53 protein-coding genes and 1 pseudogene (2 of these 54 only partly in view) are annotated in these 57671 nt (G+C 54.1%); 44 read left to right on the top strand and 10 right to left on the bottom strand.

Annotated features, from left to right (window positions below):
- The 4 genes from ACLM7Z_RS01065 to ACLM7Z_RS01050 all read left to right on the top strand — a co-directional run.
- Positions 1-166: the 3' portion of a NusG domain II-containing protein gene (locus ACLM7Z_RS01065; RefSeq protein ID WP_087021070.1), read on the top strand. 221 nt of this gene lie to the left of the window's left edge; the window shows 166 of its 387 coding nt (coding positions 222-387); its start codon lies beyond the left edge, outside the window; it ends in the stop codon at positions 164-166.
- An 11-nt stretch (positions 167-177) separates the two neighbouring features.
- A complete protein-coding gene (locus tag ACLM7Z_RS01060; protein WP_242969854.1) occupies positions 178-693 on the top strand; it encodes a Gx transporter family protein in 516 nt (171 codons plus the stop codon).
- 11 nt (positions 694-704) lie between these two features.
- Positions 705-1292 (top strand): sugar O-acetyltransferase, encoded by a 588-nt coding sequence (locus ACLM7Z_RS01055; RefSeq protein WP_087021067.1) that lies wholly within the window; start codon positions 705-707, stop codon positions 1290-1292.
- Between the two features lie 97 nt (positions 1293-1389).
- Entirely contained in the window at positions 1390-1800 is a 411-nt protein-coding gene (locus ACLM7Z_RS01050) for a hypothetical protein (RefSeq protein ID WP_087021065.1), read from the top strand.
- A 58-nt stretch (positions 1801-1858) separates the two neighbouring features.
- Here ACLM7Z_RS01050 and ilvA read toward each other — a convergent pair whose 3' ends face one another.
- Positions 1859-3070 carry a threonine ammonia-lyase gene (gene ilvA, locus ACLM7Z_RS01045; RefSeq protein WP_087021283.1) on the bottom strand — a complete coding sequence of 404 codons (1212 nt, stop codon included), beginning with the start codon at positions 3068-3070 and terminating at the stop codon, positions 1859-1861.
- Between the two features lie 174 nt (positions 3071-3244).
- Between ilvA and ACLM7Z_RS01040 the strand changes: the two genes are divergently transcribed.
- From ACLM7Z_RS01040 to ACLM7Z_RS00990, 11 genes are all read left to right on the top strand, one after another.
- Positions 3245-3802: a FumA C-terminus/TtdB family hydratase beta subunit gene (locus ACLM7Z_RS01040; protein ID WP_087021062.1), complete on the top strand. Its 558-nt coding sequence runs from the start codon at positions 3245-3247 to the stop codon at positions 3800-3802.
- Positions 3799-4509, top strand: a complete 711-nt coding sequence (locus tag ACLM7Z_RS01035; RefSeq protein ID WP_133058298.1) for a YjjG family noncanonical pyrimidine nucleotidase — start codon at positions 3799-3801, stop codon at positions 4507-4509. The genes ACLM7Z_RS01040 and ACLM7Z_RS01035 overlap by 4 nt, the downstream gene beginning before the upstream one ends.
- A 149-nt stretch (positions 4510-4658) precedes the next feature.
- The gene (locus ACLM7Z_RS01030) at positions 4659-6086 is read left to right on the top strand and encodes a 4Fe-4S dicluster domain-containing protein (RefSeq protein WP_087021057.1); all 1428 of its coding nucleotides are present in this window, start codon (positions 4659-4661) and stop codon (positions 6084-6086) included.
- Between the two features lie 112 nt (positions 6087-6198).
- Complete coding sequence (locus ACLM7Z_RS01025) at positions 6199-6744, top strand: N-acetylmuramoyl-L-alanine amidase family protein (protein ID WP_087021054.1); 546 nt, start codon at positions 6199-6201, stop codon at positions 6742-6744.
- Entirely contained in the window at positions 6719-7729 is a 1011-nt protein-coding gene (locus tag ACLM7Z_RS01020; RefSeq protein WP_242969852.1) for a M23 family metallopeptidase, read from the top strand. Before ACLM7Z_RS01025 ends, ACLM7Z_RS01020 begins: the two co-directional genes overlap by 26 nt.
- Positions 7726-8595, top strand: coding sequence for a polysaccharide deacetylase family protein (locus ACLM7Z_RS01015; RefSeq protein WP_435645471.1), 870 nt, complete (start codon positions 7726-7728; stop codon positions 8593-8595). The genes ACLM7Z_RS01020 and ACLM7Z_RS01015 overlap by 4 nt, the downstream gene beginning before the upstream one ends.
- A 1-nt stretch (position 8596) precedes the next feature.
- Positions 8597-8923 (top strand): PRC-barrel domain-containing protein, encoded by a 327-nt coding sequence (locus tag ACLM7Z_RS01010; protein ID WP_087021048.1) that lies wholly within the window; start codon positions 8597-8599, stop codon positions 8921-8923.
- 193 nt (positions 8924-9116) lie between these two features.
- Positions 9117-9842, top strand: a complete 726-nt coding sequence (gene rpsB, locus ACLM7Z_RS01005; RefSeq protein WP_087021045.1) for a 30S ribosomal protein S2 — start codon at positions 9117-9119, stop codon at positions 9840-9842.
- A gap of 83 nt (positions 9843-9925) precedes the next feature.
- Positions 9926-10858 (top strand): translation elongation factor Ts, encoded by a 933-nt coding sequence (tsf, locus tag ACLM7Z_RS01000; protein WP_087021042.1) that lies wholly within the window; start codon positions 9926-9928, stop codon positions 10856-10858.
- Positions 10859-10942: 84 nt separating this feature from the next.
- Positions 10943-11914 (top strand): aldolase catalytic domain-containing protein, encoded by a 972-nt coding sequence (locus tag ACLM7Z_RS00995; RefSeq protein WP_087021039.1) that lies wholly within the window; start codon positions 10943-10945, stop codon positions 11912-11914.
- A gap of 189 nt (positions 11915-12103) precedes the next feature.
- A complete protein-coding gene (locus tag ACLM7Z_RS00990; RefSeq protein WP_165761141.1) occupies positions 12104-12988 on the top strand; it encodes a LysR family transcriptional regulator in 885 nt (294 codons plus the stop codon).
- A 64-nt stretch (positions 12989-13052) separates the two neighbouring features.
- On the opposite strand, the gene pap is transcribed toward ACLM7Z_RS00990, so the two are convergent.
- Entirely contained in the window at positions 13053-14531 is a 1479-nt protein-coding gene (gene pap, locus ACLM7Z_RS00985; protein WP_087021033.1) for a polyphosphate:AMP phosphotransferase, read from the bottom strand.
- A 228-nt stretch (positions 14532-14759) separates the two neighbouring features.
- On the opposite strand from pap, the gene ACLM7Z_RS00980 reads away from it, so the two are divergent.
- The 21 genes from ACLM7Z_RS00980 (at position 14760) to ACLM7Z_RS00880 (ending at position 38603) form a co-directional block, all read left to right on the top strand.
- Positions 14760-15164: a Fur family transcriptional regulator gene (locus tag ACLM7Z_RS00980; protein ID WP_087021031.1), complete on the top strand. Its 405-nt coding sequence runs from the start codon at positions 14760-14762 to the stop codon at positions 15162-15164.
- Positions 15165-15170: 6 nt separating this feature from the next.
- On the top strand, positions 15171-15710 hold the full coding sequence (rbr, locus tag ACLM7Z_RS00975) for a rubrerythrin (protein WP_087021028.1): 540 nt from the start codon (positions 15171-15173) through the stop codon (positions 15708-15710).
- A 177-nt stretch (positions 15711-15887) separates the two neighbouring features.
- Positions 15888-18683: a heavy metal translocating P-type ATPase gene (locus tag ACLM7Z_RS00970; RefSeq protein ID WP_273350381.1), complete on the top strand. Its 2796-nt coding sequence runs from the start codon at positions 15888-15890 to the stop codon at positions 18681-18683.
- A gap of 1 nt (position 18684) precedes the next feature.
- Entirely contained in the window at positions 18685-18948 is a 264-nt protein-coding gene (locus ACLM7Z_RS00965) for a metal-sensing transcriptional repressor (RefSeq protein ID WP_087021022.1), read from the top strand.
- 172 nt (positions 18949-19120) lie between these two features.
- Positions 19121-20284, top strand: a complete 1164-nt coding sequence (locus tag ACLM7Z_RS00960) for a 6-phosphofructokinase (protein ID WP_435645470.1) — start codon at positions 19121-19123, stop codon at positions 20282-20284.
- 80 nt (positions 20285-20364) lie between these two features.
- Positions 20365-21093, top strand: a complete 729-nt coding sequence (locus ACLM7Z_RS00955; protein WP_087021017.1) for a flavodoxin family protein — start codon at positions 20365-20367, stop codon at positions 21091-21093.
- Positions 21090-21875, top strand: a complete 786-nt coding sequence (locus tag ACLM7Z_RS00950) for a nitrilase-related carbon-nitrogen hydrolase (RefSeq protein WP_087021014.1) — start codon at positions 21090-21092, stop codon at positions 21873-21875. The genes ACLM7Z_RS00955 and ACLM7Z_RS00950 overlap by 4 nt, the downstream gene beginning before the upstream one ends.
- A gap of 118 nt (positions 21876-21993) precedes the next feature.
- Positions 21994-23022 (top strand): selenide, water dikinase SelD, encoded by a 1029-nt coding sequence (gene selD / locus ACLM7Z_RS00945; protein ID WP_087021011.1) that lies wholly within the window; start codon positions 21994-21996, stop codon positions 23020-23022.
- Positions 23023-23035: 13 nt separating this feature from the next.
- The gene (locus tag ACLM7Z_RS00940) at positions 23036-23524 is read left to right on the top strand and encodes a GNAT family N-acetyltransferase (RefSeq protein WP_087021007.1); all 489 of its coding nucleotides are present in this window, start codon (positions 23036-23038) and stop codon (positions 23522-23524) included.
- Positions 23525-23547: 23 nt separating this feature from the next.
- Complete coding sequence (yedF, locus tag ACLM7Z_RS00935) at positions 23548-24153, top strand: sulfurtransferase-like selenium metabolism protein YedF (protein WP_087021004.1); 606 nt, start codon at positions 23548-23550, stop codon at positions 24151-24153.
- Complete coding sequence (gene yqeB / locus ACLM7Z_RS00930) at positions 24150-24962, top strand: selenium-dependent molybdenum cofactor biosynthesis protein YqeB (RefSeq protein WP_087021001.1); 813 nt, start codon at positions 24150-24152, stop codon at positions 24960-24962. The genes yedF and yqeB overlap by 4 nt, the downstream gene beginning before the upstream one ends.
- The gene (locus ACLM7Z_RS00925; RefSeq protein WP_087020998.1) at positions 24959-25975 is read left to right on the top strand and encodes a molybdopterin-binding protein; all 1017 of its coding nucleotides are present in this window, start codon (positions 24959-24961) and stop codon (positions 25973-25975) included. The genes yqeB and ACLM7Z_RS00925 overlap by 4 nt, the downstream gene beginning before the upstream one ends.
- Positions 25972-26916 carry a molybdenum cofactor synthesis domain-containing protein gene (locus ACLM7Z_RS00920; protein ID WP_435645469.1) on the top strand — a complete coding sequence of 315 codons (945 nt, stop codon included), beginning with the start codon at positions 25972-25974 and terminating at the stop codon, positions 26914-26916. Before ACLM7Z_RS00925 ends, ACLM7Z_RS00920 begins: the two co-directional genes overlap by 4 nt.
- Entirely contained in the window at positions 26913-28058 is a 1146-nt protein-coding gene (locus tag ACLM7Z_RS00915; RefSeq protein WP_087020991.1) for an aminotransferase class V-fold PLP-dependent enzyme, read from the top strand. The genes ACLM7Z_RS00920 and ACLM7Z_RS00915 overlap by 4 nt, the downstream gene beginning before the upstream one ends.
- A complete protein-coding gene (locus ACLM7Z_RS00910) occupies positions 28058-28288 on the top strand; it encodes a DUF3343 domain-containing protein (RefSeq protein ID WP_087020989.1) in 231 nt (76 codons plus the stop codon). The genes ACLM7Z_RS00915 and ACLM7Z_RS00910 overlap by 1 nt, the downstream gene beginning before the upstream one ends.
- Positions 28289-28302: 14 nt before the next feature.
- A complete protein-coding gene (locus ACLM7Z_RS00905) occupies positions 28303-29358 on the top strand; it encodes an XdhC family protein (RefSeq protein WP_435645468.1) in 1056 nt (351 codons plus the stop codon).
- Positions 29280-32846, top strand: a complete 3567-nt coding sequence (locus tag ACLM7Z_RS00900; RefSeq protein ID WP_435645467.1) for an Ig-like domain-containing protein — start codon at positions 29280-29282, stop codon at positions 32844-32846. The genes ACLM7Z_RS00905 and ACLM7Z_RS00900 overlap by 79 nt, the downstream gene beginning before the upstream one ends.
- Positions 32847-32848: 2 nt before the next feature.
- A complete protein-coding gene (locus ACLM7Z_RS00895) occupies positions 32849-33115 on the top strand; it encodes a hypothetical protein (protein WP_435645466.1) in 267 nt (88 codons plus the stop codon).
- Between the two features lie 68 nt (positions 33116-33183).
- Complete coding sequence (locus ACLM7Z_RS00890; RefSeq protein ID WP_435645465.1) at positions 33184-34074, top strand: hypothetical protein; 891 nt, start codon at positions 33184-33186, stop codon at positions 34072-34074.
- Positions 34058-35230 (top strand): radical SAM protein, encoded by a 1173-nt coding sequence (locus tag ACLM7Z_RS00885; RefSeq protein ID WP_087020973.1) that lies wholly within the window; start codon positions 34058-34060, stop codon positions 35228-35230. The genes ACLM7Z_RS00890 and ACLM7Z_RS00885 overlap by 17 nt, the downstream gene beginning before the upstream one ends.
- A gap of 22 nt (positions 35231-35252) precedes the next feature.
- Positions 35253-38603, top strand: coding sequence for a glycoside hydrolase family 2 TIM barrel-domain containing protein (locus ACLM7Z_RS00880; RefSeq protein ID WP_435645464.1), 3351 nt, complete (start codon positions 35253-35255; stop codon positions 38601-38603).
- On the opposite strand, the gene ACLM7Z_RS00875 is transcribed toward ACLM7Z_RS00880, so the two are convergent.
- Complete coding sequence (locus ACLM7Z_RS00875; RefSeq protein WP_435645463.1) at positions 38548-39138, bottom strand: IS630 family transposase; 591 nt, start codon at positions 39136-39138, stop codon at positions 38548-38550. The genes ACLM7Z_RS00880 and ACLM7Z_RS00875 overlap by 56 nt on opposite strands.
- The gene (locus ACLM7Z_RS00870; RefSeq protein ID WP_087018087.1) at positions 39041-39475 is read right to left on the bottom strand and encodes a helix-turn-helix domain-containing protein; all 435 of its coding nucleotides are present in this window, start codon (positions 39473-39475) and stop codon (positions 39041-39043) included. The genes ACLM7Z_RS00875 and ACLM7Z_RS00870 overlap by 98 nt, the downstream gene beginning before the upstream one ends.
- 56 nt (positions 39476-39531) lie before the next feature.
- On the opposite strand from ACLM7Z_RS00870, the gene ACLM7Z_RS00865 reads away from it, so the two are divergent.
- The 3 genes from ACLM7Z_RS00865 (at position 39532) to ACLM7Z_RS00855 (ending at position 43881) form a co-directional block, all read left to right on the top strand.
- A complete protein-coding gene (locus tag ACLM7Z_RS00865) occupies positions 39532-40923 on the top strand; it encodes a hypothetical protein (protein WP_435645462.1) in 1392 nt (463 codons plus the stop codon).
- 166 nt (positions 40924-41089) lie between these two features.
- Positions 41090-42937, top strand: a complete 1848-nt coding sequence (locus ACLM7Z_RS00860) for a transglutaminase domain-containing protein (RefSeq protein WP_435645461.1) — start codon at positions 41090-41092, stop codon at positions 42935-42937.
- A 362-nt stretch (positions 42938-43299) separates the two neighbouring features.
- Positions 43300-43881: a nucleotidyltransferase family protein gene (locus tag ACLM7Z_RS00855; RefSeq protein ID WP_165761140.1), complete on the top strand. Its 582-nt coding sequence runs from the start codon at positions 43300-43302 to the stop codon at positions 43879-43881.
- Here ACLM7Z_RS00855 and yqeC read toward each other — a convergent pair.
- Both yqeC and ACLM7Z_RS00845 read right to left on the bottom strand, forming a co-directional pair.
- Complete coding sequence (yqeC, locus tag ACLM7Z_RS00850) at positions 43857-44591, bottom strand: selenium cofactor biosynthesis protein YqeC (protein ID WP_087020961.1); 735 nt, start codon at positions 44589-44591, stop codon at positions 43857-43859. The two genes, ACLM7Z_RS00855 and yqeC, sit on opposite strands and share 25 nt — an antisense overlap.
- Entirely contained in the window at positions 44576-45604 is a 1029-nt protein-coding gene (locus tag ACLM7Z_RS00845; protein WP_165761139.1) for a lactonase family protein, read from the bottom strand. The genes yqeC and ACLM7Z_RS00845 overlap by 16 nt, the downstream gene beginning before the upstream one ends.
- A gap of 578 nt (positions 45605-46182) precedes the next feature.
- Here ACLM7Z_RS00845 and pckA point away from each other — a divergent pair.
- Positions 46183-47787 (top strand): phosphoenolpyruvate carboxykinase (ATP), encoded by a 1605-nt coding sequence (gene pckA, locus ACLM7Z_RS00840; RefSeq protein ID WP_087020955.1) that lies wholly within the window; start codon positions 46183-46185, stop codon positions 47785-47787.
- A 137-nt stretch (positions 47788-47924) separates the two neighbouring features.
- Here pckA and ACLM7Z_RS00835 read toward each other — a convergent pair whose 3' ends face one another.
- On the bottom strand, positions 47925-48833 hold the full coding sequence (locus ACLM7Z_RS00835) for a radical SAM protein (RefSeq protein ID WP_087020952.1): 909 nt from the start codon (positions 48831-48833) through the stop codon (positions 47925-47927).
- Between the two features lie 187 nt (positions 48834-49020).
- Between ACLM7Z_RS00835 and ade the strand changes: the two genes are divergently transcribed.
- Complete coding sequence (gene ade, locus ACLM7Z_RS00830; protein WP_087020949.1) at positions 49021-50727, top strand: adenine deaminase; 1707 nt, start codon at positions 49021-49023, stop codon at positions 50725-50727.
- A gap of 303 nt (positions 50728-51030) precedes the next feature.
- On the opposite strand, the gene ACLM7Z_RS00825 is transcribed toward ade, so the two are convergent.
- Complete coding sequence (locus ACLM7Z_RS00825; RefSeq protein ID WP_165761138.1) at positions 51031-51681, bottom strand: HAD hydrolase-like protein; 651 nt, start codon at positions 51679-51681, stop codon at positions 51031-51033.
- 217 nt (positions 51682-51898) lie between these two features.
- Between ACLM7Z_RS00825 and ACLM7Z_RS00820 the strand changes: the two genes are divergently transcribed.
- Genes ACLM7Z_RS00820 through ACLM7Z_RS00810 form a run of 3 tightly spaced genes read left to right on the top strand, consistent with a single transcriptional unit; the run spans position 51899 to position 55677 of the window.
- Positions 51899-52708, top strand: coding sequence for an immunoglobulin-like domain-containing protein (locus tag ACLM7Z_RS00820; RefSeq protein ID WP_087020940.1), 810 nt, complete (start codon positions 51899-51901; stop codon positions 52706-52708).
- Positions 52709-52711: 3 nt separating this feature from the next.
- Positions 52712-54151 (top strand): polysaccharide biosynthesis tyrosine autokinase, encoded by a 1440-nt coding sequence (locus ACLM7Z_RS00815; protein ID WP_435645460.1) that lies wholly within the window; start codon positions 52712-52714, stop codon positions 54149-54151.
- 2 nt (positions 54152-54153) lie between these two features.
- On the top strand, positions 54154-55677 hold the full coding sequence (locus tag ACLM7Z_RS00810) for a polysaccharide biosynthesis tyrosine autokinase (RefSeq protein WP_165761137.1): 1524 nt from the start codon (positions 54154-54156) through the stop codon (positions 55675-55677).
- 83 nt (positions 55678-55760) lie between these two features.
- On the opposite strand, the pseudogene ACLM7Z_RS00805 reads toward ACLM7Z_RS00810, so the two are convergent.
- Positions 55761-57166 (bottom strand): annotated as a pseudogene (locus ACLM7Z_RS00805) (IS1182 family transposase).
- 121 nt (positions 57167-57287) lie between these two features.
- On the bottom strand, positions 57288-57671 hold the 3' portion of the coding sequence (locus tag ACLM7Z_RS00800; protein WP_087020931.1) for a P-II family nitrogen regulator. It continues 315 nt past the right edge of the window; only the last 384 of its 699 coding nucleotides appear in the window; its start codon lies beyond the right edge, outside the window; the stop codon is at positions 57288-57290.

Raw genomic sequence — 57671 nt, 5'->3', positions numbered from 1 at the left:
CGACGGCGACCGCATGCGCTTTGTTTCATCTCAGTGCCCCGATCATACATGCGAACGCACCGGCTGGATTTCGCGTGTCGGACAATCCGCCGTGTGCCTGCCCAATCGGGTCATGATAAAAATTACCGGAAGCAATCCGGACGGCGTGGATGCCGTCGCGCAGTGACAGGAGGGCGCATGAACAAGACAAAACGCATCGCGCTGTGCGGGATGCTGACAGCGCTGGCGCTGGCATTGTCGCTCGCGGAGCGCATGATCCCGCTGGAATTTCTCATCCCGATTCCGGGCATCAAGCTCGGGCTTGCAAATGTTGTGACGATGTTTGCCCTGCTGTTCCTGACACCGAAGGAGGCGTATGCAATTTTATTTTGCCGCGTCGTGCTCGCGGCGCTGTTTGCCGGCAGCATCACACAGCTGCTGTTCAGTCTGGTCGGCGGCACGCTCGCATTGACGATGACCTGGCTGCTGCTGCATAAGCAGAACAAATGGTTTTCTTTTTACGGCATCAGTGCGGCGTCGGCGGCGATGCACAACATCGGGCAGGTGCTTGCGGCGATGCTGGTCATGCAGTCGGCAGATGTCATCGCATACCTGCCCTTGCTGCTCATTTCGGCAATCCCAATGGGCTTTGTCACCGGTGCGATTCTGGATGTACTGCAAAAACATATGCGACATTTGAAGCTGACGGAATGAAAGGAAGAAAGATGGACATCCTTACCATAATGAAATCAGACAGGCCATACAGTGCATCAAATTTTGATATGCCAACGCAACTGCAAAAAAAGGCCAAGCGCCTGTGCTGGGAATACAATATGTGCTGCCCGGACGACGAGGCCAAACGCGCAGAGCTGTTGAAGCAGCTGTTCGGCACCTGCCATCCGCTGACATTCATCCAGCCGGCATTCCAGTGCGATTACGGATTCAATATCCATACGCACGGTCTGACGGTGGTCAATCACAATGTCGTCATTCTGGACACTTCGCCGGTGTATATCGGTGCAAACGCTTTTCTCGCGCCGGGCGTATGCCTCTCCTGTGTTGGACATGCGATGGATGCGGAGCAGCGCGCGCAGGGTATTCTGACCTCTGCGCCCATCACGCTGGAGGATGATGTCTGGATCGGCGCGAATGTGACGGTCTGCGGCGGTGTGACGATTGGAAAGGGAAGTGTCATCGGCGCAGGCAGCGTTGTGACGCGCGACATTCCGGCGGGTGTCGTCGCGGCGGGAACGCCGTGCCGGGTGCTGCGTCCCGTGACGGAAAAAGACCGGGTCGAACCGGTTACGGTGTGACAAAACAGTTCGGATATCCTGTTTTGCCGTTTCCTGTATAAAATCCTGTGCATATCGGAAAACTAAAGGCAAATTTCAGCCTTTGGAGGTAATATGCATGAAAAAAAGAATGGGTGCACTGTGCCTGTCGCTTGCGCTGCTGTTGACGATGCTTGCAGGCTGCGGCACGGCGAATACAACAACGAACGGCACGACAACTGGCAGCGGCTCTGGCGTCGTCGATGGCAACAACGACGGCATTGTGGGAAATGACGGCACCGGTTACGACAACACTGGTGTGAACGGCGCCACTGGCAGCGGTTACACGGACGGCACCGGCACGGTTGTCGATGGCAACGGAACCGGTACGGTATCCGGTGACGTGAGAAGTGCGGTGGATGATGTTGGACGCGCCGTTGAGGACGGTGCGAATGCGGTCGGCGATGCTGTAACCGGCAATAACGCCACGACCAATAACGCTGCGACCAACAATGCCAATACGGCAAACAACACAACCGCCAACCGGTAAACAGCAATAAAGAAGCCCGTGTTCGTGAGAACACGGGCCTTTCTGCGTGGAGATACAATTACGGGTTTTCGCCGAGTGTGACCTTGTAGCCGTTGTTTTCGATGGCATGCATCAGTGCTTCACCGTGCTCCTTGCCGCCGACTTCGCAGACGACATGGACAATCGCCTCGTCGATGTCGAGGTTTGCGTTGACGCGGTCATGCTGGAACATGATGATGTTCGCGTTCTGCGATGCAATGATGCCGGCGAGACGCTCAAGCGAGCCGGGAACATCCGGCATGACGATGGAGAACTTCATGTGGCGGCAGCGGGTGACGAGACCCTTTTCGACGATGCGGTGGATGAAGCTCACATCAATGTTGCCGCCGGACAGCAGGCAGACAACCTTTTTGCCGCTGAAGTCATATTTGCCGGACAGCAGTGCGGCGAGGGAAGAGGCACCTGCCGGCTCGACAACCTGCTTGGTGCGCTCGAGCAGCAGCAGGATGGTGGATGCAATGTCATCATCCGATACAGTAATCATGTCATCGACAAAGGCATTGATGTGTTCCATCGTTTTCGTGCCCGGGCACTTGACCGCAATGCCGTCGGCAATCGTGTGGACGGATTCGGACGGATGGATGCCGTCCTGATGGAATGAATTTGCAATGGCCGGAGCGCCCTCTGCCTGTACGCCGATGACCCGGATGCGCGGGTTGATCTGCTTGACACAGGCCGCGACACCGGACAGCAGTCCGCCGCCGCCCGCCGGAACAAGGATGACATCGACGGCCGGAAGATCGCGCAGAATCTCAAGGCCGATGGTGCCCTGACCAGCCATGACATCTTCGTCGTCAAATGGATGGATGAACGTCGCGCCGGTCGCCTCGACGATTTCCATCGCCTTGGCATAGGCATCATCATAGCACGAGCCGGAGAGCACGACATTCGCGCCGTAGCCGCGTGTCGCGGAAACCTTTGCAATCGGCGTGGAGCGCGGCATGCAGATGGTTGCCGGGATGCCGATGCTGTTTGCTGCGAAGGCAACGCCCTGCGCATGGTTGCCCGCGGAGGAGGCGATGACAGAGGTCAGCTCGCCGCTCTCGTACAGCTTCATAATTTTGTTATATGCACCGCGCACCTTAAAGGAGCCGGTCTTCTGCTGGTTTTCACACTTGAGGTAAACTTCTGCGCCGGTCATGCCGGAAAACGTGGTAGAAGAGGCAAGCGGAATATAATGAACGACTGGCTGTAAGCGCTGCGCCGCCTCGTCAATGTCTTTGATGCTGATCATGGATACTTTGGTTCCTCCCAGAAAAAATATGCGAGTAAATAAGACTGTAATATTGTAGCACTGCGTCCGGATGATTGCAAGCGCATGCACGAGATTCTGTGCGTTTCAGTTGTATTTCACCGGTTTCCCTGATATAATGAAACGAGAACCAACAGGAAAGAGGTTTATCAAATGGCACATTATGATCTGAATACATCACAGCTGCGCGAATATGTCGGCATCCTGCGGGCAGGTGATACGGTTTCCCTGACCGGTACGGTATATACGGCGCGCGATGCGGCACACAAGAAGATTCTTGCGGCACTTGAAGCGGGCGAGGCAGTTCCGTTCGACCTTCAGGATTCTGTTGTTTACTATGCGGGTCCGACGCCGGCAAAGCCGGGACAGGTCATCGGCTCCTGTGGGCCGACAACCTCCGGACGCATGGATCCGTTTTCCCCGACTCTGATTGAAAAGGGTCAGGTCTGCATGATCGGAAAGGGCGTGCGCAATCAGGCGGTACACGATGCCATGCAGAAATATGGCTGTGTGTACATGGTCGCCATCGGCGGCGCGGGCGCGGTCATTGCCGATTCGGTCAAGTCGCTCGAGGTTGTCGCCTATGACGAGCTGGGCTGCGAGTCGGTCAAGCGCCTGACCGTGGAAAACTTCCCGGCAATCGTATCGATGGATGCGCAGGGCGGCAGCTTATATGCCACCGGCATTGCGCAGTTCCGCACAGCAGAGTGAGCAGGACGCGCTGGAGCTGCGTGCTGCTCGACATGGATGGGACATTTTTCGACTTCCCGGCCTGTGAGCGCCGCGCGTTTTTCCGCACCATGCAGGAATTTTCCATTGAGGCGGATGAGGACATGTATCAGCGCTACCGTGTGGTAAACAAGGCGGCGTGGAAGGAACTGGAAGAGGGCAGGCTGACGCATGAGCAGCTGCGTCCCGAACGCTTCCGCCGCCTGATGGCACAGCTGGGGCGCACCTTTCCGGACGGCGTCACGGCGGAACAGGTGGCCGCGTACAATGTGCAGCGCATTGCCGAGGGCGATATCCTGTATGACGGCGCGCGTGAGCTGTGGCAGCGCATCTATCGCCAGTACCGCGTCTGCGTGCTGACCAACGGCTCCGATCTGACGCAATACAACCGGCTGAAGTGTGCCGGTCTGCTGGAATATACGCATGCGGTCGTTACCAGCCAGCGGGCGGGTGTCGGCAAGCCGGCTGCCGGAATTTTTCAGCTCGCCCTTGCGGAACTGGGCTGCCCGGATAAGCGCGAATGCGTCATGGTGGGAGATTCGCTCGAGGCGGATATCCGGGGCGCAGAAAATTTTGGCATCGACACGATTTGGTATAATCCCACAAAAGAACGTCCGAAAACTATGCAGGTTGCCAAAGAGGTGAATGATTATTCCGCGTTGGCGCTTGCACTCGGGCTGGAAAAATAAAAACACGTTCTCAAAGCATACACAAAACATTATCATTTTCGAAGCCGCAGACAGAGAGCGGTGAGATTGACAACCAACCTTTGTTACGATACAATACATTTTGTTAAGAATAAGACAAACTTCCAATGCAGGGAAAGGGAGAACTGTTCATGAGAAGCTTTGAAACCGACGTACAGTTAATAAAATATAAGGTTCTGCGCGCCGTCGCAGAGCATGCATTGCAGGAGAGGCTGGACGACTGTTATTATACCGTGCCGCAGGAGGTTATTCCGGGCAAAAAGGCAACCATGCGCTGCTGTGTCTATAAGGAGCGCGCGATTGTCGGTGAGCGTGTACATAACGCCCTCGGCGGCGAACGCGGAAGCCATGTCATCGAGGTCATCGATATCGCCTGTGACGAATGTCCGGTCGACCGTTATTCGGTCAGCAACTCCTGCCGCGGCTGTCTGGCACACCGCTGCATGAAGGTCTGCCCGCGCGGTGCGATCAGCAAGGGCGATGACGGACGCGCAAAGATTGATCCGGACAAGTGCATTCACTGCGGACGCTGCGCAAAGGTCTGCCCGTACGGTGCGATTACTGAGAATGTCCGTCCGTGTGAGCGCAGCTGCAAGGTCGGTGCGATCAAGATGAACGACCAGCAGAAGGCGGAGATCAATTACGACAAGTGCATCAGCTGCGGCGCCTGCGTCAGCCAGTGCCCATTCGGTGCGGTCGTCGATAATTCTTATATGGTAGACGCGATCAAGCTCATCCAGCAGGCAGATCACCGCGGCTATTACACCGTTGCGATTGTTGCTCCGGCCATTGCCTCTCAGTTCAAGGGCGCGACAGTCGGACAGGTCAAGCAGGCACTGCGCCATCTCGGCTTCCACGACGTTGTCGAAGCGGCACTCGGTGCGGACATGGTTGCAAAGAAGGAATCAAAGGAGCTGGCGGAAAAGGGCTTCCTGACGTCGTCCTGCTGCCCGGCATTCGTGCGCTATATCAAGCAGCATGTGCCGGAAATGGCGGAGCATATTTCGCACAACCTGTCTCCAATGGCAGAGCTGGGCAAATACATCAAGGAAAACAGTGCGTGGCCGGTCAAGACGGTCTTTATCGGGCCTTGCACCGCGAAGAAATACGAGCAGAAGCTGGACACCGTCAAGCCTTGGATTGACTGCGTCATCACATTCGAGGAGCTTCAGGCGCTGCTGGATGCGGCAGGCCTTCCGCCGGAGGAGCAGGGCGAACTGCCGACGGACGATGCATCGTATTTCGGCCGTATCTTTGCGCGTTCCGGCGGTCTGACCGAGGCGGTTGCGCAGAGCATTAAGGAGCAGAACATCGACTTCGAGCCGAAGGTTGCCGTGTGCAGCGGCATCGAACAGTGCAAGGTTGCGCTGCTCAAGGCGAAAATGGGCAAACTCGCAGAGAACTTCATCGAGGGCATGGCGTGTGAGGGCGGCTGCATCAACGGTGCGGGCACCATCAGCCATACGCCGAAGGATAAGCTGACTGTCGACAACTTCGGTAAAGAAAGCCGCAAGGAAGGCATCAACATGTCGGTCGGCAGCTACGAGACCAAATTCTAAATCAGATCATCAGAACCGCCGGGAGTGCTGCTCCCGGCGGTTTTTTTGTATTCAGCGAGCTGTCTGGTGCATAGGATAGGGGAGATGACATTTGGAAGAGAGGAGCAGGACAATGCCGATTGTTTTTTTGAGCCCGTCAACACAGGAATACAACCTGTTCTATGATGGGAATGGGTCGGAAGAATATTATATGAATCTGATTGCGGATGCCATGGTTCCCTATCTGGAGGCATCCGGAATTACCGTCGCCCGCAATACGCCGGAGGACACAGCGCTGACCAGTGCGCAGAAATCCAATGAAGCGGGCGCACAGCTGCATCTGGCGCTGCATTCCAACGCCGCGCCGGAAGAACTGGCGGGACAGCTGCGCGGCACAGATGTATATTATTACACAGGCAGCACACAGGGGCAGCGCGCCGCGGATATCATTGCGAACAATCTCAGCCTGATTTCCCCGACGCCGCAGAAGGTCGATATCATCCCGACGACACGTCTGGCGGAGCTGCGCCGCACCACTGCCCCGAGTGTGCTGGTGGAAATTGCATACCACGACAATCCGGACGACGCGAACTGGATTCGCGGCAATATCCGCGACATTGCACGCAATCTGTCTGCATCGGTTGCGGATTTCTTTGCCGTTCCGTTCCGGCAGCCGTAACGTGGTGCGGCTGCGGAGCTGGCTCCTGCCGGTCGCAGCTGTGGCAGCTGCCGGACTTCTGGTGTTTGCGGGATACCGCATGTCTGTGGACACCGCCGTACCGGCGGGCGACTATATCCATTATGTGCAATTTGATGTGCCTGCTGCGGCATTGGAACGCGCATGGGAGGCGGATGTGCGCACGGAGGGCGAGGTCGGCTGGGTGGATCTGCTGTCTGCGCTCGCCTGCCGGTATGGCGGGGACTGGTCGCAGTACAGGTCGGCGGATCTGGACGCCATTGCTGCGGAAATGGAGTGCGGACAGAGCGCGGCGGAGGCCGGGAAATATTTTTCCTATTATCGTGAAGCTTATGGCGCGGTGCTGGATGGCCTGCTCGGTGATTTTTCCGAGCAGCAGACCGATGATGCGGGAAATACCGTCTGGCAGTACAAATACGGGCTGAAAGCATTTTGTCCGATTGCGAAGGGCTTTTCTTACAGTGAATCGGACGATTTCGGCGCGTCGCGCAGCTATGGGTATAAACGTCGGCATCTGGGGCACGATATGATGGGGCTGACTGGTACGCCGATTGTCGCTGTGGAGTCGGGAACCGTTGCGATGCTCGGCTGGAATCAGTACGGCGGATGGCGCGTGGGCATCCGGAGTGATGATGGAAGGCGGTACTGGTACTATGCGCACCTGCGGCAGGACCGCCCATATGCCGCCGGACTTGCGGAGGGGCAGCGCGTCACGGCGGGTGACGTCATCGGCTATATGGGGCGTACCGGATATTCCGCAACGGAAAATGTCAGCAATATTGTCACGCCGCATCTGCACATCGGTCTGGAGCTGATTTTTGACGAGAGCCAGTTTGAATCCGACAATGAAATCTGGGTGAACCTGTATCCGCTCATGCAGCTGCTGGCAAAGCATACCTGCGAGACCGTGCGAGCGGAGGACGGCGAGTATACCCGGCGGTATGCCTTCGAGGAGGGGACAGGGTGAAGAGACATAGGTGGGAAGCCGTGCTGCTCATTTGCCTGCTGGCTGCGGCGGGCATCTGCGTGTCGCACGGAAACGTACAGCAGGCCTCGGCGGTATCGGAAGTGATTTCCATACCGGTTGCGATGTACCACAGCGTGACGGATGAGGGCAAGTCACCGGGACAGTATGTCATTTCCCCGTCCATGCTGGAGAACGACCTGAAGTATTTGTCGGAGCGCGGGTATCATACCGTCACGGTTACGGATCTCGTCGCCTATGTGACAGCAGGCACGGCGCTGCCGGAAAAGCCGGTAATGCTGACATTTGACGACGGCTATTACAACAATTACAGCAATGCCTATCCGCTGTTGAAACAGTATGGCATGCGGGCGGTGCTGTCACCGGTCGGCACGCTGACCGAACAGTTTACCGCGAGCGATGACACCGGACATGAGGTCTGGTCGTACTGCACGGGCGCACAGCTCAAGGAGATGTCGGATTCCGGCGTGATGGAGATACAGAACCATTCGTATGATTTCCATTCACTCAGCCCGCGCCGCGGCTGCCTGCGCAAGAGCGGCGAAGACAAGGCGTCTTATCAGGAAACTTTTCTCAGCGACACCAGGCGGGCACAGGAGCTGTTTGTCTCACTGGAAATTCCGGAGCCGGTCTGCTATACCTATCCTTACGGTGCATGCAATGATGAAACGGATGCGCTGGTAAAGCAGTACGGTTTTGTCGCCACACTGAGCTGTGAGGAGGGCGTTGCGCATATTACGCGTGACCCGGCATGCCTGACCGGTATCCGCCGGTGCAACCGCGACGGGTGCATGACGAGCGAACAGTTCTGGAGCGGTCTGCTCGCCCAGGCGGAAAAGGGGGATTGAAATGCGTTGTGAGGACAAACGGCATTGCGATGACAACCGGTGCAGGTCGTGCTGCCGCATTGTCGATCTGCGGTGCAAGGAAGTCATCTGTATCGGCGACGGCAGCCGGCTTGGCTTTGTCAGCGATGTGGAAATTGACACCTGTACCGGCCGCCTGGTCGCCATTGTTGTGCCCGGGCGCGGCAAGCTGGGCTTTCTGGGCAAGCGGAACGACTGCGTTATTCCATGGGAGGCCATCCGCCGCATCGGGGATGATATTATTCTGACCAGCTTCTGCCCGCAGGAGTGCTGCCCACCGCGGGAGCACGAAAAGCACCGGTGCGACTGATGCGGCCGACTGTCAGAAAACTGTAAAATTTGCCGCGAAAGCAAAAGTTTTTCTTGCGTTCCGACCGGCGGTATGGTAAAATCAACGAGTATGAAAAATACACACGCATCGGGAGACGCGGCGTGGTGCTCCGGAAACGGGGTCGCCGCCGAAAAGGAACGATGCGGAGGAAAAAACTAAGGAGGACATTTCAATGTCAGTTATTTCTATGAAGCAGCTGCTGGAAGCAGGCGTGCACTTCGGTCATCAGACCAGAAGATGGAACCCGAAAATGGCGCAGTACATTTTCACCGAGAGAAACGGCATCTACATCATCGACTTGCAGAAGACCGTTAAGAAGCTGGAAGAAGCTTACTTCTTCGTTCGTGATACCGCAGCAGCAGGTGAGTCCATCCTGTTCGTCGGCACCAAGAAGCAGGCACAGGACGCTATCCGCGAAGAGGCTGAGCGCGCTGGCATGTACTACGTCAACGCAAGATGGCTGGGCGGCATGCTGACCAACTTCACCACCATGCGCACCCGTATCGCTCGTCTGAACCAGCTGAAGAAGATGCAGGAAGACGGTACCTTCGATCTTCTGCCGAAGAAGGAAGTTATCAAGCTTCAGCTCGAGATCGCAAAGCTGGAGAAGTACCTGGGCGGCGTCAAGGATATGAAGAAGCTGCCGGGCGCTATGTTCGTTGTTGATCCGCGCAAGGAGAAGAACGCAATCGCTGAGGCTCGCAAGCTGAAGATTCCGGTAGTCGCAATCGTCGACACCAACTGTGATCCGGACGAAGTTGACTATGTCATCCCGGGTAACGACGACGCAATCCGTGCCATCAAGCTGATCTCTTCCACCATGGCAAACGCTGTCCTGGAAGGCAAGCAGGGCGAACAGCTCGCTTCCGAAGAGGAAGAAGCAAAGGCTGCTGAATAAGAACCAAATATAGAAAAGCCCGCCGCGCTGAACGGGCGGGCTTTTTTCACACACCAGACGAATAACAGGGAGGAAATTACATCATGGCATTTACTGCAAAGGATGTTAAGGCACTGCGCGAGCAGACCAACGTTGGTATGATGGACTGCAAGAAGGCACTCCAGGAAGCTGACGGCGATTTCGACAAGGCAATTGAAATCCTGCGCGAGAAGGGCCTCGCAAAGGCTGCCAAGAAGGCAAGCCGTATCGCTGCTGAGGGCATTGTCTGCATCGAGGTTTGCGACGCATGCGGCGCTGCTGCAATCGTTGAGGTAAACTCCGAGACCGACTTCGTTGCAAAGAACGCTGATTTCCAGCAGTTTGCATCCGACGTTGCAAAGGTTGTTATCAAGGAAAATCCGGCAGACGTCGAGGCTCTGAAGAACTGCAAGATGGGCGACGTTACCGTTGAGGGCGCGCTCCAGGAGAAGGTTCTGACCATCGGCGAGAACCTTCAGATCCGCCGCTTCGTTCGCTACGACGACAGCACCGTAAATGTTGGCTACACCCATATGGGCGGCGTCATCGGCGTTCTGGTTGGCCTGGAAGTCTCCGACAACCTGAAGGGCAACCCGGTTGTCGCTGAGCTGGGCAAGGACATCGGCATGCAGGCTGCTGCAATGCGCCCGCTGTTCATGGACAAGTCCGATGTTGACCAGGCTACGCTGGATAAGGAGAAGGAAATCCTGCTGGCACAGGCGCTCGAGGAGAACAAGACCGCTGCTAAGCCGAAGCCGCAGCAGATCATCGAGAAGATGGTTATGGGCCGCATTGGCAAGTACTACGAGGAAAACTGCCTCCTCCAGCAGGCATTTGTCAAGGAGAATAAGGTTTCCGTTGAGAAGCACATTGCAGCTGTAGCCAAGGAGCTGGGCGGCTCCATCAAGCTGGCGAAGTATACCCGCTTCGAGAAGGGCGAAGGCATCGAGAAGAAGCAGGACGATTTCGCAGCAGAAGTTGCATCTATGGCAAAGTAATCAGAGTATATTGCTGATATGCGATTCAGCCTCCTGCGTTTGCAGGAGGCTGTTTTTGTAAGCGGCACAGAAAGGAACAAGGCAATGGCAAAACGAGGAAATTTGATGACATTCCGTGAGGATGTCCGTGTCGTGGACGCGACCATCCGCGACGGCGGCCTGTGCAACAATTTTTACTTCACCGACGAGTTTGTCCGTGACCTGTACAAGGCAAATCAGGAAGCTGGCGTCGATTACATGGAATTCGGCTATAAGGCATCGGCTGATCTGTTTGACCCGGAGGAGTTCGGCAAGTGGAAGTTCTGCCGCGATGAGGATATCTATGATATCGTCGGCGACAACGATACCGATCTGAAAATTGCGGTCATGGCGGATGTCGGACGCACCAACTACAAGCGCGACATTGTCGAGCGCAGCAACAGCCCGATTGATCTTGTCCGCGTTGCAACCTATATCAACACCATGCCGGCGGCCATCGAAATGATTGAGCATTGTGCGAAGATGGGCTATGAGACTACCTGCAACATCATGGCGGTTTCCAAGGCACACCGTGAGGATTTGAAGGAAGCACTGGATATGATCGGCAAGAGCTCCGCAAACGCTGTCTATCTGGTCGACAGCTATGGTTCGCTGTATCCGGAGGAAATTCGCGCGCTGTCCGAGATGTATCTGGAGAAGATGGATCAGTACGGCAAGCAGGTCGGCATCCATGCGCACAATAATCAGATGCTCGCATTTGCCAACACCATCGAGGCATGTGCGAGTGGTGTGAGCATGCTGGATGCGACGATGAACGGCATGGGCCGCGGTGCAGGCAACTGCATGATGGAGCAGCTGATGGGCTTCCTGAAGAACCCGAAGTACCAGCTCTGCCCGGTGCTGCACTTCATCGAGCAGCACATGCTGAAGCTGCGTGAAGAGGGCATTGTCTGGGGCTATAATACAGCATACCTGCTGACCGGACGCCTGAACATGCATCCGCGCTCTGCGATCGCGTTCTCCAAGGAGCATCGCTACGATTTCGAGCGCTTCTACCTCGATCTCGATCAGGAATAACTGCAAATCAAATCCGCTGGGGGGAAAACAACCCGGCGGATTTTTTTTGTGCATCGTGCATCTGCACAAAAAGCAAAATATATAACAAAAATATATTGTACAAAACTTCCATATGCGGTATAATATACCCATATAGGGGATGCCGGACACGGGCTTTCTGTCATGCAATAAACAGAGGAGGACATGGGAATGACCTTGCGAAATCTGCGGATCTTTCTGGCAGTAGCGGATTGTGGAAGTATGAGTGAAGCCGCGAAAAAGATGCACATTGCACAGCCGTCTGTCAGCGGTACAATTGGAGAAATTGAGGAACAATATGGTGTGCGCCTGTTTGAGCGCCTGGGACGGCGGCTGTATATTACGCCGACCGGAACGCAGTTGTGCGAATATGCCCGGCACATACTGTCGATGTATGATGCCATGGAGCTGCGGCTCCGGAATGCGGATGAAACCGACATGCTGCGCGTCGGCGCGACGGTCACCGTCGGTACATGCATTTTGGGAGGTGTATTACAGCGGTATATTTCAGAAACGCAGAATCAGCCGCCAAAGGTTGTTGTAGACAATACGCGTGTCATTGAACAGCAGCTGCTCAAGAGTGAGCTGGATGTCGCAGTGGTCGAGGGCAAAATCACCAGCCCTGACCTCGTGACGCAGTTCATGATGAACGATCCGCTGGCACTGGTCTGCGCGCGCGACAAAAATCCATTTGGTGCAAAAAAATCTGTCCGTCTGGCGGATTTGCAGGAGATCCCGTTTATTCTGCGCGAAGAGGGCAGCGGTACACGCGAGGTGTTTGAGAGCGTTATGCCGCACATCAACACGCAATGGGTGTGCAACAACAGCGAAGCCATCCTGCGCGGCGTGGAGATGGGCTTCGGCATGACGGTCATTTCGCGCCGCCTGGCATCTGACCGCCTGCGTTCGGGTGCGCTGACGGAAATCCATGTCGCGGATGCCGAGCTCAACCGCCAGTTCAGCATTGTCTGGCACAAGAACAAATACCTCGGCAAGAGCATGAAACAGTTTATCGAGGTCTGCTCGCAGTACGGGAAGATGTTCGGCGGACGATAATCTGTGCTGCAGGTACAAACAAAGCCCATGCCGGCTGGCATGGGCTTTTCTGCTGGTTTTGGCATCACAGGCGCGCTTCAATGGCGTCGTTGAGCGTCTGGATTGCCTTGATGCGTCCGAATTTTTTGTCCTGAGATTCCACAATGGTCCACGGTGCATACTCCGTGGAGGTCAGCCGGATCATGTCGTTGACGGCGGTTTCGTACAGATCCCATTTTTCGCGGTTGCGCCAGTCTTCGTCGGTGATCTTCCACTGCTTTTCCGGTGTATTCTGCCGTTCCGTGAAGCGGCGGAGCTGCTCATCCGAATCAATATGCAGCCAGAATTTGATGAGGATGGCGCCCCATTTCTCCAGCTCATATTCAAATTCGTTCAGTTCCTGATAGGCGCGCTTCCATTCTTCTTCTGTGCAGAAGCCTTCCAGACGCTCTACCATGACGCGTCCATACCAGGTGCGGTCGAACACGGCAACGTGGCCGTCCTTCGGGAGGTTCTGCCAGAAGCGCCACAGATGGTGGTGCATTTTTTCCACTGGTGTGGGGGATGCAATCGGGATTACCTCATAGCCGCGCGGGTCGAGCGCCGAGGTCAGGCGCTTGATGTTGCCGCCCTTGCCCGCGGCATCCCAGCCCTCATAGGCGATGATAATCGGGATGCGTTCCCGATAGACGATGTTGTGTAGCTTGGACAGTTTTTTCTGTTCATGGCGCAGCATCGTGCGGTATTTGTCCTCTTCAATGCGGCGGTACAGCGGAACCTCATCCAGTTTCGGCTTTTTGACCAGATGGAAGGTGTGTACCTGTGACTGGTATTCCGATGGGACGATGATCTTCGGCTTGTCGAGCGCTGTGCGGATGGAATCGACGATGATGCTGTAAATTTCGTTCATGGCGCTGCGGCGTTCGTGTGCACTGATGACATGCCAAGGCGCAAAGACCGTGTTGGTCTTTTCGAGCATTTCGTCGTAGACGCGGTAATATTCTTTATAATGCTTATTGCGGAATTTGTCGCGCTCTGTGACTCGCCAGCGCGTGTTTTTGTCCTCCATCAGCTTGGCATGGCGCTTGGCCTGTTCTTTACAGGAGATGTGCAGGAAGAACTTGATAATCAGGCAGCCGTCCTGTGACAGCTGGCGCTCAAAGGTGTTGATGCTTTCCATGCGGCTGTAGGCTTCTTCTGTGCTCAGGTTGCTCTCAATGCGGGCACGGGACACCTCGGGATACCAGCTCTCGTCAAAAATTGCCATCTTGCCTTTTTCCGGCGTGCGCAGCCAATGCCGCCACAGGAATGGATGGCGCTGTTCCTCCGGTGTCGGGTCCTTGGTATTGTGGACTTTAAAGAAACGGGGATCGAGCGTCTGGATCATGTTCGCAATCATGCTGCCCTTGCCGGAGGAATCCCATCCCTCAAACAGAACAATGACGGGCAGCTTGCTCTCTTTCATCCGGTGCTGTAAATTTGCCAGCTCTCCGCGCACCGCTTTGGTTTCCAGGCGGTACTCAACGTCCGTCATGCGGCGGTTAAAATCAATACTGTTCAGCATACAATACCCTCCCGTCGTTGTGATGAAATATAACAAATCTGTTGTATCCAGTATAACAGAAAATGGCACGGAATTCATCTGCAATCTATACAATTTGACGGGCAATGTTTGTGCATAATGATAAATGAACGGGGAAGCATGTGGTTGTGCTTGCAATATGATACCAAAACTGGTATAATTCAAATATAAGAATTGTTATTGATATTGACTGAAAAGTGAGGTGAACGGGTGAAATATTCCAGGCAGAGAGAGCTGATCCGGGAAGCTGTGAACCAGTCAAACGGGCACCCGACGGCAGATGCCGTGTACCAGCAGGTGCGCCAGAAAGAACCGACGATCAGTCTTGCAACCGTATACCGCAACCTCAGCCAACTGGCGGAAAATAATATGATCCGGCGCGTTGTCGTGCCCGGAGATTCGGACCATTTCGACTGCACGATGGAGTATCATGAGCATATGATCTGCACCGGGTGCGGCAAGGTCGTGGATGTCTGGCCGGAGCGCCCGCTGGCCGAGCAGTTCCGGGCACTGCCCGGTGTTTGCTGCACCGGCTATGAGCTGGTTCTGTATGGCCTGTGCCCGACGTGTGCGGATCAGGAAAACCGACAGAAAACACAAGCAGAGAAAGGATGAATCACGATGGAGTTAAAGGGCTCGAGAACAGAAGCAAACCTCGCCGCCGCATTTGCAGGCGAATCGCAGGCGAGAAACAAGTACACCTACTATGCATCCAAGGCGAAGAAGGAAGGCTATGAGCAGATTGCTGCGCTGTTCCTTGAAACCGCGGAAAACGAGAAGGAGCATGCAAAGATCTGGTTCAAGCTGCTGCATGACGGCGCAATTCCGGACACGATTGCCAACCTGAAGGACGCTGCTGCGGGCGAAAATTACGAGTGGACGGACATGTACGCGACGTTTGCAAAGGAAGCGCGCGAAGAGGGCTTCGACCACATTGCATTCCTGTTTGAGCAGGTCGGCGCAATCGAGAAGGAGCACGAGGAGCGCTACCTGAAGCTGCTGGCGAATGTTGAAAACGGCGTGGTATTCTCCCGCGAGGGCGACGCGATCTGGAAGTGCCGCAACTGCGGACACATCGTTGTCGGCAAGCAGGCACCGGAGGTTTGCCCGGTTTGCGCACACCCGCAGGCGTATTTTGAGGTCAAGGCAGAAAATTATTGATTCGTGACATACAGGCGGCGGAAGCGAAGGCTTCCGCCGCTTTTTTCGTCCTGTGGCATAAAACCGTATCGGGGAGGAAAACTGGGAGTATTGACAGATGGGAGAAGTTGTGGTATGCTAACGCACAGAGGGACACCCCCTGGGGGTGTAAGGGCATTGCGTAACGGAGGTGAGCCAATGGTTCAGCAAAAAAAATTCCGCGTGACCGGCATGACATGCACCGCCTGTTCGGCACATGTCGAAAAGGCAGTGCGCGCAGTCGAGGGCGTCCGGCAGGCGGATGTCAGCCTGATGATGAACCGCATGATTGTTTCTTTTGATGATACAGCGACAAGTGTCGGAGAAATCTGCGCGGCGGTGGCGCGCGCGGGCTATGGCGCGGAAGAAGAGGGTACAACGGGTGCTGCGGAACAGCAGGCCAACCCGCTGGAACAGCAGCAGAAGGAAATGAAAACACGGCTGGTCTGGTCGATTGCGTTTCTCATTCCATTGATGTACCTTTCGATGGGGCATATGATGGGGCTGCCGCTGCCGGGGATTTTCCTCGGGCTTGAAAACGCCATCACATATTCGCTGACACAGTTTTTGCTGTGCCTGCCGATTGTCTATCTCAACCGCGCTTTTTTTATCAATGGCTTTAAAACGCTGTGGCACCGCGCGCCCAATATGGATGCACTGATTGCAGTCGGCGCATCCGCCGCACTGGTTTACGGCGTGTTTGCCATTTACCGCATGGGTGTCGGACTGGGTGCCGGGGATATGGCGCTGGTTGAACAATACCACATGGATTTGTATTTTGAATCCGCCGGAACGATCCTGACATTGATTACCGTCGGCAAGTATCTCGAAGTGCGCGCGCGCAGTAAGACCGGCTCGGCGATTGAGTCGCTCATGAAGCTCGCGCCGCAGACGGCGCTGGTCGAGCGCGATGGCAGACAGATAGAGGTCGGTGTGGACGAACTGCATCCGGGCGATGTTGTTGTTTTGCGTCCGGGTGACCGCGTCCCGGTGGATGGCATTGTCAAAGAGGGAAGCTCGAGCGTGGATGAATCGGCGATCACAGGGGAATCCATCCCAGTGGAAAAGACCATTGGCAGCCAGGTTGTGACAGCGACGGTGAACGGCAAGGGCTTTTTGAAAATTCGTGCCCAGCGCGTCGGCGCGGACACCACACTGTCGCAGATCATCCGTCTGGTTGAAGAAGCGGCGGCATCTAAGGCGCCGATTGCGCGGCTGGCAGACCGCATTGCGGGCGTGTTTGTCCCGACAGTCATGGCAATTGCACTCGCAGCGGCAGGTATCTGGCTGCTGTGCGGTGCGACGGCGGAATTTGCGCTGTCTATCGGCATTTCCGTGCTGGTTGTCAGCTGTCCATGCTCGCTGGGTCTTGCGACGCCGGTCGCCATCATGGTCGGCACAGGCAAGGGAGCGGAAAACGGCATTCTGTTCCGATCGGCGCAAGCGCTGGAGGAGCTGCACAGCATCGACACCGTTGTGCTGGATAAAACCGGTACGATCACGGAAGGACGCCCCTGCGTGACCGATGTGCTGCTCACCGGACTGGTGACGGAGGACATGCTGGTGCGCATTGCGGCATCGGTCGAGGCATACAGTGAGCATCCGCTCGCAGAGGCGGTTGTGCGGTATGCGGAAGAGAAACACATTCAGCCGGAAAAAGTTGTCTCGTTTGAGCCGATTTTCGGGCGCGGTGTCGCGGCTACACTGGGGACACACCGGTATCTGGCGGGCAATGCGGCGCTGATGGAGGAAAACGGCATTAATCTTTCCGATGTGGCGTCGGAAGTGGACGCGCTGACACGAGGCGGCAAGACGCCGCTGTATTTTGCGCGGGAAGATGGTCTGCTCGGTGTGCTGGCGGCCATGGATACGGTCAAGCCGTCGAGTGCAGAGGCCATCCGTATGCTGCGCGGCCTTGGGCTGGAAGTGCGTATGCTGACGGGTGACAATCGCGTGACGGCAACTGCCATTCAGCATCAGCTCGGCATTGACACAGTGGAAGCGGAGGTTCTGCCGCAGGACAAGCAGGCGCACATTGCCGCGCTGCAAAGTGCAGGCAAAAAAGTGGCCATGGTCGGCGACGGTGTCAACGATGCGCCCGCACTCGCACGCGCCGATGTCGGTATTGCCATTGGCGCGGGCACAGATGTCGCGATTGACAGCGCGGGCGTCATCCTGATGCGCAGCGACCTGCGTGATGTCGCAGATGCTGTCCGCCTGTCGCGTGCGGTTCTGCGCAATATCAAACAGAATTTGTTCTGGGCATTTTTCTATAATTCCGTCGGCATTCCACTGGCGGCCGGTGTATTCTATGCCGCGCTCGGCTGGCGGCTGACGCCGATGTTTGCGGCGGCGGCGATGAGCCTGTCGAGTGTGTGTGTTGTCACCAATGCGCTCCGCCTGCGCGGCTTCCGCCCGCTGGCGCGCGCCGGACAGGAAGATGCGAAATCAGAACCCCAAACAATAGAGACACAAACAGAAGCAATGACAACAGAGAAAGGAAGTCAGACAATGAAGGCAACGATGAAAATTGACGGCATGATGTGCATGCACTGTGTGGGACATGTCAGCGACGCGCTCAACGCACTGGACGGCGTTTCGGCAAAGGTCGTGCTGGAGGATAACGCGGCGTATCTTGAGCTTTCCGGCGATTGTGATGCGGCACTTGCGGCGGTGAAACAGGCAGTAGCCGATGCGGGCTATACCGTCACCGGTGTGGAACCGGAGGATGCGCCGCAGAAGGCAACGATGAAAATTGACGGCATGATGTGCATGCACTGTGTCGGACGCGTCAGCGATGCACTCAACGCGCTGGACGGTGTTTCGGCAAAGGTCGTGCTGGAGGATAACGCGGCCTATCTCGAGCTTTCCGGCGACTGTGATGCGGCACTTGCGGCCGCACAGAAGGCAGTGGCGGACGCAGGATATACCGTCACCGGAACGGAGCGCGGCTGAGATGCGCGCGGACAAAGAAAACGTCAGCCGCCTGCTGCGCACCGCGCGCGGACAGATTGACGGCATTCTGCGCATGATCGACGAGGACGCATACTGCATTGATATCTCCAATCAGGTGATGGCGGCGCGGTCAGTGCTCGGACGCGCAAACCGCGAAATCATCAGCGCCCACCTCGAGGGCTGTGTCCTCGATGCCATGGAAAATGGTACCGGAGAAGAAAAAATGAAGGAGATTATGGCTCTTATTGATAAGCTTTCCAGGTAACAGGTAAAAAGCGGAATCCGCTTGTGCAAATTGCGAAAAATACATTGCGATAACAGGGGAAGTTTGATATAATAAAAACAATAATCATCTCCGGTAAAGCAGACACAGCGCGTATGGGAGCAAGGATGCGCAGCCTGTGGAGATGAACACAGAAAATCGAGGAGGCAAAATCATGAAACGCATCGGCATGCTGACCAGCGGCGGCGATTGCCAGGGTCTGAACTCTACCCTGCGCGGCGTTGCGAAGGCGCTTTACGAGGAATATGGCAAGGAAGTTGAAATTTATGGTTTCCGCGACGGTTATCGGGGCCTGATTGAAGGCGATGTGCGCCTGATGTCTCCGCGTGATTTTTCCGGTATCCTGACCATCGGCGGCACGATTCTCGGAACCTCCCGCCAGCCGTTTAAGAATATGCGCGACAAGGACGAGAACGGCGTGGATAAGGTCACCAAGATGATCGCTACCTATCAAAAGATGGAGCTGGACTGCCTGGTTATTCTCGGCGGTAACGGCACCACCAAGACCGCAAACCTCCTGCGTGAGGAGGGACTGAATGTCATCTCCCTGCCGAAGACCATCGACAACGATCTGTGGGGCACGGAGGTCACCTTCGGTTATCAGACCGCCATGGACATTGCAACCGATGTCATTGATAAGATTCATTCCACCGCGACGTCGCACAGCCGCGTGTTCCTGGTTGAAATCATGGGTCACGGTGCGGGCTGGCTGACGCTGACCGCAGGTATTGCAGGCGGCGCGGATATTATCCTGATTCCGGAGATCCCGTATAATCTGGAGTCGGTTGTCGCCAAACTGGAGGAACGCCGCAAGAATGGTCATTCGTTCACCATCGTGGCGGTTGCAGAGGGCGCGATCTCGCAGGAAGAGGCGCAGATGTCCAAGAAGGAATTCAAGGCGGCGCGTGCGCAGATGACCGACCCGTCCATCAGCTTCCGACTGGCGCGTGAGCTGGGCGAGGCATGCGGACAGGAGATCCGTGTCGTCAATCCGGGTCACTTCCAGAGAGGTGGAGGACCGGATGCCTATGACCGCATCCTGACCACCCGCCTCGGCACCGGCGCCGCCCGCCTGATTAAGCACAAGCAGTACGGCAACATGGTAGCGATCCGCAACGACCAGATTGTTGCAGTCCCGCTGAGTGAGGTCGCAGGCAAGCTGAAGACCGTACCGGTTGACAACGACCTGGTACAGGCAGCGCGCGATATCGGCATCAGCTTCGGTGATGAGAAGATCAAGAAGGATAAAAAGGACAAGAAGGACAAAAAAGATAAGGATAAGAAGGATAAAAAGGATAAGGACAAGAAGGAAGACTGATTCCTTTTGATGTAGCAAGCAAGGGGGGGCTGTCCGGCAGGAATTGCCGGGCAGCCCTTGCCGGTCGACGGAGTTTTGGTATGAACATCACGCTCATTTATGGATCACAGCGCCATGGAAGCACCTGGCATATCGCGCAGAAATTTGTCTCGCGGTTGTCATGCGGCGGGGAGGTGCGGGAATTTTACCTGCCGTCCGCACTGCCGGAACTGTGCACAGGCTGCGGCGTCTGCTTTATGCAGAGCGCGCGGTACTGCCCGCACCGGCAGTATGTTGAGCCGATTGTGCGCGCACTCGATCAGGCGGATCTGATTATCCTGGCGAGTGCGACCAATGTGTTCCATGTCACAGGATCGATGAAAAATATGCTTGACCATATGGCATATCGCTGGATGGTGCATCGTCCGTCCCCGACGATGTTTACCAAACAGGCCATTGCAATCACAACAGCGGCGGGCGGCGGCATAAAGCCGACGCTCAAGGACATGACGGATTCCCTGTCGTACTGGGGTGTAGGAAAAATCTGGACCTATGGCAAGGCAGTGCGTGCGATTGACTGGAACGGCGTTCCTGCCGGCATCAAACGGAGCATTGACCGCGATGTTGCGCGCCTGTCAGAAAAAATCGGCGCGGGAGGCAGCGCGGTTGTGCCGTCGGGCGACATCCGGCGCAGATTCGAGCTGCTGCGCATGGCATATAAGATTCACAGCCTTTCACCGATTGACCACGAATATTGGGGCGTACAGGGCTGGCTCGAAAAGACGCGCCCGTGGGATACGGTTGACCGGACACCGGAGGACTTGAAATGAAAGCGGCACTCATACAGCTTTGTGTCTGTGACAGCGAGACACCTGCCGAACGCTGGCTGCGTGTGGAACGCCTGCTCGCCGGTCTGGAGGGTCAGGATATTGATTTTATTATGCTGCCTGAGCTGTGGGGCGTTGGGTTCTGCAATTATGACCGCTATGCACAGGAAGAGGAACCGCTGCACGGGCTGACGATTGCCCGCCTGACGCCGTGGGCGCGGCGGCTGCACAGCCATATTGTGACAGGCAGCTTTGTCGAGCGCACGCCGGATGGGAAACGGTACAATACCACCGCTGTGCTCGATGCAAACGGGTATCTGCTCGGCAGCTATCGCAAAATCCATCTGTTCGGTTATGATTCACAGGAGCACATGCTGCTCACACCCGGCCGGCATACGGGCGAGGTGTTTACCGCCTATGGCATTGTGGGCTTGTCCACCTGCTATGACCTGCGGTTTCCGGAACAGTTTCGGCGCATGGTGGACAACGGCGCAACACTGTTCGCGGTGACAGCCGCCTGGCCGCAGCAGCGGCTGGACGACTGGCGGCTGTTCTGCCGCGCGCGGGCACTGGAAAATCAGAGTTTTCTGCTGGCGTGCAACCACACCGGTGACTGCGGCGGCACAGTCGGTGCCGGGCACAGCATGGCAGTCGCGCCGGATGGAACGGTGCTCGCAGAAGCGGACGAAGCGGAACAGATACTGGTGGCAGAGCTCGATCTCAACGAAGCGCAGCGCTTTCGCAGAAGATTTCCGGCACTGCATGATCGCGTGCCGATTGGATGAACAGCCGTCTGGCTACAGGCGGCTGTTTTGCTGTCGAAATGATTGCGGGATGTGCGCAGATGCGGTATGATAATAGAGAAATACTGCAATATCGTGATTCTATTCAAAGGAGAACGAAATGGAACAAACAAACAAGCTGTTTTGCAAAGGCGGCGGCTGTACGGCAAAGCTCGGTCCAGCCGTGCTCGAGCGCGTGCTGTCCCGGCTGCCCAAACCGACCGATGAACAGCTGTTGGTCGGCTGTGAATCATCGGACGATGCGGCTGTGTATCGGCTGACAGATGACATTGCAGTCGTGCAGACGCTGGACTTTTTCCCGCCGATGCTGGAAGACCCATATCTGTTCGGACAGATTGCGGCGGCCAATGCCCTCAGTGACATCTGGGCGATGGGAGGAACAGCGAAAACCGCACTCAACATCGTCTGCTTCCCGGAAAACATGGATTTGAATATTCTGGGCGCCATTATGACGGGCGGCAGTGAGAAGGTGCGCGAGGCGGGCGCAAGTCTGGTCGGCGGACATTCCATTGCGGACAGCGATGTCAAATACGGCCTGTCGGTCATGGGCACAGTGCACCCGGACAAAATCCGCACGAATAATACGTGCCGCATCGGCGACTGCCTGATTTTAACCAAGCCGTTGGGTGTGGGGCTGATTATGACGGCAAACCGCGTCGGACAGGCAAAACAGGAATGGTTTGATGCGGCAGTGCAGTCGATGACGACGCTCAATCGCTGGGCGTGTGAAGCGTCGATGCCGTATGAAGTGCACGCCTGCACGGATGTGACCGGCTTCGGCGTGCTCGGACATTTGCGCGAGATGATCCAACCGGCGTATTCGGCGGTGGTGCGTGCGGACAGTGTCCCGATGCTGGACGGCGCGCGCCAATGTGCGGAGGAATTTTTGCTGACCGCGGCGGCACAGCGCACACGCAATTTCCTGCAAGGAAAGGTACGGTTTGCGGTCGATGACTTTGCGCTGGAGGAAGTTCTGTTTGACCCGCAGACCTCCGGCGGTTTGCTCATGAGCGTGCCGGAGCGGCAGGCGGAAGCCCTGCTGGCGGAGATCCGTGCGCTCGGTCTGCGCTGCGGCATCATCGGCAGCATTGTACCGCGTATGGATTGTGATATCATTGTGACAAAATAAGGAGAGTTTTTTTATGAATCCAGTTGAGTTTCGATATGCGACGGAGGACGACGTCGATAAAATTCTGTTTTTTATCAAGGGCATTGCCGAATACGAAAAAATGTCGGATGAAGTCGTGACAACCGAAGCGCTGTTGCGCGAATGGGTGTTTGAAAAGAAGAGCGCAGAGGTCATCTTTGCGATGGAGGATGGAACAGAAGTCGGCTTTGCGCTGTTTTTCCATAATTTCTCGACCTTTGTCGGGCGCGCAGGCATTTATCTCGAAGATATTTTCGTGCTGCCGGAGCACCGCAAAAAGGGCTATGGCAAGGCACTGTTCACGCAGGTGGCAAAGATTGCCGCAGAGCAGGGCTGTGGGCGCATGGAATGGTGCTGTCTGGATTGGAACCAGCCGAGCATTGATTTTTACCGGTCTTTTGGTGCTGTTCCGATGAACGGCTGGACAACCTATCGTCTGGCAGGCGACACGCTTCAGGCTGCCGCCGCACAGGCACAGGACTGATTTTGAAAAAGGAGACATACAGGATGACGACAGTAGATGCAAAGGGCATGGCGTGCCCGCTTCCGGTTGTGGAGGCAAAAAAGGCGATGGCGCAGGCGGCGGAGGGCGAGATCATCCGCGTGCTGGTTGACAACGAAATTGCCGTACAGAATCTGACTAAGATGGCACAGCAGAAGCACTGTGCTGTGACAGACGGCGCGACAGAGGACGGAGCTTATTTTGTCGAGATCACGATGGGCGCACAGACGGAAATTCGTGCGGACGAACCGACGTCCTGCCAGCCCGCACCATCCGGCAAAACCGTTGTCGTGTTGTCCTCTGATACGATAGGCAGCGGAAATGACGAGCTGGGTCATGCGCTCATGAAGGGCTTTGTATTTGCGCTGACACAGATGGATACCGTCCCGGACACCGTGCTGTTATATAACGGCGGCGCGAAGCTGTCCAGCGAGGTGCCGGAGACCATTGCTGACCTCAAAAAGCTGGAAGAGGCGGGCTGTGAGGTGCTGACCTGCGGCACTTGCCTGAATTTTTACGGACTGACTGAAAAACTGGCAGTCGGCAGCGTCACCAATATGTACGTGATCTGTGAAACCATGAGCCAGGCGGGCAAGGTGATCCGCCCGTGAGCCGATTGGTCGTTGTGCGCGGCGCAGGTGATCTTGCCAGCGGCGTGCTGGCACATCTGTACCGCTGCGGCATTGCCGTGCTTGCACTGGAATGCCGCCAGCCTGCGGCAATCCGGCGATTGGCCGCGTTCTGCGAGGCGGTCTATGACGGCTCGCAGACGGTGGAGGGTATCACCTGCCGCCGCATCGACACGCCTGCACAGGCATGGGAAGTGATTGCACGCGGTGAGATTCCGCTGCTCATCGATGAGCAGGCGGACTGCCTTGCGGAGCTGGAGCCTGCGGCGCTGGTCGACGCGATTATTGCAAAGCGCAATTGCGGCACGCGAGCAGATATGGCGCCTGTTGTCGTGGCACTCGGCCCTGGATTCACCGCGCCGGATGACTGTCATGCCGTGATTGAGACCATGCGCGGGCACAATCTCGGCCGCCCGATTTATGATGGGCAGGCGCTGCCGAATACCGGTGTTCCCGGCCTTATCAAGGGCTTTGGCGCACAACGCGTCATGCATTCGCCCGCGGCGGGAATCATGCGCGGTGTACACCGCATCGGTGACGAGGTGGAACAGGGCGAGGTGCTCGGCTATGTGGGAGAAACACCGGTATATGCAAGCCTGACCGGTGTGCTGCGCGGCATCCTGCGCGATGGCTTTGATGTGCCGAAGGGCATGAAGCTCGCGGATATTGACCCGCGCGGCGAGCAGAAAAACAACTGCGTCACGATTTCAGATAAAGCGCGGTGTATCGCGGGCGGTGTAATGGAAGCGCTGCTCGTACTCGGCAGACAGAAGGGAGTGCAGTTTTTTTGAAGCTGATTGAAACGGAAAAAGCGGTCGGCATGGTGCTCTGCCATGATCTGACGGAAATTATCCCGGGCGTGCGCAAGGGTGCGGCGTTCAAAAAGGGGCATATTGTCACGGAGGAGGACATCCCGCATCTGCTCGACATGGGCAAGCGCCACCTGTATGTCTGGGATTTGGGCGACGGTTATGTGCATGAAAATGACGCGGCGGCGCGCATGGCGCGCGCGGTATGCGGTGCCAACATCAGCGGCGGCGCACCCAGTGAGGGGAAAATCAATTTAAAGGCGGACTGCGATGGCATTTTGAAAATCGACCGCGCGGCGGTTTATGATCTGTGCCGTGACCCGGAGATCTGTCTTGCCACCATCCGCCCCGACCGACTGATCCGCAAGGGCAAGCAGGTCGCAGGTACGCGCGTCATCCCGCTCGCGGTCAAAGAGGAAACCGTACAGCGGTTTGAGGAAATCTGTGCCGCACACGCACCTGTGATGGAAATCGTGCCGTTGAAGCCGGCGAAAATCGGCATCGTTACTACCGGCTCGGAAATCCAGTCGGGGCGCATCAAGGACAGCTTTGGCGATGTGCTGCGCGCAAAGGCGGCAGAATGCGGCGCCGAGGTCATCGGGCAGGTGTTCCCCGGCGATGAGGAAGAGGCGATTGCACAGGCAATTATCGATTTTATCGCACAGGGCGCGACACTGGTCGAAGTGACAGGCGGCATGTCGGTCGACCCGGATGACCGCACGCCTGCGGCAATCCGCCGGGTGGCGGAGCCGGTCAGCTATGGTGCACCGGTGCTGCCGGGCGCGATGTTTATGCTCGCCTATGCGGGTGAGGTGCCGGTTGTCGGCCTGCCCGGCTGTGTCATGTTTGCGCGCCGCACGATTTTTGACCTGATTGTGCCGCGCCTGCTGGCGGGCGAGCGCATCACACGCGAAGATATCGTTGCACAGGCAGTTGGCGGCCTGTGTGAAGGCTGCGAAACCTGCACATATCCGGCGTGCGGTTTCGGCGGATGAACAAAGAATCGTTGGAGGACAATGCGTTGGCAGTGATTACTTCGGTCTGCCGCAGTGAGCGGCGCGGTACGGTAAAACAGAATATCGAAAGCGGTGTGCTGGTGGAAAACTTCGGTCTGGAGGGTGACGCACACGGCGGAAATTGGCACAGACAGGTCAGCCTGCTCAGCCAGGACAGCATCGACGCGTTCAATGCGCGCGGTGCGGGTGTGATTCCGGGCGCATTTGGCGAAAATTTGGCGGTGTCCGGGCTGGATTTGAAGACGCTGCCAGTCGGCTGTCAGCTGCGCATCGGCGGCAGTGCCCTGCTGGAACTCACACAGATCGGCAAGACCTGCCATTCCTCCTGTGAGATTGCACAGCGCATGGGTGAGTGCATCATGCCGAAGGAGGGCGTATTTGCGCGCGTGCTGCGCGGCGGCAGTGTCGCGGTCGGGGACACCGTTCAGGTCATCTGGCGTGCGGCAGTGCTGACGATCAGCGACAAGGGCGCAGCAGGTCTGCGCGAGGACAAAAGCGGGCCGGCTGTATGCGCGCTGGCAGAGAACCATGGATATCATATTGTGCATACACAGATCATTCCTGACGATTTTGACACCATTGCACAGACGCTTCGCATGCTGTGCGATGAGGACAGGGCAGATCTGATTCTGACCACGGGCGGCACAGGTTTTGCGCCGCGCGATGTCACGCCGGAGGCGACTGAATCTGTGCTTACACGCTGGACACCCGGCATCGCAGAGGCGATGCGGGCCGGCTCGCTGGCCATCACGCCGCGCGCCATGCTCAGCCGGGCAACTGCCGGGATCCGTGCCCGCGCGCTGATTGTCAATCTGCCGGGCAGCCCGAAGGGCGCGGCGGAAAATCTCGGTTTTGTCATCGATACACTCGGTCATGGAATCGCGCTGCTCAAGTCGGCGGAAGGAGAGTGTGCGCGGTGATTTATCTCGACAGCGCGGCAACCAGTCTGCACAAGCCGCCGCAGGTGGCACAGGCGGTGGCGGATGCGATTTTGCATCTCGGCAACGCCGGGCGCGGTGCCCATGAGGCGACGCTGTCCGCCGGACGCGTGATCTATGAAGCGCGCGAAAAGCTGGCTGAGCTGTTTGGTGTGAATGACCCAACGCGGGTCTGTATGATGTTCAATACAACGGATGCGCTGAATACCGCCATCGGCGGACTGATCCGTCCGGGCGACCATGTGGTGACGACAGAGGCGGAGCACAATTCTGTTCTGCGACCGCTGTATCGTGCAGAGCAGTGCGGCGCGCAGCTGACCATTGTTCCGATGGATCGAACGACCGGACGGGTGGAGGAACGGGATATCATCGCCGCCATCCGACCGGATACGCGCGCCGTTGTGTGCGCACATGCGTCCAATGTGACGGGCAATGTCATGGACATTGAAACAATCGGTTTGTATTGCCGCGCGCACGGCATTTTATTTGTTGTGGACGCCGCACAGAGTGCGGGTGCCTTCGACATCGACATGCAGCGCATGGGTATTTCGGCACTGTGCATGCCGGGACACAAGGGACTTCTCGGCCCACAGGGTACGGGTGTGCTGTGCGTGGCAGACGGTGTGCGCATTGCTCCGCTGCGCGTCGGCGGGAGCGGGGTGCACAGCTTTTCCCATGAGCATCCGTCGGATTATCCGACTGCACTCGAGGCGGGCACACTGAACACGCCCGGCATTGCCGGACTGTCGGCGGCGCTGGATTTTGTCATGAAAACCGGCCCATCTGCCATTCATATGCGGGAAATTGCGCTGGCGCGTGCGTTTTATGACGCAATACGCAGATTGGATGGCGTAATGGTATACGGCGACTGGACGACGGACAACCGTGCGGCGATTGTCACACTGGGGCTTTCCGGTTGGGATGCAGGCGAGGTGAGCGATGTGCTGATGCAGGACTACGGTATCTGCACGCGTGCGGGCGCACACTGTGCGCCGCTGGTGCACCGGGCGTTCGGCACGGAACACGGTGGGCTGGTGAGGTTCAGCTTCAGCTATTTTAACACGGAAGACGAGGTGCGCGCCGCAGTCGATGCGGTGACGGAACTTACACAGGAGGACAGCTGATGCGACAGAAACCACCACGGCTTATTCTCACGTTTGAAACGACAACCATGGCACTCAAAATGGAAAAGATCTGTCATGCAGCAGGAGCACCGGGACGGCTGATTCCCGTGCCGCGTGAAATTACGGCGGGGTGCGGGCTGTCCTGGCTTGCCGCACCGGAGGAGAAAGAGATTCTGATCGCTGTGATGCAGGACGGCGGGGTTGTTCCGCAGGATATTCACATAGTATAAGGAGGATATAAGGCATGGACATGCGGGAGCTTGCACAGAAACTCATGGATGGCGGCAGTCTGTATGTGCGCACGGCGCTCACAGGCGCGCATATGGGAGAAATGGCGGTCGCAGAAACAGAAGGGGAGTTCCCGGACTGGGCACGTGGGCCGCAGCCGGAGCGGTTTCCGTCGATTGCCTCCGGGGTATTTTGTGAGCGCATTTCCAGCCGCAGAGAGCTGGTCATCTGTGGAGGCGGGCATATTTCCAAACCGGTCTGTGCGCTTGGACATATGCTCGGCTATGCTGTGACGGTTATTGATGACCGCCCCGAATTTGCGGCGCAGGAGCGGTTTCCGGAGGCGGAGCGTGTGCTGTGTCAGCCGTTTGCACAGGCGCTTGCCCATCTCCCTGCGGATGCGAGCTATGTCATCGTCACGCGTGGACACAAGGATGATGCAGCCTGTCTGGCACGTATTTTGCAGGTGCCGTTTGCTTATTGCGGCATGATCGGCAGTAAGACAAAGGTTGCTTCTGCTATGCAGCGCATGCGCGCGTTGGGCTATACCCAACAGCAATTGGATACCGTACACAGTCCGATTGGGCTGAAAATCGGCGCACATACACCGGAGGAAATCGCGGTCAGCATTGCAGCGGAGTTGATTGAAGTGAACTCCATGCGTGAAGTGAGTTTGCTTTCCGCTGACATCATGCAGCAGCTGCTGTACCATCCGGGGCGCATGGTGATGGTGACGATTGTCCGGCGCGAAGGCTCTGCGCCGCGCGGCGCAGGTGCACGCATGTTGGTCGCGGAGGATGGAAACTGTTACGGTACCATTGGCGGCGGCTCTGTCGAGCACGCCGCGCAGCAACGCGCGCGCGACCTGTTCGGCGGCGTGCCGGAGTTGCAGGAATATGAGCTGGGCGGCGGCGAGGCATCGCACCTCGGCATGGTGTGCGGCGGGAACGTGACGATGTTGTTTACCCCGATTGAAGCATATCCTACACGATCATGTACAATGGGAAGTATCTGTCCTGGAGCGGCAATCGTTCGGCGGACGCAAAACTCACCAATACGGAAACAATTTTGACGCTGACCGATGGTACATACAATAACGAAGAGATTGTGACGATTGGACTGTACAACAGCACGGCCACAAACAAATACCTGAACTACTACGATGCCAATGGCCTTGGCGGCTGGACACAAGATGGCACCGGAGATGATGGCAGCGCATTCAAACTCGCACAGGCGGATGAGGGCGGAGAACTCTCCGATGTGACAGTGGATGATCTCGTCAGTGGAAACCAGTACTACATCGTCAGCTTACGAGGAGATAATACGAAATACAGCAATAAAAAATATCTGAGCCTGTCCAATACCACTAGCTACGAGGGCAAGGGCTTCTATTTTACGGATACCGCTGATGGTAAGCCCGACCGTACCTATGTCCCGTCATTCAGCAAGTGGGATTCAAAAAGGGATAATAATATTCACACGCAAAACTACTACATCTACTCCGGCCTGGCCGCCAGCAAGCTCAGCGAGAGCAGCAACGTTCCGTTCAGCGATGAGGTGAACGCTGCGAACCTGTTTGCCACGGATGGGAGCAACACTGACTATACCAGCGTTTACACCAACGTTCAGGTTCCCTTCGTCTATGACCCGGAGACCGGCTATTATACCCTGAGCAGTGATGACAATGCCGTGTATTTTGCAAACGGCACGGGTGCTTCCGACAGCACCATGCTGATTGCGGATAAGCCCGCCGCCTACCGTAACAGCACTATTGGATCCTATGATGTGACTGGCTTCCAGCCCTTTAGCAGCCTTTCCAGTAACACAAAAACCGAACGAGCGGTCAAAAGCGCTAGGAAGGTGAATGCGGACAATGCAAATACCAGCGCCTATACTTGCGACCCGACCTATGGCTTCGGCTTGGTCACGGATGTCACCTTCCAGATGACCGACACCGGCAAGGATGCCAAAGGCAATGACATCGTCTTTGAGTTCTCCGGCGACGATGATGTTTGGGTTTATATTGATGGAGTGCTGGCGCTGGACATTGGCGGCACGCATGACGCCATCAACGGCAAAATCAACTTCGCCACCGGCGATGTTACCCTGTCCTCTTCCTACGGTAAAGTTGGCGACAAGGCGGCCGATAAAGATATGTCCGAATATGCAAATTTGAATGAAACCCTGAGTCAGACCAACCTGTATGAAGCCCTCGGCACTACTCTCACTGGTTTTGCAGCCCAGGGCAACCACAACCTGACCATCTACTATATGGATCGTGGCCAGGGCCGTACCAACTGCCTGATCAAGTTCAACCTGCCCCAGCGGGACAGCCTTTCCGTTACAAAGAATATTACCCAGTCCAAGACGCCGAGCGGCGCTACTTCTCCTCTGACCGAAGCGGAGCAGGCCAATATCAACGGCGTTGACTTTGGCTTCACTCTGTATCGGGACGACAATCCTGTTCCCAACAAGACCTACTATCTCACCTACACGGAAGACGGGGTGGAGAAGCAGACCACTGCTTCCACCGACGCAAACGGCCATTTCACGCTGAAAAACGGCCAGACCGCGAAATTCCTTGGCGAAATTTCTTCTGAAACAAAAGGCACACAGCTGTATGTTGTAGAAGATACTCTGGACACGAACGCCTATACCACGCCGGAATACAGCTATACCACCAATATTTCCGGCGGTGTAACTGCTGAGGACGCGAGTGAATTCACCAGCATGAAGCTGACTGCAGTTGGCTCCGATACCGCGGCGGACACCATTGCCATTACCTGCACCAACTATCTGAACGCAACTCTGCCCAATCCCAGCATTCAGCCTGCGGATGATATGATTGTTGTGGACTATGGTCTGCCGATCTCTATCAGCACGGAGAAGCTGCTCTCCAACGATACCCGCCGCGGTGATTCTTTCGAGATCACCAAAGTAGAGGGTGGCAGCTATGGCACGGCTGTGTTGAATAAAGACGGAACGATTACATACACCTTGGAAAAGAGGCTGGATGGAATCGAAGAACTGATCTATACTGCCGTGGCACACAGCACTAACGAAGAAGTTGAGGACTCTGAGCCTGCGACAGGCAAAATCAAGATCATCCCCGCCACCTCCGTCTACTACGAGGAGCACTTCGGCTCTGAGGGCAACGAGCTGGTGACAACCAAGACCAAAAACGCAACATTCACCACGGAAGGCATCAGCCTGACCGGCTATCAGGAAACCGGTTATGTGGGCGATCCGAACGATAGCACCTACGGCGCGGATGCCGTGTACATGGACAACCTGGGTGACAGCTACGGCACCAGCCTGAAGGCAGATACCACCAACGGCGCGGCCCAGTATTCCTACACCTTCACCGGCACCGGTACCACCATCTATGGCCGTGTGTCTAATGTGACCGGATATATCCGGGTGACGGTGACGAACAGCGCAGGCGAAGAAGTTGACAAGCAGTATATCGACACGATTAACTATGTGACTGTTCCTGACGGTGGGACCGAACAGATTCTCGATACCACCCTGTATAATATCCCCATTTACCAGAACACTGGGCTGGAAAGTGGCTATGACACCTACAAGGTGACCATCTATGTTTACAAGTCCGGCACCCTGCATGATGTCAACAACGAGTTCTATCTGGACGGTATCCGGGTTTTCCAGCCCATGGGCGATGATCCTGCCGATGGCTACGGCTACGAGACAGCCAACAGCGCTTATGCCGCTGACGGTGAGCAGAACGTTGCCGTGGTCAATATCCGGGATAAGATTGCTGCCGATACGGAGGGGGAGTATGCGAATGACATTTTCACTCTGACCGATGTGAATGGTGTCATCGTGGATGTGGCTGATTACACCGATATCGGCCCCAATCAGGAGCTGTATCTGAAAGAAAGCTACAGCGGCAGCTTCGCTCTGGTGAACTGGGATTCCAAGAACTACAAACTCTACCTGGGCATGAAGGCACCCAATGGAAAGTCTGCTCAGGTTACCATCGGAGGCAAAGACTTTGAGATCAACAACAGTGCCGACTGCTACTATGACATCAGCGACTGTGTGGAGTCGGAGACGCTGGACGATGGCACTGTGGTGGGCTATGTGAAGATTGAAGGAGTCAGCGGTTTGACCGCACTCACCAATATCAAGGTCACTGGTATGGATGAGTTTAACCTGGCCTACAGTGAGAATCTTAATAAAGAGAATGAAGATATTGAGACTGGCAACGAAGAAGAGGCGCAGACGCTCTACCTGGTCAGCAGAACCTATGCGGAGAGCATGACAGCGGAAGAGGAGACTCCGATCTTTACGCCTGCCAGCATTACGGTTAGTTGCTCCTACGCAAGCAAATCCAAGAGAGCGACGGTTAACGTCGTGACCTCCAAAGATGTCAACTATGTGACCATCGATGGCGTCAAGGTCACCGGCAAGAATGTTTCCGGTAAGCTCCGCTTCACACTGTCTTATAAAAAGGTGGAAGCTGGTACGACGTGGGATATCGTAGCCTACAATGCAGACGGTGTTGCCAGCGAGCATTACACCGCTACGGCGCAGTAAGAATGGAAGTGATTAATATGAAGGCGAATTATGAAAAGCCGACGATTGAGTTCGAAGAGTATGCGCTGGATACAGCAATCGCCACCGGCTGTGGAACGATTGTAGATCTTGGGCCGGAAGATCATGAGTACAACGGCAAGTATTACACAGCGTGCAGTTATTTTGGTGAAGAAACGTTTGATGCGGAATCTCCCGCAAATATGAACTTCTTTTTTGAGAGCTGCTCCTGCTATCTGAGCGCGGGCGGCAGCACGGTATTTACATCCTGATGATTTGAGAGAGGGGGGCTGGATGCACCAAAAGCAGCCAGCCCCTCTTTTCCGAGGAAAGAAAAACGATGCAAATGAAGGAAATTCTGTACCTTTCTGTGGGAGATGTTCGGATTGGACTGCGCTCGGATGTTCCGCTTGGATTTCTGGACGGAACCGCAGCTTTCCGATGCGAAGCCTGTCTGCCCGATGTTTGGATTGATGTCATCGCCGCAGAGGTACTTCCTGCGACGCCGAACAACCCTTGCGGGGATGACGGGATCTTCCAATATTACCAGGACGGCAGTCTCTGTTATAAAAAAGCAAAAGCAGGACAGGATGGTGCGGTATCTTTGACTGTTTATGCTCCGGATTTTTCCCGGATAGAGCTGTATTTGAATGAAGGCGCATTTCCTGATGTTGTCCAAACAGCGGATAAGGTGCTACAGCTTCTTCCCATGCGGCAGATGCTGGCTCATTTTCAGGCGATGCTGCTTCATTCGAGCAGGATTGCCGTTTGCGACAAAGCGATTCTGTTTACCGCTCCCAGCGGGACAGGAAAAACAACTCAGGCCAAGCTCTGGAACCGCTTTGAGAAGGCGGAGATTGTGAGCAACGACCGTACCATCCTGCGCAAGCAGGGAAATGATTTCAGCTCCTATGGTTATCCGGTGGATGGAAGCAGCCCAATTTATAGCAGGAAATGGCTTCCACTTGGGGCAATCGTTGTTCTCTGCCAGGGAGCGGAAAATCATATCCGGCGTCTTCCGGTTCGTCAGGCATTAAAATGCCTGACGGAACAGACCGCGATGGATTTCCGGGATACGGAGGAACGAATGACCATTCAGCAGCTCTGGCTCGATCTGCTGGCGGTTTATCCGGTCTATCAGCTTATCTGCACGCCGGATCAGGACGCGGTAACTTGTCTCAGAAAGCAATTGGAGAAAGATGAGGTGATAGCGGTTGTCAGCGATTCGTGACAAGCTATTCGGGCTGTCCGCAAAGAAAAGAGTACCAATTACCGGTGCCTTTGAGCTGACCCCGATCTGTAATTTTCAATGTAAAATGTGTTATGTGCGCAAATCTGCCAGAGAGGTTTGTGAACTGGGCGGGCTTCAGCCGTTGGAATTTTGGCTGAAGGTAGCTGAACAGGCACGGGATGCTGGAATGCTCTCCCCTTTGCTGACAGGCGGCGAGACATTTTTGTATCCCCGGATCCGGGAATTATATCAGGCGATGTACCAGATGGGCATGGAGATCAGCATCAATTCCAACGGCAGTTGCATTACTGAGGAAACTGTGGCATGGCTTCGGGAGATGCCGCCTTCTCGAATCAATATTACGCTCTACGGAGGCAGCAATGAGACCTATGAACGTCTCTGTGGGGATCCCAATGGGCTGGACAAGGTTCGCCGGGGTGTAGATCTGCTGGTGCAGAATGGCATCCGGTTCAAGTTCAATTGCTCCTTGATGCCAGAGAATGCGGGGGATTTGAAGAAAATACTGGATTTTGCCAGTAGTTATGGGCTGGGGCTTCGAGTAGCAACTTATATGTTCCCACCTGCCCGCAGGATCGGGCATGGAGCGGAGTTTGCGTCGCGGTTGACTCCAAAAGAATGCGCCTATTACCAAGTGCTTTCTGATTGGTATCAGCTTCCGCCGGAGCAGTTTCGCAGGCTGGCAGCCAATGCCGCAAACTATCAGGAGTTGACACCGGAACTGCTCGCTGAAGCTGCGAAAAAGCCCGAGCAGAAGATGCACTGCCTATCCGGACGGTGCAGCTATTGGGTTGACTGGCAGGGAAACCTGAGCGGCTGCGGCATGATGGATTATCCGAAGATCAGCTTAAAAGATACATCCTTTGCGGATGCTTGGCAGCAGATCGTCGACTGGACTAATAACGCCAGATACAGTTCCTATTGTGGAAACTGTGTCAATCAACATCTGTGTTATGTCTGTGCGGCAATGGTCTATAATGAGACTGGTGGATTTTCAGAAAGGCCGGTTTATCTGTGCGAGAAGGCCAGATATGCCGCAGAATATTACAAACAATTTATGGATATGCTGCCAGATGGGGGACTGGCAATGTCCACAGAACCGACAACTGCACAGCCGATAGGCTGTGTGCTTGAATAAAACAATAGAAAAGAGGCAGGACATGAAAAAAACCCCTTTAAAGAGACTGCTTGCGGCGACCCTGTCTGCCACAATGCTTCTCTCGAGCAATTGCTTGACGGCTTTTGCTGTGGACGACACAGGTACAGTGGCTGGTGCGGAACAGACAGTGATTGTCTCCTTCGGTACGACCAGCCGGGAAAGCAGCTTTAATGATGGCTGGAAGTTCTATTTGGGTACATCTTCTACCGCACAGAATGTCAACTTTGACGACTCAAGTTGGAAGTCTGTCACCCTTCCGCATGATTTCAGCATCAGCCAGAGCTATACCACCAGCGGTGAAGCGGAAAGTGGTTTTCTGCCCGGTGGTACAGGCTGGTATCGGAAGAGCTTTACTCTGCCGGAAAGCTGCGCCGGTCAGACCCTGATGCTTAATTTTGACGGTGTCTATTCGGATGCTTATATCTATGTCAATGGCACTCTGATGGGAGAAAACCATTATGGTTATACCTCATTTGCCTTTGATATCAGCGACTTTGTCACCTGTGACGGACAGACGGAAAATGTCATCGCTGTCAAGGCGGTCAGCAATATTCGGTCCAGCCGCTGGTATTCCGGCAGCGGTATTTACCGTGATGTGACACTGATCGCCACCGATCCGGTGCACGTGGAGCGATATGGCACCAAGGTCACAACTCCGGATATCGAAAACGGAACCGGTACAGTCAGCACGGAAGTTACCGTGAAAAACGACAGCGATGAAGGTAAAACAGTCACGATACGCAATACTGTCTATGCCTCTGATGGCACAACAGCCTCGAATTCTGATGAAACGAGCGTGACCGTGAACGCAGGAGAAACCGCAACAGCGACGAGTGAGCCTATCGTCAACGATCCGAAGCTGTGGACGACCGACGCACCGAATCTGTATTATGTACGCACAGAACTCTTGGTCGATGGTTCTGTGGTCGATACGTATGATACGGACTTCGGCTTCCGATATTTCAGCTTTGACAGTACCGGATTTCACTTGAATGGAAAGAATGTGAAGCTCAACGGCGTGTGCATGCATCATGACCAGGGTGCATTAGGCTCTGCGGCAGCATATGACGCCATGTACCGTCAGCTTGCCAAGATGAAGGACATGGGTGTCAATGCCATCCGCACCAGCCACAATCCGGCAGATGAGGATTTCATTGATATTTGCAATGAGCTCGGCCTGCTGGTCATGGAGGAAGCGTTCGACGGCTGGAGTATTTCTAAAAATGGAAACAGCAATGACTTCGGCAAGTATTTCAACACCAACCTGAGCAGTTCAAACGCCATTCTTGGCGGTGACAGTTCGATGACCTGGGCAGAGTACGCGGTCAAGTCGATGGTCAGCCGTGACCGCAATGACCCGTCGATTATCCTGTGGTCGATTGGCAACGAGATTCAGGAAGGCGCTTCTGCGGATTCCTCTTATCCGACAGTTGCACAGAACCTGATTGACTGGATTCAGGAAGAGGATACAACACGCCCGACCACCATCGGTGACAATACCCGCGGCGGCAACAGCACTCTAGTTAGTGTTATTCAAACCATTATAAATGAGGACGGCATTGCTGGCTTTAACTACGCCAATTCCGCCAGCACTCTTTCCAACTTGGCAAAGAACTACGGTGGAAACACCGGCTGTATTATTGCTTCGGAGACTTCGTCTGCGGTCAATAGCCGCGGCATTTATACTTCGCAGTCGAATGCCAGTAACGCGGACGGCAAATATCATCTGACCTCTTATGATACCTCCGCAGTTAGCTGGGGTATCACGGCTCATGATTCCATCTATAATACCTATCAGAATGACTGTGTCGCGGGTGAGTTCGTCTGGACAGGCTGGGATTATATTGGTGAGCCGACCCCATGGAATGGAACCGGCAGCGGCTCGGTTTCAGGTTCAGGTGCCATTCCAAACAGCAGCTATTTTGGTATTGTCGATACCGCCGGTTTTGAAAAGGACACCTATTACCTGTACCGTAGCCAATGGAAGCAGGATGACACAACCCTGCATCTGGTGACGGCATGGGATAGTGACAATATGTTGACCAGCAGCAACAAGACCCCGGTTGTTATTTATTCCAATGCACCGAAGGTTGAGCTGTACCGCAACGGTACGCTGATTGGTACGGCCACGCGCACGGTCAACACGACCTCTGCGGGGCACAAGTATTATACCTATACAACCACCAGCAACAACTCCAGTGTTTGTACAGCTGTAAGCGGCTCGAATTCTACCAGTTTGTATGCGACATTCAATGTTGCATATGAAGTAGGTACAATTTCCGCGAAGGCATATGACGAAAACGGGAACGAGATCACCGCGACCAGCGGCAATGCTTCGGTTTCCACGCCGGATACGGTCAGCAAGCTGAAGGTACAGACCAACAAGACTGAGATTCAGGCGGACGGTAGCAGCCTCGCATATATTTCTGTCGATGTCACGGATGCCAATGACAATCTGGATACGACGGCAACCAATACCATCAATTTCTCCTTGACTGGCAACGGTGAAATTGTTGGCGTGGACAATGGCGATCAGGCGACCACAGACAAGTATCAGCAGTCTTCTGTTCTGACCTCCGCCACTTCTGCTCAGATTGCCGCCTACGCCGGTAAAGCTCTGGTCATCGTGCGTTCGACAACGGATGCGGGCAGCTTCACTGTGAACGTGACATCCGATGGATTGACTGGCGACAGCGTGACTGTGACGACCAATCCGGTCAGCGAGGGAACCGCACAGGACGGACTTGTCAGTTATACCATGGTGCGCAATTACACGGTATCTGAAGGCACAAAGCCGGAGCTTCGGACGGCAGCGACCGGAACCATGGCGAATGGAACTACGGTAACCGGTACGATTGCTTGGGAAGACATTCCGGAAACAACATATACCACAGCCGGAGACTATACAATTCAGGGCACACTTGTATTTGAAGGCATGGACCCCATCCATGTCACGGCAAAGCTTCATGTGATTGCCGATGTCATTGCGATGCGCAATATTTCCACGGCCACAATGGTCAATGCAATCCCGACGCTGCCGGATAAGGTCAGCGGCGTACTGGCAGACGGCACGCTCAGCGGTGAGTTTGCTGTGACCTGGGATACTATGACAGCTGACGAGTTTGCAAATGTCGGCGATATCATTACAGTTAACGGTACTGCAACCGTGATTGGCGACACAACGCTCCCGGTTACAGCGTCGGTACGTGTTGCGGAAGCGGTAAACACAGAGAGCACCAATGTTGCATCTTCGGCGTCTTTGTCAGAGGATTGTGCTTCTATAGCAATCCAACGAATTACTGCACATAGCCACATGAACGAAACCAACCAAAGCAATCGGATTGGCGAATAGTAGAAAATGCCCGCTTAATTGCCTCAGGAAGTTGTGCTGCAATACGTATCTTCTGCTTTCTGAGATTGGCCTTGAGTTTTGACCACATCTTCTCAATTGGATTCAGATCGGGACTGTATGGCGGCAGATACAGATACCGGACGCCGGCCCTATCCAATAGCTCTTTTACAATCTTTGCATGATGAGAACGCATATTATCCATTACAATGATATCTGTTTCAGACAGCGTTGGCAGAAGAGTAGAGCTCAGATATTCCGCAAAACGTTCTGCTGTCGTTCCACCTTGATAGATTGTATATGCAGTCTCTCCGGTAATGCGGACAGAAGACAAAATAGTAGTATTGGCCGGCGTATTGACAGGAGTGCTGTCAATTGCTCGTCTTTCTTTCCGGGCACGGGCATAATGCCTTGTCATATTTGTGTTGACTCCGCTTTCATCAAGAAATACCAGGCTGTTTGCGGCGTTCTCCGGTATAAGCTGCTCCCAATTTTTCCGTTTTTGCTGTACATCGGGGACGCTCCTGTTCCGAAGCATGCAGAGACTTCTTTTTATAGACATATCCAAGCTTCAAAATTGTTTTACGTACCGTTTCATCACTTACATGGAGTTGGAGTGTATCAATAATCTCATTAATTGTAATATCCGGCTGTTGCTGGATCAAACAGTCAATATTCTGAATATCTTTCCGGCTCAGAGAAGGTTTGCGTCCACGCAGGGAAGTCCTCGTTTCAACAGAACCGGTCTCTCTCATCCGCTTTACCAAACGGTAGACTGTGCTTGTATTTACACCAAAACATTCTGCTACTTCTTTTGCATTATGCGTTCTATTCCATGCTTCAATCAACAATTTTCTGGCTTCGTTGTGCAACATAATAATCACCTCTTGATTTAATCATAATACCTTTGTCAAGAGAGTGCACTATTTATTTGGATTGCTATACATCGGACAATCTCAGCTCGATTATAGACGGTGTGACAAACAATTCGTCTGATACGAACGCGCGTTGGACCAATTACAATAACCGGAATACCTCTGATACAGCGTCCATCACCTTTACGTGGGCAACTGCCCAGTTAATCAGCAGCGTCAATCTGTATTATTTCACCGATAACTATTCTGCTTTGCTTCCGAGTGAAGTGACGTTTGCCTATTCTCTGAACGGAACCGATTTCACGGAAATCGGTTATGAGGATGTTACACCGACCGCAGGCTTTACGAAGACGGAATATGTGTTTAATCGGGTCATCAATCCGGTTGCACTGCGTGTGACATTTACAGAAAAGTCCGGGCATTGCGTCGGCCTGACGGAAGCAGAGGTCATGACCTATGCGGGCAAGCTGGAATATAACAGCTCGGCGGCGCTGTCCGGCATTTCTGTAGATGGAACGGCGGTTGATTTCATCGCGGATACGCTGTCGTATGAAGCAGCAGGCTCTCAGGTTACGGCATCCAGCGATGTCAATGCAGGTATTACCATTCTGCCTGCGCAGGATCATATTGTCCGCATCCTGACGGTTTCCGAGGACGGAAACGATGTCAAAACATATGAAGTGACGTTGACCGACAAGGAAGTCTGCGACCATGCAAATACTGAGGTGCAGAATGCGAAGGATGCAACCTGCACGGAGGACGGTTATACGGGCGATACGTATTGCACAGACTGTGACAAAAAGATCAGCAGCGGCGAGACAATCCCTGCCACTGGCCACAAAACTGAAGTGCGGAATGCGAAAGAAGCAACCTGCACGGAGGAAGGCTACACAGGCGATACAGTCTGCACGGTATGCGGCGAGACAGTTAAGGCCGGCAGTACGATTGCCGCAAAGGGTCATAGCTGGGATGAAGGCGTGGTAACCAAGGAAGCGACTGAAACAGAAGAGGGCATCAAGACCTACACCTGCACCAGTTGCGGTGAAACTAAGACTGGGGCGATCCCTAAACTGGAAGAAGTCAAGGTTCTTAAGGTTCCCGGTGTGACCCTCTCCGCTTCGCAGAATAACGGAAAGATCCGGCTGACCGGAGCCGTAGCAGATTATGAGAATCGGGATGATTATTACACGATTACCGGTCAGGGCTTTGTTTATATGACTAAAACGGCATTGGGCACAAAATCCCTGAATGTCAATACAGCTGGACGAACGAAAGTCAGTATCAAGAGCATGGGAAGTGCAGGAACGTACAGCTACAGCATGACACCTAAGAGTAGCTCTACGACGTATGTGTTCCGTGCGTACTTGACTTATACGAACAGCAGTGGAAAGACTGTCTATGTTTACTCTGCTCCGATTTATACAAGTTATACGGGCTTAGCAAAATAAAGAGCGTCGGCGGAAAAATATTGCCGCTTCCCTGTCGGAATTTGATTTATTTTCCTGACAGGGAAGCAGGCAACTGTAAAGATATGTCCGAATAGTTGAGAGGAAGAGGGAAAAAGTGCGCCAAATAAAGAAAAGGATACTATCACTTCTGACAGCAATTCTGATGTTGTCTGCTATTGTACCAATTGAAGCACTGGCCGCATCGGGAAATGGGCATTATTTTGTACCGTTAGGTACAGTGACTGAAACTGGGAATCAAAATGATGGAACAGCCGCTTTTGAAACGGATGCTGCCGTCTATATCAATCCCGCTTATATCGATGTCATTGACAAGGACGATATTCCGGTTCCGGATGACGTTGAAAACCCGGAAAGTTTCGGAAGATCCGGAATCAGTACATTTGCAGAGGATGAAGAAAGTGTCGTATATGTCGATACTGTGGAAGATGCGGGAGCCGTTCTGCGTGCGGGTATGGTCGCGCGTGAGGAGACAATCACGGTTTATTATTATGGTGATATATACAGCTCCGATTATTTTAAGGATTTGTGTATCAATCGTATTATCCCGGCAGCGCTTGCGGAGACAGGAAACGCCAATGAAGGAGATTATCTCCGTTACAACTATGGCGGAACCGGCTACAAAGCATCTATTGCAGCGGACGGTGAGGGAAAATATCGTTACTATACGATTGTCTTTACGCCGACCTATTTTACGACCGCAGAGCAGGAGACTGCGGTGACGAAAACGGTGGATGCGCTTTTGGAAGAAACTCTCACCTTTGAGGAGAGCGCCTCTGATTATGAGAAGACGTATTTGGTGTATGACTATATTTGCAGTCATGTCACCTATGATAACGAACATCTGGATGACAGCACCTACACGCTGAAATATTCGACCTATGCGGCTCTGCTTAACGGAACAGCTGTCTGTCAGGGATATGCTTCCTTGTTTTACAGGCTATTGAGAGAGCTTGATATGAGTGTCCGTATCGCGACCGGTTATGGCGGTGCAGCATCGGAGGACACGGCAAATTATTACGAAAACCATGCGTGGAATATCGCGCAAATCGACAGCAAGTGGTATTACGCGGATTCTACCTGGGACGCTGAGTTCAGCGACGAAGTGGCCGCAGGTACGTATTCCTATCAATATTTTCTGAAGGGAACGTTAGACTTTGACAGTCTGGAAGCTCCGTATTCTACTACAGGTATCCATTATCTAATTATGGATGAGGATTTTACAAATGCATACGGTATAGAGGAGACAAGATATATCGATGCAGGCGGAGCGGAATGTTCACATGAATATGTTGCAGCCGTCACGGAACCGACCTGCACAGAGAGCGGATATACTACGTACACCTGTTCCCTGTGCGGAGATAGCTATATCAGTGATGAAACGGAGGCTCTGGGACACGCTGTTGTGACGGATGCTGCTGTGACTGCAACCTGTGAGAAAACCGGTCTGACGGAGGGAACACATTGCGCAGTCTGTGGCGAGACACTCAAAGCACAGGAAATTGTTCCTGCCATTGGTCACAGTTGGGACGGCGGTGTTGTGACGAAGGAAGCTACTGCGGACGAAGAGGGGATCAGAACCTATACCTGTACAGTCTGCGGAGCTACAAAAACAGAGACAATCGCCGTCAAGATCCTGTCAGCACCGTTGGTGACACTCGGCGTTTCCCAAAACAATGGGAAAATCCGCCTGACTGGAACTGCAGCAGATTATGAGAATCGGGATGACTATTACACGATTACTGGTCAGGGATTTGTCTACATGACAAAAACCGCGTTGGGAACAAAATCCCTAAATGTCAATACAGCTGGACGGACGAAAGTCAGCATCAGGAGTATCGGCAGCGCAGGAACATACAGCTACAGTATGACACCTAAGAGCAGTTCCACGATCTATGTATTCCGCGCATTCCTAACTTATCAGAACAGCACCGGAAAAACGGTTTATGTCTATTCCAATCCTGCTTATACGTGCTACAGCGGAATCAATCTATAGAAATTGATTTATTCGGGCTTTTGCATATAGATAGATTGGATAAGCTCACGCCAGAAGAAACAAAAGAGAATTTTCTGGAATACTTGAAAGAAGCCAAGGTGCTACAATACAGTTAACAGAAAATTCAAAATCGTCCGAAAAAGGATGATATACAGCTCAATTACCGTCGCAGCCTGCCTGATATGGCAGATTGTGGCGGTGATTTTTTCTTTCTGTGTGAGGTGTTTTAGCCGAACACCGTTGAAACCGCCCCATACCTACGATATAATGATACCGGTATGATGCTTGTTATATCCAGATGCATTATCGAAAGATTTAGACAAAGTAAACAAAGAGTATTTTTCACAGGCGGGAGGCATTTCATGAACACAGCAGCGGTCATTCTGGCGGCGGGCTTCAGCCGCCGCATGCAGCATGCGGATAAGCTCAAACTGAATATTGCGGGCGTGCCGATGTATCAGCATGTGATTTCTCTCGCGTGTACCTGCGGGCTGTTTTCCACCGTCATTGTTGTGACCAATCAGCCGGATATCGCGGCATTTGCTGCACAAAACGGTGCACAGGCTGTGGAAAATCTACGCGCGGCGCATGGCATGGGTACCTCCGTCGCGGCGGGCACGCGCGCCTTGCCGGAGAATACAGATTTCTGTGCTTTCCTCACCGCGGATCAGCCATTTCTGACTGCGGATCTTCTGCGTAATCTGGTAGAAACGGCATGTGGGCAAAATAAAATCGCCGTCCCACGGGTGGACGGCGCGCCAAAATCCCCGTGCATTTTCCCGGCACGGTATTTTGGACAGTGCAAAGCCCTCTCCGCCGACAAGGGCGGAAAGGGCATATATCAGCAGCATTTGGATGATGTTGTATGGGTGGACTTCCCGGATGGGCATGCATGGCGCGATATCGATACACAGACCGATTACAGCGCGGTGATCTCCGGCTGAGTGCCGAGGAAACAGGTTGCCGCACAGCGGATCCCGTGAATGGCGAGACCGGCTGAAATTTCTCTTGCTGCATCCCGCAGCGCATCCGTATCACACTGGTTCAAACAGACGGTAAAGTGGTGCGGATAGCCTGCCGCCTGGCGGCATTCAAGCGCAAGACGCACGAAATCATCTGTGTCGAGCGGCTTGTCCGGCAGGGCAGCAAACAGCGGGTCGAGCTGCCAGCGGTGGCAGATGTCCTGTGCCGGTTTGCCGAGTGCAGACAGACCGAGCACGCCGATGACCGAATCTGTGCCGAACCACACCACCGGTTCGGTTGCGTTGTGGCACTTGACCGGCAGGCGTTTGGCACCGTCCGCTTCATACAAAAACACATCGGCGGCCTGCATGGCGGCATCCACGTTCATCGGCGCAATACCGGTGATTTTTTTTTGCCCGCAGGGCGTGCCAATGACAGCAATCTGCCCGGGCAGGCAGATGGATGCAGGATTCTCTACCTGCTCCGTGTGAAAAAAGTGAAGAACATCGGTGTCCTCCGGCTGGAGGATGTGTGTGCTCGTCGTGACGAGCACGCGCTGATTGCCCCGCCGCGCTTCCTCCGCCAGCGCATACAGCAGCGTTGTCTTGCCGCCTGCGCCGCAGATTGCAACGGATTGCACATCTGTCAGGTACAGTGCACCAGAAAGCCGCATGGTCAGACCTCTACCCATTGCGCGCAGGTCGCCTGCGGGACCGTCACCTCGCAGACCGGCGCGACATAGAGGCCGGAACGTCGGTCGACCGGACACACGGCGATGGTATTGGTATATTGCCCTGTGATGACAATGTGTGTGCCGCCCGGCTGGAACGAAAAATGCCGTGGGCCGGAGGTAAACACCGGCAGATAAAACGGCTCCGACAGGAGACCGTCATCCCGCACATGGTACAGTGCCATATAATCGATGCCGCGGCTGGACGCATACAGGTAGTGTTCGTCAGCCGACAGATGGATGTCTGCGGACAGTGTGTCATCCGGGCGCACTGCGGGTACACAGTCGGTAATTTGCAGTTCGGTCAGCACGCCAGTCTCCGGGTCGCGGGCATAGACCAGAATCTGTGCGGACAGCTCAGTGATGACATAGACACGCGTGCCTGCCTTGTTATAGGTCAGATGGCGCGGGCCGGAGCCTGCCGGGGCAATCAGTTCTGTCTGCGCCGGATTCGGCAGCAGTTTGCCGTCATTTTCAATGCAGTAGCTGTAAATGCGGTCACTGCCCAGGTCACAGACGAGCAGGAATCGGTTGTCCGGTGACGGGAATGCCGAATGGATGTGCGGCCTGTCCTGCCGCGGATGCGGGCCGCCGCCGGTGTACAGAATGCGTTCCACCTCTCCGGTCGGAATGCCGTCTGCATGCAGCGGACAGCGCAGCAGCTCGCCCGCAAAATAATTGCAGGCATACAGCGTGCGGCCTACGACCGACACATGGCAGGTCGAGCCGCCGGGCGAGTCGATGCGGTGCAGCGGCGTCAGGCTGTGCCCGTCAAAGGCAAAGGTACGGACACAGCAGCCGGTCTCGGCGCGTCCGCTCGTATACAGCAGGCCGTTGTGATACAGCACATAGGTTGGACTGTAAGCATCTGCCGTGCAGAGCTGGGTGAGTTTGCCGTCCGGAGAAGCTGCAAAGCAGCGTACCCCGTCTTTTCCATCCGGGTCGGTATAAGAACCGGTAAAAATATATTGCATGTTGCATCCCTCCATGTCGGAATCGATTACCCTTATTGTAACAAAGTGCGCGAAAGAATGCAAACGGGAGGGAACAATCCGTTGTGCAATGATCCCAAAAGGTTCGACAAATAGGGCGTATCTGAACAGTCGAAAATTTTGACTATTTCTATAAGTGCGGACAGCTTCTTTGTTAAAAACACTGGAAATGCGAAAGGATTCCAGCGTGCTTTTGCCTTGAACCAGTCTCACCTTTGCGAAAGATTTGTCATTTTCTTGGTTTTCAGATAGCGCCCGGTTCAAATACAAATTGTTCAGGCAACCAAAAGGCCCTGTTATCTGTAAAAAGCAGACGGCTGTCCGTGCAGGACAGCCGAATTTTTGTGTCAGAATATAGAAGGATATACCTCATTAGTATACCATATTTATAGTTATATGAAAAGAAAAAATGTGTGAATTGTAATAATTGCCGATTCTTTCGTCGTTTTCAGTAGAATTTGAGATGTTTTTAATATTGACTTTTGTTTGTCGGTTGGATAACATAAAAGCTAAGGTTTTTTAATCCAATCGTACCAATTAGAAATGAGGTTAGACGTAAGATGACAGCAATTGATTTAAACAAATATGGCATCACCGGTACAACCGAAATCGTTTACAACCCTTCCTATGAGATGCTCTTTGAAGAGGAAACCAAGGAAGGTCTGGAAGGCTTTGAAGTTGGCCAGAACACGGAGCTGGACGCTGTAAACGTAATGACTGGTATCTACACTGGTCGTTCCCCGAAGGACAAGTACATCGTCATGGATGAAAACTCCAAGGACACCGTTTGGTGGACCTCTGACGAGTATAAGAACGACAACCATCCGATGAGCGAGGAAGTTTGGCAGACGGTTAAGGACATCGCTGTCAAGGAGCTGTGCAACAAGAGACTGTTTGTTGTGGATGCATTCTGCGGCGCAAACAAGGATACCCGCATGGCAATCCGTTTCATCGTTGAGGTAGCTTGGCAGGCACACTTCGTAAAGAACATGTTCATCCGCCCGACGGAGGAAGAACTGAAGGACTTCACCCCGGACTTTGTTGTTTACAACGCTTCCAAGGCAAAGGTTGAGAACTATAAGGAGCTGGGTCTGAATTCCGAGACCTGCGTAGCCTTCAACATCACCAGCCGTGAGCAGGTTATCATCAACACCTGGTACGGCGGCGAGATGAAGAAGGGTATGTTCTCTATGATGAACTACTACCTGCCGCTGAAGGGCATCGCTTCCATGCACTGCTCTGCAAACACCGATATGAACGGCGAGAACACCGCAATCTTCTTCGGCCTGTCCGGCACCGGTAAGACCACCCTGTCCACCGATCCGAAGCGTCTGCTGATCGGCGATGACGAGCACGGCTGGGACGACAACGGCGTATTCAACTTCGAGGGCGGCTGCTATGCAAAGGTTATCAACCTGGATAAGGACTCCGAGCCGGATATCTACAACGCAATCAAGCGCAACGCTCTGCTGGAGAACGTAACCGTTGATGCAGAAGGCAAGATTGATTTCGCTGATAAGAGTGTAACCGAGAACACCCGTGTATCCTATCCGATCGACCATATCGAAAAGATTGTACGTCCGGTATCCTCTGCACCGGCAGCAAAGAACGTGATCTTCCTGTCTGCTGACGCATTCGGCGTACTGCCGCCGGTTTCTATCCTGACACCGGAGCAGACGCAGTACTACTTCCTGTCTGGCTTTACTGCAAAGCTGGCTGGTACCGAGCGCGGCATCACGGAGCCGACCCCGACCTTCTCCGCTTGCTTTGGTCAGGCATTCCTGGAACTGCATCCGACCAAGTACGCAGAAGAGCTGGTTAAGAAGATGGAAAAGAGCGGCGCAAAGGCTTACCTGGTTAACACCGGCTGGAACGGCACCGGCAAGCGCATCTCCATCAAGGATACCCGCGGCATCATCGACGCAATCCTGAACGGCGACATCAAGAACGCTCCGACCAAGACCATTCCGTACTTCAACTTTGAAGTTCCGACCGAGCTTCCGGGCGTAGATCCGGCAATCCTGGATCCGCGTGATACCTATGCAGACGCTTCCGAGTGGGATGCAAAGGCAAAGGATCTGGCTGGCAGATTCATCAAGAACTTCTCCAAGTACGAAGGCAACGAGGCTGGCAAGGCTCTGGTTGCAGCAGGTCCGCAGCTCTAAAGCTTCGTGACGGCTTTCCGTATGGTGAAGCCTCTCTGATATAACAGAACAAGAGAACAGCGAGATGGGAAACCGCATGGTTTGTCCATCCCGCTGTTTTTTGCTTGTACGATTTGTGTCAGCTCGAGAGGAAGCAATCAGGCGCGGCAGACGCCGCTGCCGTCAAAATGCGGAATAAAGCTCTCGCTGACCGATTCCGCGTCCTGAGTCCAGCCTTCCAGAGCGAGCAGCGCCATCTGTTCGCAGGCATCGGCATATTCTTCGTCAGTGATGCGGCGCGTGAGCTCCGGATAGCCGGACAGGTTGGTGCACGGCGTAAACTGCCGCATCAGGCTGACCAGCACCTGTCCGCCCCAGTTGGATGAAATCGAGCGAAGGATCTGCGCCGTGTCGCCGCCCAGACCGGGCAGCATGAGATGGCGGATGATGGTGCCGTGCGTCATCATGCCGTCAGCATCAAACTGCGGCGCACCGGTCTGGCGTATCATTTCCCCGATTGCGGCACAGGCGATATCGAAATAATCCGGTGCATGCGAATAGCGCGCAGCATAATAAGAGCTGTAATATTTGAGGTCGGGCAGGTAAATGTCAATCAGTCCGTCCAGCATGCGCAATGTTTCCACACGTTCATAACCGCCGCAGTTGTAAATAACCGGGATGGTCAGTCCGCGCGCGCGGGCGAGCGGGATGGCTTCTGCGAGATGGACGGCGTAGTGCGTCGGCGTCACGAGATCAATGTTATGCGCGCCGCGCGCCTGTAATGATAAAAATGTGTCTGCCAGACCGGAACAATCGGTTAATATGCCGTTTGCTGCTGCCTCTTGACCGGAAATGTCATGGTTCTGACAGTAGACACAGCCGAGCGGGCAGTGGCAGAAAAAGACGGTGCCCGCGCCGCGCGTGCCCGACAGGCACGGCTCCTCCCAGCGATGCAGGCTGGCCAGCCCGATGCGGATAGTGTCATCCGCGCCGCAGAAGCCGGTTTGTCCGGCCGCGCGGTTTGCCCCGCACCGGCGCGGGCACAGGGTACAGTGTTCGAGCATCATGGAACCCCTCCTTCGGATATGCCCGGATTTGTTTGCTCTGTCAGCATATCATAGCACAAAAGACTGGGAAATGGAACAGAAATGCGGTATACTAGGTAACAATAGCAAAGGCACTGTGCGGCCAGCGGCGTATTCTTATGCGGGAGTAAAGCGCTGGCGAATCAACAGTTGAAGTGGAGGAGCTGTCATGAATTTTCAGCAGTTTAATGATCTGGCAAAGGCGGCACGCGGCGAAATTCCGGCGGAACTCGTATTCCGTGGGGGAAACGTGGTGAATGTATTCACCGGGGAGGTGCTTGAGACCTCTGTCGCGGTCACAGACGGCACAATTGTGGGGGTTGGAGACCAGTATGTGGGAGAGACTGAGATTGACCTGGCGGGGAAATACCTGTGTCCGGGTCTGATCGATGGGCATATTCATCTCGAATCCACGATGGTAACACCGGCGGAGCTGGTCGAACAGGCAGTCAGATGCGGCACGACGACCTACATTGTCGACCCGCATGAGGCGGCGAATGTGAGCGGCGCAGACGGCATTGATTATATCTTGAACGAGACTGCGGATGTCCCGGCGAATGTATATGTCATGATGCCGTCTTGTGTGCCCGCATTGCCGTTTGAGGACAACGGCTGTACGTTTGACGCAAACGAGATGCGAAACTATCTGGATAACCCGCGTGTGCTCGGTCTGGGCGAAGTGATGGACTATGTGTCCACGGTCAACGCTGCACCCGCGATGGCGGAAAAACTCGCACTGTTCGACGGAAAACCGAAGGACGGGCATGCGCCGATGCTGACCGGGAATGAGCTCAATGCGTATGTGCTCGCCGGCATTACCAACGACCATGAGTGTTCGACGCCGGAGGAAGTTCTGGAAAAGCGCCGTCTCGGCATGCACATCCATGTGCGTGAGGGCAGTGCGGCGCGCAATCTGGAGGCGATTGTGCGCGGCATCGTGCAGGAGCACCAGTTGACAGACGGCTTTTCATTCTGCACGGATGACAAGCACATCGAGGACATTCGGCAGGAAGGGCATATTGACCACTGTGTGCGCAAGGCGATTGCCTGTGGGCTTGCGCCGGTCGATGCCATCCGCATGGCGACCATCAATACAGCGCGGCACTATGGGCTGCATCATCAGCTCGGCGCCATTGCGCCCGGCATGCAGGCGGATTTTGTCGTGTTGGATGATTTGGAAACGGTTCACATTCATGCGGTTTATCACAGGGGACAAGATGTTTCCGACTTCCGTGCACAGCCGAAGCTGCCGCAGGACAGCCCACTGCGCCGCACAGTGCATTGTCAGCCGGTACGTCCGGAGCAACTGGAACTCCCGGTTGGAGAGACCAGCCATGTCATCCGTATTGCCGCCGGCCAGCTCGTGACGGAAAACGAATGCTGCGCCCTGCCGCAGCAAAACGGTTTGTTCGTTCCGCAGGGTGAATTCAGCAAAATTGCAGTGGTCGAACGCCATCACAATACGGGAAAGGTCGGCGTTGGTGCGGTCGCAGGCTTCGGTCTGCATGGCGGCGCAATGGCATCCACGGTAGCCCATGACAGTCATAACCTGTCCGTCATCGGCGACAACGATGCGGATATGCTGCTCGCCGCACAGCACCTGCGCGACATCGGCGGCGGCTATACACTGGTATCTCATGGAAAAATTCTGCACACAGTCGCATTGCCCATCATGGGTCTGATGAGCGACGCGGGCTTTGATACGGTGCAGGCGGAGCTGTCCGCTATGATTGCAAAGGCACATGAGATGGGCGTTCCGGCGGATGTTTCTCCGCTCATTCTGCTGTCTTTCCTTGCGCTGCCGGTTATCCCATCGCTGCGCATTACACCGCGCGGCCTGTTTGATGTGGAACAGATGAAGTTTATCGAAGGATAAACGCTTCACAATTGTGGCTCATTGCGGCATAAAAATTGCCCGTTCGATTTCCGGCGCGGATGGCCGGAATCGAACGGGCGTCTTTGTTTATCTGTTTGCAGTTGCTTATGCGAAGAATGAAACAATCAGTGCGACAACAAAACCGGTGGTACCGACGATGGTTTCCATCATTGTCCAGGTTTTAAAATCTGTGAAGTGATTTTACTGTTTTATTATATCACAATTTATTATATCACAAAGGAACCCCACGGTAAAGAAAACCTGTTTCAACCGAAACGCAGATACGCCCTGGCGAACCGACTTTTACAGCGCGAGCAGATGCTCCCGCAGCTCATCCACTGTGGCGACGATGTGTGCGGCGTGATGGGCTTCGGCCTCCTCGCGTGTACCGAAGCCATACAGCACATAGGTGCAGTCAATGCCGTATTTGCGTGCGCCCTCGACGTCGTGCAGACGGTCGCCGACCATCTCGATATCTGCCGGGTCAGGCTGTCCGGCTCGCTCGAGCGCCAGCCGCACAACGGCATCTTTGGTATTGATGCGTCCGTCGAGTGTTGCGCCGCAAATTTCCTCCAGATATGGCGCAAGTCCAAAGCGCTCCGCGATGCGAATGGAATAGTCCTCCGGCTTGCTTGTCACCAGGAACAGCCGTTTTCCAGCGGCTTTGAGCGCGGCGAGCGTGTCGACAATGCCGTCATAGGCGCGGTTTTCAAACAGGCCGACAGTGGAATAACGCGCGCGGTAATCCGTTACCGCCTGTGCAGCCTGTGCCGCATTCATGCCAGCAATGCCCTGAAAGCTGTCGATCAGCGGGGGGCCGATGAAACGGCGCAGACTGTCACTGTCTGGAATGGGCCAGTCCTGCTTTTGCAATGCATGGATGACGCAGTTTGTAATTCCCTCGCCGGAATCGGTCAGCGTGCCGTCAAGGTCGAAAAAGATAATATGCTTCATAGTAAACTCCTGCCGGTTTCGGGCAGCAGGAAACCGAGAACGTTTCGATGCTGCCCGGATCATTTCTGCAAAAAAGTGTAACAGATTTTGACAGATTGTGCAATATATATGCGGCATTTGTGCCCCAGCTGTTCCAAAACAGCGCGAATGCTTGACGAACAGGGGAAAACTACTTATAATTACATGTGAAATGATAGAATAAAGTGAGGGGGAGCCTGTGAAACAAATTAAAATTGCAGTTTTGGCGCTGTTCGTATGCAGTGTTGCTGTTTTTTCTGTGTTTACGATCCGTGATTTTCTGGAGACCAAGGATCAGCTGCCTGTCATCGAGGCAGAGCAGGATACTATTTCTGTGCCAATCGATGCGACGGATGAACAGCTTTGCGCGGGACTGCGTGCGACGGATGCTGAGGATGGGGATCTGACCGACGGCATTCTGGTGACCAACATCTCCAATTTTGTCGATGACAGCACATGCAATATTTCTTATGCCGTGTTTGACTCGCAGGAGCAGCTCGGCACCTATACCAGAAAGGTTACCTATACCGATTACAAACCGCCGAAGTTTTCCGTCAGCGATCCGCTGGAGGTTCGCATGGGCGGCGAGGTTCAGATTCTGGACAAGCTCAGTGCAGAGGATGTGTTTGACGGGGATATTTCAAACCGCATCCTGATTCTTTCCAGTACGGTCAATTCGGCTGTTGCGGGGCTGTATGATGTCACGGTTCAGGTTTCCAACAGCCATGGCGATGTTTCAGAGCTGAAGCTGCCGGTCGCCGTAACCGATCCGTCGATCGGTGCGCCGACGATTACTCTGACTGAATCGCTGGTCTATCTCAAAAAAGGTGCAGCTTTTGACCCGGAGAGCTATATCGATGAGAAAAAGAGCTCTGTCAAGACATCGTACATTAACGTGGAATCCACCGTCAATCCGGCGCAGCCCGGAACCTATGTTGTGACCTATTCGGCACAGAATACGGAAGGGAACATCGGACACGCATACCTGACCGTTGTAGTGGAGGAATAAGAGATGGAAGAAAAACGATGGAGCTTGGCTTCAATCAATCTGCATACCATGCTGCGGGATGTGTGGAAAAATCTCTGGATGATTGTACTGGTTGCTGCTTCCGCGGTCATGTTGACCCGCGTTGCATCCGAGACCATTTACAAACCGGAATATACCAGTTCGGTCACCATGTCAGTCACATCCAAATCAGGCAGCAATGCGGTTGCTGACCTCAATACGACCCGGCAGATGGCATCGGCCTTTCAGGGCGTGCTCGAAAGTGACCTGCTGCATGAGACCGTTGCGGCGGCAATGGGGGAGACTTCGCTGCCCGCACAGCTGGAAAGCTCGATCATTGAGGGCACCAACCTGCTGACCATTTCCGCGACGGCGGACAATGCGCGCACCGCATTCCTGACCGTCAAGGCAGTGATGGAAAATTATAATACGGTTTCCGATCAGGTATTGTCCGGCGCAGTCTTTACGGTTGTCCGGGAGCCACAAATTGCGCGCGCACCATCCAATGCCATGTCGCTGCGCAGCCGCCTGATTCTGGCGGGCGCACTCGGCGCACTGGCAATGCTGGCGGTTGTTATCCTGATGTCCTGTCTGCGCGATACCGTCAAGCGGGAGGAAGAGGTCAAGGAAAAGCTGGATACCCACCTGATTGCATCTGTACCGCACGAAAAGCGGCCGGATGGCAAAAACAAGAAGGAAAAGCACAGCTTCCTGATTACCCATACGGTCATCAGCTTCGCATTTGAAGAGAGCATCCGCCAGATCCGCACGCGGCTGGAATATGCGGCGAAGCAGGACGGAGCCAAGGTATTTCTGATCTCCAGCTTCGGAGAGAATGAGGGCAAATCGACCATTTCAGCGAACAGTGCACTTTCGCTGGCGGAGAAGGGGTATCATGTCCTGCTGATTGATGCGGACTTCCGCAAGCCCGCACAGTACAAGGTTCTGAACCGCGATGTCGATGAGGCCAACTGCCTCGGCGAATACCTGCGCGGAACGTGCAGCGTGGACAAAATCATACAGACCAACGCAGAGGTTAAGCTGTATGAAATGTTTGGAAAAAATTATTATTCTGACTCTGTTGAGCTGCTGGGAAGTGCACGCATGAAAAAGCTTCTGGAGGTTTCCCGGCAGAAGATGGATTTCATTATCATTGACTCCCCACCGATGTCTGCATTGTCGGATACCGAGGTTCTTGCGGAGCTTGTCGACGCGACTGTTCTTGTCGTGCGTGAAGATACTTCGGCTGTGCCCGATCTGAATGAATCCATTATGATCCTGAATGAGAGCAAGTCCAGACTGCTGGGGTGTGTATACAACGATAAGCATACCTCTCCGCTCAGCCGCCTGCCGATTTATGGCAAATATGCCGACTATTATGGCTACCGCGGGTATTATGGAAATTATGGAAAATACGGCAAGAGCAGCAGAAAGCGTGAGGGATGACGATGAGCGAACAGCAACACAATAGCCGCCATGCCGAAGAGGCATGGCTGGAGGATGAGAACAAAATATCCCTTGAGCTGGTGCTGGGGGATATGTGGAAGGGCTTTTTGCGATTCGGCTGGATTGTCATGTTGGTGTTTGCCGTCGCGGGCGCAGTCATCAGCACTGCATATACGGCGGCATCGTTTTCACCGCGCTATCAGGCGATCTCGACCTTTACGGTAAAGGCGAGCACCGGCATGTCGGACAGCGATGACCGCGCCAATTATTATTACAGCTCACAGTCTGCGGAGCAGATGGCGAGCACCTTCCCGTATATTATTCACAACGATGTCATGTATGATGTCATTAAGCAGGATCTCGGCATCGGTGCCATCACTGCGAGCATTTCCGCAGAGGTCGTGCCCGATACCAATATGGTCACTGTAAAGGTGCAGGATTCCAGCGCAGAGAGTGCGTTGGCCGTGCTCAATTCGGTGATGGAAAATTATCCGCAAGTTGCACGGTATGTGCTGGGCAGTACCAAGCTGTCTGTCCTGAAAAAGCCGACCGTAACAGAGAAGCCGATCAATATCCCTTCTTATCCGCGCAAGGCGGTAAAGGGAGCTGCGATGGGTATTCTGTTGGCACTCGCTGTGCTGTTTTTCTATGCAGTCACGCGCAGCACCATCCGGACGGAGGATGATTTCCGTGATGTGCTCAATCAGAAATGTCTGGGTCTGCTGCCACTGATGAAGTTCAAAAAAATACGCGGCGATGCAAGCCCGGTGGTTTCCGTGCTCAATCCGCGCGTCAATTCCAGCTTCCGCGAGTCGGTGCGCGCATTGCGTGTCCATATTCTCAAGGAGCTGGATTCCCATCCCAGAGACCGTGTCATTCTGGTGACCAGTACGCTGCCAAATGAGGGCAAAACCACGGTTGCGCTCAATCTGGCACTCAGTTTGGCGCAAAATGGCGCCTCAGTCATTCTGGTAGATGCCGACCTGCGCAACCAGACCGTCAAGCAGGCGTTGAATCTTTCAGAGGAGAGCGCCGGTCTGACTGAGGTGCTGGAACAGGATGTGACAATCGAACAGGCACTGATGCAGTATGAGGACACGCGCGTGCGCCTGTTGGCAGGCGACCATGTTTCTGAGCATCCGTCTGAGCAGCTCGGCTCAAAGGAAATGGCAAAGGTCGTTGCACAGCTGCGCAAAATGGCGGATTATGTCGTGCTCGACAGCGCGCCGTGTGGCATGCTGTCGGATGCCATTTCCTTGGCGGAGCATGCCGACTGTGCATTGTATGTCGTCAAGCAGGACTATGCAACGGGGAATCGCATTCTCAGCAGCCTGGACCGACTGTCTGTCAGCCGCATTCGTGTCATCGGTTGCGTATTCAATGCCATTGCATCCGGCCTGAGCGGCTATGGCTATGGCTATTATGGCCGCTATGGTCGGTATGGCAGATATGGCCGCTATGGTAAGTACGGCACCTATGGCGAAAAGGAGCGGGCAGTGAGCGAACAGGCCAAGCCGGAATCATAACGCTGACCGCAGAGAGCAATAAAAAATCCATACCGCTTTCATCAGCGGTATGGATTGAGCCTGTCGAAGAACCCGGCTGCGCATTAAGCGAGAGCCAGATTTTGGCACATATAGGGAAAAAGCCGGAAAACTGGAATAGGGAAATGGATCTTCCACTTCCACATAGCCAGCTTTTTCAGATTCATGGCAGCAAATTTAAGCTTCACCCAGTTGGTAACTTGAGCCAAGCCTCGATATTGTGTATAGCGCATACCATGCTTTTCTTTGGCATCTGCAAATACACGTTCAATCTTTTGTTGTCGGAGTTTATATAAGTCACGATATTCAGTCATATGACGTGCGTCTTCTGCCAACTCTACATAATCAGCCCATACGTGTCTGGTGACAGTCTTTTCAAACTTTGCACTCGATGTACACAGCTCTCTGGTCGGACAATGTTCGCAGACGTATGACCTGCTCTTATATTCACGATATCCATCTTTGTTCGTTGTTGCATAATGAAGTGTTTTATACTCCGGACAGATTACACAATCATAATACTCATCATAAACATATTTCCACCATTCATGACCGCCTTTCTTTGTCATTGGACGTTTATATGCTGTAGATAATACTCTTCCACTCTCAAAAATACGTTTACAAATCGAAGGAGTTTTGTAGGCGCTGTCTGCTACTATCGTTTTATGTTCTGGGTAATGTTCGCAAAGCTGGTCATATAACGGGTCAAATGCTACACTGTCATGTACATTTCCTGCTGTTACTTCTACGTCGAGAATAAAATTATGCTTGTCACAGGCTGTATGCGCTTCGTAGGCAAAACACTTCTTGTGTTCACCTTTATGGAATACGCCGGCATCCGGATCCGTTGTCGAAACTGTTATTTCTTTCTCCTTTGGCGGTGTTGAATCGTCATCATCGTTGAATGGCTTTTTGTCGTGTTCTTCGCGATCTCTGTTAATTTCTTCCGCAGCTCCTTTGCATATCGTTTTGCTTCAACTGGAACAGCTTTTCGTGCTTTTTTCTTCATGTTTGCACTTGCTTTGATATGTGTCCCATCGATAAAAATTGCACTCGTATCCAGAAATCCTTCCTTTGCTGCTGTGTTCAATATCCACCGAAATATATATTCTACAGTTGCTGTTGTAAAACGATGCTTAAAATTATAGCTTACTGTTGAAAAATGCGGCACCTGCTCATTCAATGGATAACCGATAAACCACCTGTATGCAACATTCATATTCACTTCTTCCAGCGTCCGCCGGAGCGATGGTATCCCATATATGTGCTGTATCATTACAATCTTAAACAATACTACCGGATCGATACTTGGCCTGCCGTTGTCCTTGCAGTACAAATCATCTACAAATTCATAAATTTGTTTGAAATCTACTGCTGCATCTATTTTCCTCAGTAGATGATCCTCGGGCACTAACATATCCAGACTTACAATCTCTACTGCCTCTCTGTTTTCCTTCCCTTTTACTATCATTTTATCACCTGTCTCTCTTATCTTTATTATAACAGAAAAAGCCGCCTTTCGGCGACTTTTTCGACAGGCTGAATCCATACCGCTTTCATCAGCGGTATGGATTTTTTGCGTCCGGGGGAATTCAGGTATCTGACTCGTCTGTGGTTTCTTCCATCAGCCGCATGCCAGCCGTGCTGGTGACGGGGAGCGAAAAGACGATGGAATGAGCCTTGCTGTCCAGTCCGGCTTTGTCCATAATCGCCTTCATAATGCGGTTTTTCATCTCGGTTTTGACCACAATCAGGACAATTTCTTTTTCGTTGACCAGTGACACGCCGAGGAATTTTTCGGCGCGCGCCATGCCGGTTCCTTTTGCATGGATGACGGTGCCGCCGGCGGCGTCCTCCGCGCGGGCAGCGTCCATGATGAGGTCAGTATAGCCCTGATTGGCAATGACAATCAGCAGTTCATATTTGGTGTCTTTCAACGTGCTTTCCTCTCCTTTTTCAAAGTTCTGATGTTCTGT

It is taken from the genome of Butyricicoccus porcorum (genome assembly GCF_051246315.1).
In the GTDB taxonomy this organism is placed as follows: Bacteria; Bacillota; Clostridia; order Oscillospirales; family Butyricicoccaceae; genus Butyricicoccus_A; species Butyricicoccus_A porcorum.
The sequence above is the reverse complement of the archived record's forward strand: the minus strand, read 5'-3'. Positions and strand labels throughout refer to the sequence as shown.

Excerpts from the sequence above, each read along its gene's own strand:
- ACLM7Z_RS00890 (WP_435645465.1), top strand. The coding sequence starts at position 33,184 with ATGCAAATGAAGGAAATTCTGTACCTTTCTGTGGGAGATGTTCGGATT.
- ACLM7Z_RS01030 (WP_087021057.1), top strand. The coding sequence starts at position 4,659 with ATGAGAAGCTTTGAAACCGACGTACAGTTAATAAAATATAAGGTTCTG.
- ACLM7Z_RS00845 (WP_165761139.1), bottom strand. The coding sequence starts at position 45,604 with ATGCAATATATTTTTACCGGTTCTTATACCGACCCGGATGGAAAAGAC.
- pckA (WP_087020955.1), top strand. The coding sequence starts at position 46,183 with ATGACAGCAATTGATTTAAACAAATATGGCATCACCGGTACAACCGAA.
- ACLM7Z_RS00900 (WP_435645467.1), top strand. The coding sequence starts at position 29,280 with ATGTACAATGGGAAGTATCTGTCCTGGAGCGGCAATCGTTCGGCGGAC.
- ACLM7Z_RS00970 (WP_273350381.1), top strand. The coding sequence starts at position 15,888 with ATGGTTCAGCAAAAAAAATTCCGCGTGACCGGCATGACATGCACCGCC.
- ACLM7Z_RS01055 (WP_087021067.1), top strand. The coding sequence starts at position 705 with ATGGACATCCTTACCATAATGAAATCAGACAGGCCATACAGTGCATCA.
- ACLM7Z_RS00870 (WP_087018087.1), bottom strand. The coding sequence starts at position 39,475 with ATGTTGCACAACGAAGCCAGAAAATTGTTGATTGAAGCATGGAATAGA.
- ACLM7Z_RS00940 (WP_087021007.1), top strand. The coding sequence starts at position 23,036 with ATGAATCCAGTTGAGTTTCGATATGCGACGGAGGACGACGTCGATAAA.
- ACLM7Z_RS00905 (WP_435645468.1), top strand. The coding sequence starts at position 28,303 with ATGGACATGCGGGAGCTTGCACAGAAACTCATGGATGGCGGCAGTCTG.
- pap (WP_087021033.1), bottom strand. The coding sequence starts at position 14,531 with ATGCTGAACAGTATTGATTTTAACCGCCGCATGACGGACGTTGAGTAC.
- selD (WP_087021011.1), top strand. The coding sequence starts at position 21,994 with ATGGAACAAACAAACAAGCTGTTTTGCAAAGGCGGCGGCTGTACGGCA.
- ACLM7Z_RS00995 (WP_087021039.1), top strand. The coding sequence starts at position 10,943 with ATGGCAAAACGAGGAAATTTGATGACATTCCGTGAGGATGTCCGTGTC.
- ACLM7Z_RS00880 (WP_435645464.1), top strand. The coding sequence starts at position 35,253 with ATGAAAAAAACCCCTTTAAAGAGACTGCTTGCGGCGACCCTGTCTGCC.
- ACLM7Z_RS00875 (WP_435645463.1), bottom strand. The coding sequence starts at position 39,138 with ATGCTTCGGAACAGGAGCGTCCCCGATGTACAGCAAAAACGGAAAAAT.
- ACLM7Z_RS00825 (WP_165761138.1), bottom strand. The coding sequence starts at position 51,681 with ATGAAGCATATTATCTTTTTCGACCTTGACGGCACGCTGACCGATTCC.
- ACLM7Z_RS00990 (WP_165761141.1), top strand. The coding sequence starts at position 12,104 with ATGACCTTGCGAAATCTGCGGATCTTTCTGGCAGTAGCGGATTGTGGA.
- ACLM7Z_RS01050 (WP_087021065.1), top strand. The coding sequence starts at position 1,390 with ATGAAAAAAAGAATGGGTGCACTGTGCCTGTCGCTTGCGCTGCTGTTG.
- ACLM7Z_RS00910 (WP_087020989.1), top strand. The coding sequence starts at position 28,058 with ATGCGACAGAAACCACCACGGCTTATTCTCACGTTTGAAACGACAACC.
- ACLM7Z_RS01060 (WP_242969854.1), top strand. The coding sequence starts at position 178 with ATGAACAAGACAAAACGCATCGCGCTGTGCGGGATGCTGACAGCGCTG.
- rbr (WP_087021028.1), top strand. The coding sequence starts at position 15,171 with ATGGAGTTAAAGGGCTCGAGAACAGAAGCAAACCTCGCCGCCGCATTT.
- yedF (WP_087021004.1), top strand. The coding sequence starts at position 23,548 with ATGACGACAGTAGATGCAAAGGGCATGGCGTGCCCGCTTCCGGTTGTG.
- ACLM7Z_RS00815 (WP_435645460.1), top strand. The coding sequence starts at position 52,712 with ATGGAAGAAAAACGATGGAGCTTGGCTTCAATCAATCTGCATACCATG.
- tsf (WP_087021042.1), top strand. The coding sequence starts at position 9,926 with ATGGCATTTACTGCAAAGGATGTTAAGGCACTGCGCGAGCAGACCAAC.
- ACLM7Z_RS00855 (WP_165761140.1), top strand. The coding sequence starts at position 43,300 with ATGAACACAGCAGCGGTCATTCTGGCGGCGGGCTTCAGCCGCCGCATG.
- ACLM7Z_RS01010 (WP_087021048.1), top strand. The coding sequence starts at position 8,597 with ATGCGTTGTGAGGACAAACGGCATTGCGATGACAACCGGTGCAGGTCG.
- ACLM7Z_RS00950 (WP_087021014.1), top strand. The coding sequence starts at position 21,090 with ATGAAAGCGGCACTCATACAGCTTTGTGTCTGTGACAGCGAGACACCT.
- ACLM7Z_RS00965 (WP_087021022.1), top strand. The coding sequence starts at position 18,685 with ATGCGCGCGGACAAAGAAAACGTCAGCCGCCTGCTGCGCACCGCGCGC.
- ACLM7Z_RS01025 (WP_087021054.1), top strand. The coding sequence starts at position 6,199 with ATGCCGATTGTTTTTTTGAGCCCGTCAACACAGGAATACAACCTGTTC.
- ACLM7Z_RS01040 (WP_087021062.1), top strand. The coding sequence starts at position 3,245 with ATGGCACATTATGATCTGAATACATCACAGCTGCGCGAATATGTCGGC.
- ade (WP_087020949.1), top strand. The coding sequence starts at position 49,021 with ATGAATTTTCAGCAGTTTAATGATCTGGCAAAGGCGGCACGCGGCGAA.
- ACLM7Z_RS00810 (WP_165761137.1), top strand. The coding sequence starts at position 54,154 with ATGAGCGAACAGCAACACAATAGCCGCCATGCCGAAGAGGCATGGCTG.
- ACLM7Z_RS00835 (WP_087020952.1), bottom strand. The coding sequence starts at position 48,833 with ATGATGCTCGAACACTGTACCCTGTGCCCGCGCCGGTGCGGGGCAAAC.
- ACLM7Z_RS00920 (WP_435645469.1), top strand. The coding sequence starts at position 25,972 with ATGAACAAAGAATCGTTGGAGGACAATGCGTTGGCAGTGATTACTTCG.
- rpsB (WP_087021045.1), top strand. The coding sequence starts at position 9,117 with ATGTCAGTTATTTCTATGAAGCAGCTGCTGGAAGCAGGCGTGCACTTC.
- yqeC (WP_087020961.1), bottom strand. The coding sequence starts at position 44,591 with ATGGGTAGAGGTCTGACCATGCGGCTTTCTGGTGCACTGTACCTGACA.
- ACLM7Z_RS00895 (WP_435645466.1), top strand. The coding sequence starts at position 32,849 with ATGGAAGTGATTAATATGAAGGCGAATTATGAAAAGCCGACGATTGAG.
- ACLM7Z_RS00955 (WP_087021017.1), top strand. The coding sequence starts at position 20,365 with ATGAACATCACGCTCATTTATGGATCACAGCGCCATGGAAGCACCTGG.
- ACLM7Z_RS00960 (WP_435645470.1), top strand. The coding sequence starts at position 19,121 with ATGAAACGCATCGGCATGCTGACCAGCGGCGGCGATTGCCAGGGTCTG.